This is a genomic window from Mycobacterium sp. (assembly GCF_050701515.1).
In the GTDB taxonomy this organism is placed as follows: domain Bacteria; phylum Actinomycetota; class Actinomycetes; order Mycobacteriales; family Mycobacteriaceae; genus Mycobacterium.
Genome location: NZ_JBOGDB010000028.1, coordinates 1 through 52,374, shown reverse-complemented (window position 1 = coordinate 52,374; position 52,374 = coordinate 1). Strand labels below are relative to the sequence as shown.

Genomic DNA, 52,374 nt, shown 5'->3' with positions numbered 1-52,374 from the left:
GCCCACGGGCGATCAGCACGCCGGGCACCTCTTCGGCGTGTTGGCAGCCGTATCCGGTCGCGGTCGAATCGCCGAACACCATCAGATGCAGGTCAAACGGCAATCCGCGGTACCACCGCTCGACGGGTCCACCGCCCGGGGCGTAGACGCCATCGGCGCGGGGCGGGATGTCCCAAGCCTTAGGTATGACACGTCGTGCCTGGTCAGCCTGCCCGCTCAATAGGTTGCGGGCCCCGACATAGGCGGAGCCTGTCGACGCGAGCGTGGCCGCGGCCGCCAGAGCGATCGTCGTCCGACGCGGTGAACGGATGCCCACACCACAATTTTAGGTCCCAATTTCGGGGTCATCCGCGTGGCGAGACACGTTCGGCGGTCACGGTGCGGTATCAACTGCAGTAACAAACAAAAGCAGCGAGGTATCGGATCAGTTTCTTTGATTGTTGAACCGAATGGCGGTGTCCAAGCTAAGTTACCGGGATTGCCTGAGTGACGAGGCCGACCGGGCACTACGACGGCGTAGGAAGTGGTGGCGATGACGGCACCAAGTAAGGTCCCTAGAACGCCCCGCGCTGGCATCAGCGCAGCTAGAGCGCATAAATCGCGCAAATTCCCGGTCAGCGACGGCGCGCCGGTAGAGGTCGTCGAAGACGGTCCGAGCCTCGCCGGACGACTCATGGCGCTGGCCGCATTGCTGACAATCAGGCCCACTCTGGCTATCGGCAGCTACGCTCCGCGTTTGCCCTGGCCGTTCGGTCTCGTCGACCTCGTGTGCCGCGTGTTGCGGCCCGCACCGGGCAGCGTCCGGGCGACGATCGCGCTGCCCAACTGCGACGCCCAGCTGGTTCGCGCCGCCGGAGTGCTGCCCGCCGACGGCAAGCGACGCGTCATCGTCTACATGCACGGGGGCGGGTTCCTGACGTGCGGCGCGAACACCCACGGTCGGCTGGTGACGGCGCTGTCGCAATACGCCGACAGCCCCGTGCTGGTGGTCAACTACCGGATGATCCCCAAGCACTCGGTCGGCATGGCTCTCGCCGACTGCTACGACGCCTACCAGTGGCTGCGGCTCAAGGGTTACGAGCCGGAACAGATCGTGCTGGCCGGCGACTCGGCCGGCGGGTACCTCGCGCTCGCCCTCGCCGAGCGGCTACAGCTCGAGGGTGAAGATCCCGCCGCCATGGTGGCGTTGTCGCCGCTGTTCGAGATCGACAACGAGTCCCGAGCGAACCACCCGAACATCCGGTCTGACGCGATGTTCCCGCCGAAGGCTTTCACCGCGCTCGTCGAGCTGGTGGAGGCCGCCGCCGAGCGAAACATCGTCGACGGTGAGCCCGAGCAGGTTTACGAGCCGCTCGATCACATCGAGCCCGGGCTGCCCCGGACGCTGATTCATGTGTCGGGATCCGAGGTGCTGCTGAACGACGCCCGCAAGGCCGCGCACATGCTGGCCGCCGCCGGCGTCCCGGTTGAAATTCGGGTGTGGCCGGGACAGATGCACGTGTTCCAGATCGCCGGGCCCGCGGTGCAGGAGGCCGGCCGGTCGCTGCGGCAGGTTGGCGACTACATCCGAGAGGCCACCTGGTAAGCGTTTCGGTGGCCTGAGATCATGGACGTATGCGGATCGCCCGGCACGTCAGTGAGCTCATCGGCAATACGCCTCTGGTTCAGCTGAACTCGGTGGTGCCCGAGAGCGCCGGCGTGGTCGCGGCCAAGATCGAGTACCTGAATCCGGGCGGCAGCGCCAAGGACCGCATCGCGGTGAAGATGATCGACGCCGCGGAGGCCAGCGGGGAGCTGAAGCCCGGCGGCACCATCGTCGAACCCACGTCCGGCAACACCGGTGTCGGCCTGGCGCTGGTCGCCCAGCAGCGCGGCTACAAAACCATCTTCGTCTGCCCGGACAAGGTAAGCGAGGACAAGCAGGATGTGTTGCGCGCCTACGGCGCTGAGGTGGTGGTGTGCCCGACGGCGGTGCCGCCCGATCACCCGGACAGCTACTACAGCGTGTCCAATCGCCTGGTGGAAGAGATCGACGGCGCGTGGAAGCCCGACCAGTACTCCAACCCGATGAATCCGGTCAGCCACTACGAGACGACGGGGCCGGAAGTCTGGGAGGACACCGACGGCAAGGTCACTCACTTCGTCGCCGGCGTCGGCACCGGCGGGACCATCACCGGAGCGGGCCGCTACCTGAAGGAGGTGTCCGACGGCAGGGTGCGGGTCATCGGCGCCGACCCGGAGGGTTCGGTGTATTCGGGCGGAACCGGGCGGCCCTACCTTGTCGAGGGTGTCGGCGAAGACTTCTGGCCGTCGGCCTACGACTCGACGGTGCCCGACGAGATCATTGCGGTCTCCGACGCCGACTCGTTCGACATGACCCGGCGGCTGGCCCGCGAGGAAGCCCTGCTGGTCGGCGGTTCTTGCGGGATGGCCGTGGTGGCCGCGCTCAAGGTGGCCGAGAAATCGGGAGCCGATTCGCTGGTGGTCGTGCTGCTACCCGATGGCGGACGCGGTTACATGTCAAAGGTTTTCAACGACGCGTGGATGTCGTCGTACGGATTCCTGCGCAGCAGGCTCGATGGGTCGATCGAGCAGGCGACGGTCGGACATGTGTTGCGGCGCAAGTCCGGTGCGCTGCCCGACCTGGTGCATACCCACCCGTCGGAAACCGTGCGTGACGCGATCGGCATCCTGCGCGAGTACGGGGTGTCCCAGATGCCGGTAGTCGGTGCCGAGCCGCCGGTGATGGCGGGTGAGGTGGCCGGCAGTGTGTCCGAGCGCGAACTGCTTTCCGCCGTTTTCGAGGGCCGGGCCAAACTCGCCGACGCGGTCGCACAACACATGAGCCCGCCACTGACGATGATCGGCGCCGGCGAGTTGGTCAGCCACGCCGCCAAAGCATTGCGGGACTGCGACGCGGTGATGGTGGTCGAGGAAGGCAAGCCAGTAGGCGTGCTGACCCGCCATGACCTTCTCGGATTCCTCTCCGAGGGCACCACTCGGCGCTAACCGGCCGGATAACCCGGATTACCGCCGGCGGCGGCAAATGCCGGCGTGGATCCTGCCGAAGGCGCTGCTGAGAGCCAATTCTCAGGTACATTGATTCCGCTTGTTCCCAGCTAATGAAACTGGAAGGGCGTCCATGACCGATCAACCGCCACCTCCCCCCGGTAACTACCCGCCTCCACCACCACCGCCAGGTGGGTATCCACCGCCCCCTGGACCGCAGGGTGGCGGTGTACCTCCTCCGCCTCCGCCGCAAGGTGGTCCCGGCTACCCGCAGCCGCCCGCCGGCCCGGTCGCTGCTTTGCCGAAAGAGGCCTATACGCCATGGCTTACGCGGGTACTGGCATGGATCATCGACTACATCCCGGTCTTCATCGTGTGGGGCATCGCATGGGGGGTCTTGGCGGGCACCCAAGAGACGGCCTGCATCACCGACCCGTCCGAGTACGAGCTTGGTGAATTCTGCGCCACCGGTGCTTCCACACTGGGTCAGACAACCCTGTTTGTTATCGCTCCATTGTTGACACTGGCTTATGTGATCTGGAACTTTGGATACCGTCAGGGCACAACGGGCTCAAGCATTGGCAAGTCGATCATGAAATTCAAGGTCATCAGCGAAAAGACCGGACAGCCAATAGGTTTCGGATTGTCCTTCGCGCGCGAACTCATTTACATCGTGGCTTACCTTGCGTGCGGCATCGTTTGGCTCATCGCCGTCCTGTTCCCGCTGTGGGACGAGAAGCGGCAGACGTTGAACGACAAGATCATGAGCACGGTCTGCGTGCCTCTGTAGGAACCCGCCGGCGGACCGCCGGCCCGCAGCGTCAGCGCCGCGGGCCGGTCCCGCCCCAACTATCCAGCAAACCCCTCGACCCGTGGAAGCGTGATGACCGATCAACCGCCAACCCCACCGCCCGGCAACTACCCACCACCGCAGCAGGGCGGCTACCCGCCACCACCGCCGCCAGGTGGTTACCCGCCACCACCGCCGCCAGGTGGTTACCCGCCGCCTCCGCAGCAGGGCGGCTATCCGCCACCGCCACCGCCAGGTGGTTACCCGCCGCCTCCGCAGCAGGGCGGCTATCCGCCACCCCCTCAGGGCGGGTACGCGCCTCCTCCGGCTGGCTATCCGCCCCCCGGCGTACCGGGTTACGGTGGCGCACAAGCGTTCAGCATCGGTGATGCGTTTTCGTGGGCGTGGAACAAATTCGGCAAGAATGCAGGCCCGCTGATCCTCGCCACGTTGGTGTACGGCCTGATCATCATCGTTCTCCAGACGCTCATCAATATCGTGTCGGCCGCGGTGTCTCCCGCGGACAACACCACCTACATGTCGGACGGGAGCAGCTTCTCGTTCTCGTACAGTATGTCGGGGCCCGGCAGCATCATCGTCTCGATCATCGGATGGTTTCTCTCGCTGATCGTCGGTGCCGCGATTCAGTCCGGGTACATCGGCGGCGTGCTCGACATCGCCAACGGGCAGCAGGTATCTTTCGGTTCGTTCTTCCGTCCTCGCAACATCGGCAACGTCATCATCGCCGGGCTCATCGTCGGAATCATCACCACGATCGGATTGTTCCTCTGCGTCATCCCCGGCATCATCGCGAGCATCATGTTGGTCTTCACCATCGTTGCGTTGCTCGACCGCAACCTGTCACCTGTGGACGCGGTGAAGGCGAGTTTCAACATCAGCAAAGCCAACTTCGGCAATGTGCTGCTGGCCTGGATCGTCATGGTCGCGATCGCGGTCGTCGGTGCGCTGCTTTGTGGTGTTGGCCTGCTGGTCGCCGTCCCGGTGGCCACGCTGATCCTGGTCTACACCTATCGGAGGCTCAGCGGCGGTCAGGTCGCGCCGCTTACCCCGTAATTCGGTTCACCGGAAGGCGCTGACACCGGTCAGCGCCTCACCGATGACCAGTTGATGCACCTCGGACGTGCCCTCGTAGGTGAGCACGGATTCCAGGTTGTTGGCGTGCCGGATCACCGGGTACTCCAGGGTGATTCCGTTGGCGCCCAACAGCGTCCGGCACTGCCGGGCGATCTTGATCGCCTCCCGGACGTTGTTGAGCTTGCCGACACTGACCTGCTCCGGCCGGATACGCCCGGCGTCCTTCAGCCGGCCGAGATGCAGGGCCAGCAGCTGCGCCTTGCCCAGCTCGACGGCCATGTCGGCGACCTTGGCTTGTGTCAGTTGGTATCCCGCCAGCGGTTTGTCGAAAACTTCGCGGGTGCCGACGTAGTCCAGTGTGGTCTGCAGGCAGTCTCGGGCGGCGCCCACGCTGCCGAACACGATGCCGAAGCGGGCCTCCGACAGGCAGGCAAGCGGTCCCGACAACCCTCGTGCTTCGGGCAACTGCGCATCGGCGGGCAGCCGCACGTCGTCGAGGTGCAGCTCGGAGGTGACCGACGCGCGCAGCGACAGCTTGTGCGTCATGTCGCGTGCCGTGAATCCCGGTGTCCCGCCGGGCACGAGGAATCCGACGATCCCGTCCTCGGCACGTGCCCACACGATCGAGATGTCGGCGACCGATCCGTTGGTGATCCACATTTTCGAGCCGTTCAGGATCCAGTCCGACCCGTCGCGGCGGGCCGTGGTCCGCATGCCGGCGGGGTTGGAGCCGAAGTCCGGCTCGGTCAGCCCGAAGCAGCCGATGACGTCGCCGGTGGCCATCGCCGGCAGCCATTGCTTGCGCTGGTCCTCGCTGCCGTGCCGATGGATGGCAAACATCGCCAGCGAGCCCTGCACCGACACCAGGCTGCGCAGCCCGCTGTCGACGGCCTCGAGCTCCTGGCAGACCAGCCCGTAGGCGGTGGCCGTCGAGTCACCGCAGCCGTAGCCTTTCAGGTGCATGCCGAGCAGGCCGAGCTTGCCCAGGTCGGAAGCCAACTCGCGGACGGGCACCTCCCCGGCCTCGAACCACTCGGCGATATGGGGCCGAAGTCGCTGCTCGCCGAACCGGCGCACCGTCTGGCGCAGCTCGATGTCCTCGGGCGCGAGCAACGAATCGAGGTCGAGGAGGTCGTCGATCCGGGTGGAAGCCATGGTCCCTGTCTACACCGCAGGGCGCGTCGACCGCGCACCGTTAGGCTGAGCAACGATGAGTGAGCAGCGCAGCCGGTGGCAGGGTTTGGCCACCAAGGCCATCCACGCCGGGTACCGGCCGGATCCGGGCACCGGTGCCGTAAACACCCCGATTTATGCCAGTTCGACATTCGCGCAGGACGGTGTCGGCGGGCTGCGTGGCGGATTCGAATACGCCCGCACCGGCAATCCGACCCGCGCGGCATTGGAGGCGTCGCTGGCTGCGGTGGAAGAGGCCAACTTCGGGCGTGCGTTCAGTTCCGGGATGGCCGCTACCGACTGCGCACTGCGCGCCGTGCTGCATCCCGGCAATCACGTGGTGATGCCCGACGATGTCTACGGCGGCACCTTCCGCCTCATCGACAAGGTGTTCACCAAGTGGGGGATCGACTACACGGCGGTGTCACTGGCCGACCTCGACGCCGTGCGCGCCGCCATCACGTCGCAAACCAGACTGATCTGGGTGGAGACGCCGACCAACCCGTTGCTGTCGATCGCCGACATCGCTGCGATCGCCCAACTTGCCGCCCCGTCGAACATAAAGGTCTTGGTGGACAACACCTTTGCCTCACCCGCAGTGCAGCAGCCGCTACTACTCGGCGCGGACATCGTCCTCCATTCGACGACGAAGTACATCGGCGGCCATTCCGACGTGGTGGGTGGAGCGCTGCTGACCAACGACGAGGAGCTGGACGTGGCGTTCGGTTTCCTGCAGAACGGGGCCGGTGCGGTGCCGGGTCCGTTCGACGCCTACCTGACCATGCGGGGCCTCAAGACGTTGGTGCTGCGCATGCAACGGCACAGCGACAACGCGGCGCTGGTGGCCGAGTTCCTGGAGAACCATCCGGCGATCGAAACCGTGCTGTACCCGGGCCTGCCCAGCCATCCCGGGCACCTGGTGGCCAAGCGGCAGATGACCGCCTTCGGGGGCATGGTGTCGGTGCGATTGCGCGGCGGTCGTCAGGCTGCTCACGACTTATGCTCGCGGACAGAGGTTTTCATTCTGGCTGAGTCGCTCGGCGGGGTGGAGTCGCTGATCGAGCACCCGGGTGCGATGACGCACGCGTCGACCGCAGGCTCGCAACTCGAAGTGCCCGACGACCTGGTCCGGTTGTCGGTGGGTATCGAGGACGTCGCGGACTTGCTCGCCGATTTGGAGCAGGCGCTACGTTAGCGCTGCCCGCACCGCGGACGCGGTAACCGCGAGGTTTACCTCCGGCAGTGCGGTTTCGTACTCGTCAACCCAACTGCCGCTGGCGATTTCACCGGCCCGCATGTGTACCCATCGCCAGCCGCGGTCATTCAGGCTCAGCAGCGCGCCCAGGCCGTCGACGGCGTGCAGCAGCGACACGATAGCCGCTGTGGACGGGGTCGGCGGGCGGCGGTCGAACAACGCCTGCAACAGTGCAGCGCGGGCCTGCTGCACCCGGTCACGGTTGGTCAACGGCCACGCGTAGGGATGGTTGAATCGCTTGGTTTGCAGCCGAACACGGCGGATCTGGCCGGTCCGTTCGAGATGCTGAACGATGTTTTCCTCGGTGTGCCGTCGCAGTTTGGACACCGCCGCGGCCGGGCTGAGAGGACGTCGTACCAGCAGGGTGAACGCCGGCTCGACGATCGGGTCCAGCGGCGTCGGCCCGGCCAGCGCTACCAGCCGGCCGGCAGCGACGGGTTCGCCGTCCATCGCGGGTCGGATTCGGCAGAGGTGCGCCAAATCGAGCAGCACCGCGGCGGCGAGCACGCGATCGCGTCGTGATCGGTCCAAACCGGGCTGCGCGGACGCGTTGTCCAACAGCAGCAGAAACAGGTCCTCGGCGATCTGCGCCACGGTGCGGACTGTAATCCAATCCGATGGCGGCTCGCCGGTCGCGTCAGGAGTGGTAGGGCTCGGCCTTGACCAAGGTGACCTTGACGGTGTTGCCGTTGGGCACCGTGTAGCTGCGCGTCTCGCCCACCTTGGCGTCGATCAGGGCGCCGCCCAGCGGCGAGTTCGGCGAGTACACCTCGAGCTTGCCGTCGCTGACACCCTCCTGCCGGGTGGCGATCAGGAATGTCTCCTTGTCCGACTTGTTGTCGCCGTAGAAGACGGTGACCACCGAGCCGGGCAGAGCGACGCCGGACTGCTTGGGCGCCTCGCCCACCTTGGCGTTGTTCAGCAGCTCCTGCAGCTGACGAATGCGGGCCTCCTGCTGGCCCTGCTCCTCCCGGGCGGCGTGGTAGCCGCCGTTTTCCCGCAGGTCGCCTTCCTCGCGGCGGTCGTTGATCTCCGCGGCGATGACCGGCCGGTTGGCGATCAGCTGGTCAAGCTCCACCTTCAGCCGGTCATATGCCTCCTGGGTCAGCCAGGTGACCTGGGTGTCGGTCATGTCGTCGCGCTCCTGTCGTGTTGTCTTCGCGCTGTTCGCTGAGAAGTCCGTGTCTGGTCGCCGGGAGGTCTTACATGTATTGCCGCATTCGCCAGCGCGCAATCAGCGCGCTAAAGCAGCAATACACGGTCCCAGCGGGATCCGTGTATCCGCCCATGATAGCACCGCCAGGTCAGCCGATTTTCGCGTAATCGCAGCTCGGCGTTTGTTGTGCCGACGCCCTGACCTCGGTAAGCGGCCGCTACGAGGACGTCACCAGGTAGGACGGCACGTTCGTTCCGCATCCGTAGACATCGCCGGCGACCGGGCGGCGAGTGGACTTGACGATGGTGGTCACTTGCACCCTGTCCTGCGAAGACGGTGGCACCAGCACCTCCCGGCGGCCGGTCTCGCTGCCGTCGATGGATCGGGCCCGCACGATGCAGACCACCGGACGCGACGGGTCGTCGCGGGTGACGTTGATCGTCACCGACATCGTCTCGTCGTCGATCAGCTGGTAACCGCCCAACTCGCCCTCGACATCGCCGGTGCCCAGCCGCTGCGACGCCACGATGGCGATCGCCACCCCGGCCACCAGGATCAGTACCGTCAGCCCGATCGCGATCCAGCGACGGGACCGGCGCGACAGGCGCTGCCGCCCGTAGCGGGCGGCGGGACGCTCGATCATGAGAGTTTTGGGTGCCCCGTCGGTCGGTCGGTCGGTCGGGTCGGATACATCTACTAAAGCGTGTCGAACGACTTTGGTGAGTGTTCGCCACTGCCCTTCTCGGGCATCGTCGTTCAGGCCGCTGGTGCGGTGTGAACGTCAGTTCCCGTTTCAACCGGGGCGGTTTCACCGGCACACTTGGGGTGCTGGTCAGCGCCGTCCCGTCGGCGGGCGTTGGTGGCCCGGCCCAGTTGCTTGGGGGTCCGGGGATCGAGGTGAAGATCGTCATCGTGATGGGTCTGGCCCCAACGGGCCAGGTTGGTCGCCGCGTTCGTATCCCTGTCGGCGGTATGTCCGCACCGGCAGGTGAACACTCGATCGGCCAGGGTCAGATCGCTGCGGATGGCCCCGCAAGCCGGGCACAGCCGGCTTGACGGATACCACCGGTCAGCCACCATGAGTTCGCCGCCATGCCAGGCCTGTTTGTAGGCCAGCAGCCGGGCGAATTCGGACCAGCCGGCATCAGAGATTGCGCGGGCCAAACGGTGGTTGCGCAGCATCCCAGTCACGTTGAGGTTCTCGATGACGAGCCGGTCGTGGGTCTTGACCAGCACGTTGGTGACCTGGTGCAGGAAATGCCTTCGGATGTTGGCGACATGATGGTGGTGACGGCCGAGCTTGGCGGCGGCGGCGCGGCGGGTGTGTGATCCTTTCTGCTTGCGTGACAACGATTTCGCGAGCCGTTGTTGTTTTTTGAGCCCGGCGGCCAGCGCTTTGGGGGCATAGCTGATGCGGGCGACCTCAGTCCCATCGGCGGTGGCGGCCACCAGAAACGCCGACAAGCCCCGGTCGACACCAATCCAGCCACCGTCATCGTCGGCCGGATCGCGGGCCGGGTGCTGGCGGGCGGGGTGCAGATCGGCGGCCTCAATATTGAGCGACACCCACCAGCGGCCCGCGTGATGGGAGACCGTGGCGAACAGAACCTTCGCGCGTCCCATGCCCAGCATGCGCCGCAACCGGCGAGTGTCATCGAACACGCCGATCTGCCCGATGCCGGGCAATGTGATCGAGCGGGCCCGGTTGTCATCGCCGACCCGGATCGCGGCCGGACGGCCCTTGGGGTGCTTGTTGCGCAGTCGAAACGACGGCAGTGCTCCGGCTTTCTTCTTGAACTTCGGGAAGCCCACCCGCTTGCCCCTGCGCCTACCGGAGCGCGAATCCGACCAGGCTTTGAGTCCTTTGCCCAGGTCAACGGCCGCTTCCTCGAACACCTGCTGACAGACTTCGCGCCGCCACCCCAGCCCCGTTACAGCCACGGCGGCGGCGCCTTCGGTGTCGACGGCAAAGACCCGGCCGGCGTCCTCGGTTTTCTTCCACGCGTTAAACGCGTTGATCAGATCGAACCCGGTCCACGGCACGGCTGTGTCTGAGTCGCTGCGGCGTTGGGTCAGCGCGGTCTTCACTATCCGTAGGCCTTGGTTGAACGCGAACCGTGACGCACCGGCATGCCGGGCCAGCACCTCGCGCTGCTCGACCGTGGGGTCGAGACAGAAGCGGAACGTGGTGTGCCGAGCCATCACCGCTGAGCATCCCACACCCCACCGACAACGCCCTGACCTGGCGTGACGTGTCGGACGACTCCTCCAGCGTGAAAGCCTCACCCGTGGCCGGGCTGCGTGGCTTCGACGGCGCGAAGAAGGTGGACGGCGTGAAGCGCCACATCCTCGTCGACAGCTCCGGTGTGTTGGTCGCCGCCCTGGTCACCCCGGCGGACGTGGCCGACCGAGCGGCGTTTCCCAAGCTGCTGCGCACGGCCAAGCCGATCGCGCCCACCATCGCCCATGTCTTGCTGGACAAGGGCTACACCGGCGCGACGGTTCGCGACGCCGCCGCCAAGGCCGGCGTACGCATCGACATCGTGTCCGGCCCGAAACCCGCCACCGGGTTCCCAGTCCAGCCGCGCCGCTGGATCCTCGAACGCACCAACGGCTCGATCAACCACTGCCGCCGCCTCGACCGCCACTACGAAATCACCCTCGACGCCCACCAAGGATTCCTCATCCTCAGCCAAATCGCCCCCCTACTGCGACGACTCGACCGCAGCCAGTTGTTCGACACGCTTTAGGACTGGAACTATAGGGCTACTTGAACGGTTGTAACTTCTCGACAGCGACCAGACCAGGTGATGAGGGACCAGTTGACGCAACTGCGGTTGATGGCGATGCACGCCCACCCGGACGACGAGTCCAGCAAGGGTGCCGCCACCACAGCCCGGTACGCCGCCGAAGGCGCACGGGTAATGGTGGTGACGCTGACCGGCGGCGAGCGCGGCGACATCCTCAACCCGGCGATGGACCTGCCGGAGGTGCACGGGCGGATGACCGAGATCCGCCGAGACGAGATGCGCAAGGCCGCCGAGATCCTCGGCGTCGAGCACCACTGGTTGGGTTTCGTCGACTCCGGGCTGCCCGAAGGCGACCCGGCCCCGCCGCTGCCCGAAGACTGCTTCGCGGTGGTGCCGCTGGACGGACCGACCGAGGCGCTGGTGCGGGTGATTCGTGAGTTCAGGCCGCACGTGATAACCACCTATGACGAGAACGGTGGCTATCCGCACCCCGACCACATCCGCTGCCACCAGGTGTCGGTCGCCGCCTTTGAGGCCGCCGCGGTTCCCGAGTGCTACCCCGACGCCGGTGAACCGTGGAGCATCAGCAAGCTGTACTACAACCACGGCTTCCTGCGGCAGCGCATGCAGCTGCTGCAGGATGAGTTCGCCAAGCACGGGCAAAAGGGGCCGTTCGAGAAATGGCTCAAGCACTGGGATCCCGAGCACGACATCTTTGCCGACCGGGTGACCACCCGCGTCGAATGCTCGGCGTACTTCTCCCAGCGCGACGACGCGTTGCGGGCCCATGCCACCCAGATCGACCCGACCGGCGACTTTTTCCACGCGCCCATCGAATGGCAGCAACGGCTTTGGCCGACAGAAGAATTCGAGCTGGCTCGCTCGCGGGTGCCGATCAACCTGCCGGAGACCGAACTGTTCGCCGGGATCGAGGCCGAAAATGACTGACGCACTGGTGTTGATCGTGGGCCTGCTGGCCGAGGAGCCGCCCCGCGACACCGGGCCGGAATTCGGCAAGGCCGCCCCGTTCGGGCTGGCGATCGTCGTTTTGCTGCTGATCGGCACTTTGTTGTTGGTCCGGTCGATGAACCGGCATCTCAAGCGGCTGCCGGAGTCATTCGACCGCGACAACCCCGAACCCGACCAAGCCGCCGACGACGGCACCGTCGAGTCGGACAACGGCCCGAAGGCCTCCGAATGAGACCTGCTGCCACTATGCGGGGAGTTGCGCGATTAATGGCATTAGAGGTGCGGCTAGGTGTACCGGGCTAAGACGTTGGTGACAGTCTGCTGATCGGGGGGTGGCCTCCGATTGCTGAGTGGCGGTAGCACCCCGGTCCTACGCCCGGTAGCGGCCGTGACCGGCGGGTGCTCGACGCCCTAGGCTGAACATTGCTCAGTTCACACGCCGACGCCGAGAAGGGGATCTGTGGTCAACCAGCTCGACAGTGCGACCAGCCCGTATCTGCGCCAGCACGCCGACAACCCGGTGCACTGGCGGCAATGGACGCCAGATGTACTGGCCGAGGCGGCGTCGCGGGACGTGCCGATCCTGCTGTCCATCGGCTACGCGGCCTGCCACTGGTGTCACGTGATGGCCCACGAGTCGTTCGAGGACGCCGAAGTCGCAGCGGCGGCCAATGAGCATTTCGTGTGCATCAAGGTCGACCGCGAAGAGCGGCCAGACCTCGACGCGGTGTACATGAACGCCACGGTCGCGCTGACCGGACACGGCGGTTGGCCGATGACCTGCTTCCTCACCCCCGATGGACGACCGTTCTTCTGCGGCACCTACTACCCGAAGCCCCAGTTCCTGCAGCTGCTGGCCGCCATCGTCGACACCTGGCGGAATCGGCGCGACGAAGTTGAACAGGCCTCCGACCAGATCACCGGCGAGCTGCGGTCGATGGCCTCCGGGCTGCCCGGCGGCGGGCCCGAGGTGCAGCCCGCGTTGTGCGATCAGGCGATCGCGGCCGTGCTGCGCGACGAGGACACCGCTCGCGGCGGGTTCGGCGGTGCGCCCAAGTTTCCGCCATCGGCGGTGCTGGAGGCGCTGCTGCGCAGCCATGAACGCACCGGCGATTCGGCTCCGCTGGCCGCCGTCGAGCGCACCTGCACCGCAATGGCGCGTGGTGGTATCTACGACCAGCTAGCCGGTGGCTTCGCCCGCTACAGCGTCGACGCGTCCTGGGTGGTGCCGCACTTCGAGAAGATGCTCTATGACAACACACTGCTGCTGCGGGTCTACGCGCATTGGGCGCGGCGCACCGCAAACCCGTTGGCGCGCAGGGTCGCCGACGAGACCGCGCGATTCATCATCAATGACCTGGGCGCCGACGACATGTTCACGTCGTCGCTGGACGCCGACGCCGACGGCATAGAGGGTTCGACCTACGTCTGGACACCGGCACAACTGCGCGAAGTGCTCGGTGAGGACGACGGCCGTTGGTCCGCAGAGGTTTTCGGCGTGACCGAGCATGGCACCTTCGAGCACAGCAGCTCGGTGCTGCAGTTACCCGCCGATCCAGACGACCCCGAACGGTTCGACCGGGTCCGCACCACGCTGCTGGCCGCCAGGGCGATCCGACCCCAGCCCGGCCGCGACGACAAGGTCGTCACCGCCTGGAACGGGTGGGCGATCACGGCGCTGGCCGAGGCCAGCGTGGCGCTGGAAAAACCCGAATTCCTCGACGCCGCAAGCCGATGTGCGCGCGCGCTGCTCGGCCTACACGTCGTGGAGGGCCGGCTACGGCGCGCCAGCCTGGGCGGGCGGGTCGGCGACAGCGCAGCCATCCTGGAGGATTACGCGACCCTGGCCACCGGATTGCTGACGCTGCACCAGGTCACCGGCGAGGCGCCGTGGTTGGAGGCGTCCACCGGATTGCTCGACACCGCGCTGGAACACTTCGCCGACCCCGAGCGTCCGGGACGCTGGTTCGACACCGCCGACGACGCCGAGCAGCTGATGGTGCGGCCCGCCGACCCGCTGGACGGGGCGACGCCGTCGGGGGCGTCATCAATCACGGAGGCCCTGCTGATCGCGGCGCACCTGGTGCCCGCGCCCCGGGCCGACCGTTATGCATCGGCCGCGGCCGAGTCGCTTTCCGCGGCGACACCGGTCCTGGCCAGGCTGCCGAGATCCGGCGGGCACTGGCTAACCGTCGCCGAAGCCGCGGTGAGCGGCCCCATCCAGATTGCGGTGGCCACCGATGCTTCCGACTCGCCGCTGCTCGCCGCGGCCCGCACGCTGGCGCCGGGCGGTGCCGTGGTGGTCGGCGGCGCGGTGAATTCCTCGGAGCTGCTGACCGACCGCGACCAAGTCGGCGGCGCCGACGCCGCCTACGTATGCCGCGGCCGGGTCTGCGACCTGCCCGTCACCAGCACCGACCAACTGGCTGCCGCCCTGAATGCGGCCGTGTAGCCTCGCGGCCATGCCGAGCGCCGACGAAATCACCCAGACGGTCAACCGCTACATCGAACTGATCGCCAAAGGGTCAGCCGACGATATCGCCGAGCTCTACGCCGACGACGCCACCGTGGAGGATCCGGTTGGCGGTGAGGTCCACATCGGCCGCAAGGCGATCCACGGCTTCTACGCCACAATCGAAAACCTCAAGCGGGAAAGCGAATTGGTGACGCTTCGGGTCGCGGGCAACGAGGCCGCCTACCACTTCCGACTCGATGTCGACCTCGGCGACAACAGCATGCAGATCGAGCCGATCGGCGTCATGGCCTTCAACGACGAAGGCAAGGTGGCCTCGATGAAGGCCTACTGGTCGCCCGCCGACGCCAAGAACCGCTAGAACACCGCGAACCACATGGCGATGTAGTGACAGATCGCCGCCGCCGCCGTGCAGGCGTGGAAGAACTCGTGGTGACCGAACGTCGTCGGCCACGGGTCGGGCCACTTCACCGCGTACAACACGCCACCGATGCTGTAGAGCGCGCCGCCGACGGCGAGCAGCACCATGGCGGCGACACCCGCACCGTGCAGGATCGTCCCGGCGAACCACACCGCCACCCAGCCCAGCAACAGATACAGCGGCACGCCCACCCAGCGCGGCGCGGACGGCCACAGCATCTTCAGCGCGACACCGGCGATCGCGCCGCCCCACACGATCCACAGCACCAGCGTTCCGGTGTCCGGCGGCATTGCGCATACCGCGAACGGCGTGTAGCTGCCCGCAATGAACACGAAGATCATCGAGTGGTCGAGCCGCGTCATCCACTTGCGCTTGGTCTCGGACTGCCAGTACACCCGGTGGTAGACGCCGCTGACGGTGAACATGGCCACGATCGTCGCGGTGTAGAGCAGCGTGGACAGCCCGGCGCGGGTGGAGTCCACCGCCCAGGAAACCGACACCAGCGCCGCTCCCGCGATCAGGGCGACCACCGCCGAGTAGATATGGATCCAGCCGCGCGCCCGGGGCTTGCCCAGGGCCTGCGCGACGCGGTCGACGACCGCTTCCGGTAGGTCCTCGGCGCCCTGGCCCGGACGGTGGGTGCGATCCGGTTCTTCGGTGTCGATGTCGGCGGTCATGTCACCCCCATTGACTGCTCGGTGATTCCCGAGCGTCACAGTAGTCTGGATCTTCGTGGAGATCATTCCCGCGCGCCTCAAAGAACCGATGTACCGCCTCTATGAGATGCGGTTGCGGCAGGGACTGGCGGCAGCCAAATCCGAACTGCCCCGCCACATCGCGGTGCTCTGCGACGGAAACCGGCGGTGGGCACGTGACGCCGGTCACGATGATGTGAGTGTCGGCTACCGGGTGGGCGCGGCGAAGATCGCCGAGATGTTGCGCTGGTGCCAGGACGCCGGCATCGAGATGGCCACCGTGTATCTGCTCTCGACAGAGAACCTGCAGCGAGATCCGGACGAGCTGTCCTCGCTGATCGAGATCATCACCGACGTCGTCGAGGAGATCTGCACGCCGGCGAACCGGTGGAGCGTGCGAACCGTCGGTGACCTCGAACTGCTCGGCGAGGAGCCCGCCCGCCGGCTGCGCGGCGCCGTGGAATCGACCAACGGGAACGGCGGTTTTCACGTCAACGTCGCTGTCGGCTACGGCGGGCGCCAGGAGATCGTCGACGCGGTACGGGCGCTGCTCGGTAAGGAGCTGGCCAACGGCGTCAGCGGCGAGCAGCTCATCGAAGCCGTCACCGCCGATGCGATCTCGGAGAACCTCTACACCTCCGGGCAGCCCGACCCCGATCTGGTCATCCGGACATCGGGGGAGCAGCGGCTGTCCGGCTTCCTGTTGTGGCAGAGCGCCTATTCGGAGATGTGGTTCACCGAGGCGTACTGGCCCGCGTTTCGGCGGGTGGACTTCCTGCGCGCGCTGCGCGATTACGCCGCGCGCCACCGCCGCTACGGCACGTAAAGGGCGTGCCACACTTGACCCATGGCTGCGCTGTCGGCAGTGGTGTTCACCCTCAGTTGGTGGTTGGGCCTCTACCTGCTGGCCCGTGACCCGCGCAAGCCGGTACTGGTGCTGGCCGCAATCGGCCTGACGAGCTTCGCGACGGTGGTGGCGCTGGACGCCGTGCGGATCGAAAGCGCGGCCAGTGGGTCCGATTTTTTGAGCCGGATCGAGATCTATCTGGTGGCGGTGCCCGGCATCGCCTGGTTCGCGGTGCTGGTCGAACTCTCCCGGCCGCGCGACACCTGGCGCAGCCGGGCCGGCGAAATTGCGCTGATTACCGCCGTGGGTGTGGTGGCGTTCGTCGGCGCGGCGATGGCGGGCAGCGTCGACGGCCCGCTGCGGCCCGGCCACTGGCTGATGTTCGCGGTCATCTCGCTGTCCTCGCTGGGCGCGATGGTAAAGGCGGTGCTGCGGCCCGCGCAGCCCGGTCCGGTGGTGGGCTTCGTGGTGATCGCCACGCTGTTCTTCGCACTCGGCAACGCGATCCTGATCATCCCGCTGGGGTTGGTGCCGAGCTGGCTGGCGCTGGCGTCGACGGGATTCGACCTCGCGCTTCTCGGCATCGCGGTGGCGATCGGGGACGCGTTCGACGAAGGCCAGGCGCTGCGGGCCGACATGCTGCGCTCGTTCGCGGCGACCGCCGTGGTGGCGGTGCTGTTCGGCGGGCAGGCGCTGATCGGCATGGCGGTGACGGGCCAGCGGGCCGCGCTGACGGTGCTGCTGTTCACCAGCCTGGCGATCGCGATCTCGATCAACGTGCTGGCCGACCCGCTGGCCGGGCTGCTCGACCGGATGGCGTTCTCCCGCTCGCCGGACCTGCGGGCCGATCGCGCGGCGCTTCGCCGCACCGAGTCCGCGCTGCCGCTGCGGTCGGCCAACCCGCTCGAGGGGATCGACGACGACACCTTCGCGCGGCTCACCCGCCGCGCCCTGGGCCACTACGGCGACCTCTCCAAGCTCGTCGCCAGCCCGCTGACCGCATTACCGGCCATCGACGAACGGCTGGCCGCGCGCGGCGCACCCGACCAGCCCTTGGAGCGGGCCAACGAGCTCAAGGCCCTGCTGGCCGATCGCATCAACCGGCTCAAGCCGCGCGACGGCGGCGACTTCGGCACCACGGAGCAATGGCGCCACTACAACGCGCTGTACTTCCCCTACGTCGTCGGTGTCCGCGCCTACGCGCAGAACGCGACCGCCGCCGGCCTGGACCCCGTTGCCCGGCAGGCCTGGCAGTGGTTCGTCACCGAGGTGCCGCAGCGGTCGCTGCACAACTGGCAGAACGCCGCGGCCCGGCTGATCGCCGCCGATCTGCGCGGCAATCTGGTCGCAGCGCAAGATTAGAAGGACCGCTGACCTGCGCCTGGCAGTAGCTGGCAGCCCCTGGCGTCGATCTGGCAGTGCCTTCTGCGCAGCATGAGTGACATGACCACAATCACTGCCCGCCCCATATCCGAATCGACCGATTCACTGCTGCGTTTCGCAATGCGCCTCGACGCCACGCTGTCCGCGTTGCTCGGCCTCATCGTGGTGGTGGCGGCCGAACCGCTATCCCGACTAACTGGTCTCTCGCCGACCACCGAGTGGGTCATCGGGGCGAGCTTCGTCGGTATCAGCGCTGCGGTGTACGCCTTGGCGTCGTTGCCGAATGTCCGCTTCACCGGAACCGCTTTGATGGTCGGAAACATCGCATTCTCGGCACTGGTCGTGGCAACGATGCTGGCCGGCTGGCTGCCGCTGACCGAGTTCGGCGTGATGGCCACCGTCGCGACTGCGTTGTACACCCTTGCCATCGGTTCCCTGCAGTACCTCGGAGTGCGCCGTCTGGCGTGACTCCCTCCCCGCCGGTGCGGGGCGCCGCCGTTTTCGAGGTTTAGGTTGGCCGCCCCGCACCCGGCTCACCGATTTCGTCAACAAACCGGAAGGAAAACCATGACCGCCATCTCGACCCGACTGAACGAGTCGACCGACTCCCTGCTGCGCTTCGCGATGCGGGCCGACGCCGTACTGACCGGGCTGGCCGGTATCGCCGCCCTCCCGCTCGCCGGCTGGCTGGCCGAGTTGTCGGGGACAACGCGCGCGTTCGAGTACTCGATGAGCGCCTTCTTCATCGCTTATGGCATCGTCGTGTTCGGTCTGGCGGCGCTGCCGTCGGTCCGAGTCCCGGGCATCGCCGTCATCATCGCCAACGTTCTGTACACCGTTGCGGCCGTGGTTTTTGTGCTGGCTGACTGGATGCCGCTGACCACAACCGGTGTCGTCCTGGCTCTCGCAACCGGTGTCTACACGCTGGTGTTCGCCGAGCTGCAGTACCAGGGCCTGCGCCGGATGAAGGCCTGACTCTTCTCACGAGAGGACGCGAAAGCCCCCGACACGCCGAGTGTTTGGGGGCTTTTGTGACTGCTCGCGCTGATCAGAGCTTGCGCAGCCGCAGCCGGTTGATGGAGTGGTCGGCGTCCTTGCGCAGCACCAGCGTGGCCCGCGGTCGGGTGGGCAGGATGTTGTCGATCAGGTTAGGCCGGTTGATGGAGTTCCAGATGTCGCTGGCAGCGAAGACCGCCTGTTCATCGGTCAGCGTGGCGTAGTGGTGGAAGTGCGATTCCGGGTTGGCGAACGCCGTCGACCGCATCGTCAGGAACCGGGAGATGTACCAGCCCTCGATGTCCTCGATCCGGGCGTCGACGTAGACCGAGAAGTCGAACAGGTCCGAGACCATCAGCGCCGGACCGGTCTGCAGCACGTTGAGGCCCTCGAGGATCAGGATGTCCGGATGGCGGATACTCTGCTTCTCGCCGGGCACGATGTCGTAGAGCAGGTGCGAATACACCGGTGCGCAAACATGATCGGCGCCAGACTTCACCGCGGTGACGAACCGCATCAGCGCCCGGCGGTCATAGCTTTCCGGAAAGCCCTTGCGGTGCATCAGGTTTCGACGATAGAGCTCGGCGTTCGGGTATAGGAACCCATCCGTGGTGACAAGGTCGACCCGCGGATGGTGTTCCCAGCGGGCCAGCAGTGCCTGCAGCACACGAGCAGTGGTGGACTTGCCCACCGCCACGCTGCCGGCGACACCGATGATGAACGGCACCGGCCGGTCCGGGTTCTGTTGCGGCTCACCCAGGAACTCCGAGGTGGCTGCGAACAGCCGCTGCCGGGCCGCGACCTGGAGGTGGATCAACCGGGCCAGCGGCAGATAGACCTCTTCGACCTCGAGCAGGTCCAGTTTCTCGCCGAGACCGCGCAGCTTGACCAGCTCTTCCTGGGTCAGCTTCAGCGGTGTCGACATGCGCAACGCGCGCCACTGACTTCGGTCGAACTCCACGTAGGGGCTCGGCTCGCTCAGCCGCGGCATGGGGCCAGTCTTGCAGTTAGCGTGATCGCCATGGAGTCCGGCACCCTGATCCGCGAGGACCTGCTGCTCGGCCTGCGCTTCGATCGGATCGAGGAAGGTTATGCGAACCGGCGCCCGATCCAGCCGACCTCCCGTCGGCCCCGCGGGCGGCCTGACCGCCCCATCGGTTCGCCACAGCAGCCACACCGATCACTGGCGGCGGTGTTACCCGGGCAACCTCAGACCCCTGCGGCGCAGTGGCATCTGAGGCGCCTGTGGCAGCGGGTGTCGGGAGCCCGATTAGGCTGGACCCATGACTGCAGACTCGTCCGTGACCGGCTCCGCCGCGCCGGGCGCCGAGTACGCCGACACCGCGAGCGTCGCCTACCGGGACATCCTGCAGATCATCGAGTCCGTCGAACCGCGCATCGCGGCTGCCACCCGCAAAGAGCTTGCCGACCAACGAGATTCGCTCAAGCTGATCGCCAGCGAGAACTACGCCTCGCCCGCGGTGCTGCTGACCATGGGCACCTGGCTGTCCGACAAGTACGCCGAGGGCACCATCGGTCACCGGTTCTACGCCGGCTGCCAGAACGTCGACACCGTCGAGGCGGTGGCCGCCGAGCACGCCGAAAAGCTGTTCGGTACGTCACACGCCTACATGCAGCCGCACTCGGGCATCGACGCCAACCTCGTTGCGTACTGGGCCATCCTGGCCACCCGGGTCGAGGCGCCGGGCCTGGCCGAGACGGGCGCCAAGCACGTCAACGACCTGTCCGAGGCGGACTGGGAGCAGCTGCGCGCCGAACTTGGCAACCAGCGACTTCTCGGCATGTCGCTCGACGCCGGCGGCCACCTCACCCACGGCTTCCGGCCCAACATCTCCGGCAAGATGTTCCACCAGCGCAGCTACGGCACGGACCCGGCCACCGGTCTGCTGGACTACGACGCGCTGGCCGCCGCCGCGCGCGAGTTCAAGCCGCTGGTTCTGGTCGGCGGATACTCCGCCTACCCGCGGCGGGTCAACTTCGCCAGGATGCGCGATATCGCCGACGAGGTGGGCGCGACGCTGATGGTCGACATGGCCCATTTCGCCGGGCTGGTGGCGGGCAAGGTGTTCACCGGCGACGAGGACCCGGTGCCGCACGCCCACATCACCACGACCACGACGCACAAGTCGCTGCGCGGGCCGCGCGGCGGGCTGGTGCTGGCCACCCCCGAGTACGCCGACGCCGTCGACAAGGGCTGCCCGATGGTGCTGGGCGGGCCGCTGTCGCACGTGATGGCCGCCAAGGCCGTCGCGCTGGCGGAGGCCCGGCAGCAGTCGTTCCAGGTCTACGCCCAGCGGGTCGCCGACAACGCCAAGGCCCTGGCCGACGGCTTCCTGCGCCGCGGGGCCCGGCTGGTGACCGGCGGCACCGACAACCACATCGTGCTGCTGGACGTGACGTCGTTCGGGTTGACCGGCCGCCAGGCCGAGTCGGCGCTGCTGGACTCCGGTGTCGTCACCAACCGCAACTCCATTCCGGCCGACCCCAACGGCGCCTGGTACACCAGCGGCATCCGGTTCGGCACCCCGGCGCTGACCACCCGCGGCTTCGGTGCCGCCGAATTCGACCGGGTGGCCGAGCTGGTGGTCGAGGTGTTGACCAACACGGCGCCGGAGGGCACCTCGAAGGCCAAGTACCGGCTCGCCGACGGCACCGCAGAGCGCGTGCACGCCGGCGCCGCCGAGCTGCTGGCCGCCAACCCGCTCTACCCCGGCCTGACCTTGTAGTCGCGCGGAGGAGGTAGGGCCCAATTCGCGTGGCCCGAGTGCCAGACTCACGGCCGTGACCGCGACACCCGATATCCGCGCAGCCTCCTCCGTCATGTCGGCCTCGCTGGCCGAGGTCGACCCCGATATCGCAGAGCTGCTCGACAAGGAACTCGGCCGCCAGCGCGACACGCTCGAGATGATCGCGTCGGAGAACTTCGCACCGCGCTCCGTGTTGCAGCTGCAGGGCAGCGTGCTGACCAACAAGTACGCCGAAGGGCTGCCCGGCCGGCGTTACTACGGCGGCTGCGAGCACGTCGACGTCATCGAGAACCTCGCGCGCGATCGCGCCAAGGCGCTCTTCGGTGCCGAATTCGCCAATGTGCAACCGCATTCCGGGGCGCAGGCAAATGCCGCGGTGCTCGCCGCGCTGATGAGCCCGGGCGAGCGGTTGCTCGGTCTGGATCTGGCCAACGGCGGCCACCTGACACACGGCATGCGGCTCAACTTCTCCGGCAAGCTCTACGACACCGCGTTCTACGGGGTGTCCGACAACGGGCGCATCGACATGGAGACGGTGCGAGCAACGGCACGAGAATTCCGGCCCACGGTGATCATCGCCGGCTGGTCGGCCTATCCGCGGGTGCTCGACTTCGCGGCGTTCCGCTCCATCGCCGACGAGGTGGGCGCACACCTGTGGGTGGACATGGCCCACTTCGCCGGCCTGGTCGCCGCCGGGCTGCACGCGTCGCCGGTGCCGCACGCCGACCTGGTCTCCACGACGGTGCACAAAACCCTCGGTGGCGCCCGCTCCGGCCTGATCCTGGGCAGGCGGCAATACGCGAAGCCGATCAACTCGTCGGTCTTCCCGGGCACCCAGGGCGGCCCGGCCATGCAGGTCGTCGCGGCCAAGGCCGTCACCTTCAAGATCGCCGGGACGCCGGAGTTCGCCGACCGCCAGCGGCGGACGCTGTCGGGGGCCCGCATCATCGCCGAGCGGCTGCTGGCCGCCGACGTCGCCAAGGCCGGTGTCAGCGTGGTCAGCGGGGGCACCGACGTGCACTTGGTCCTGGTGGATTTGCGGGACTCGCCGCTGGATGGCCAGGCCGCCGAGGACCTGCTGCACGAGGTCGGCATCACGGTGAACCGCAACGCGGTGCCCAACGACCCGCGGCCGCCGATGGTGACATCGGGCCTGCGCATCGGCACTCCGGCGCTGGCCACCCGCGGCTTCGGTGACCCGGAGTTCACCGAGGTCGCCGACGTCATCGCCACCGCGCTGACGCAGGGTGCGTCGGCAGATGTCGCGGCGCTGCAGGCCCGCGTCACCCGGCTGGCCAGGGAGTTTCCGCTGTACGAGGGCCTGGAGGACTGGGAGCTGCACGGCCGCCGGTGACCCGCCACACCCGATTTCAGGAAGGTGTGAACGTGGGTTACAGTTACTTTCATGGCGCAGAAACCTGTTCCTAACGCACTGATCCTCGAGCTCGAGCCGGTCGTGGCGGAGAACATGGCCCGGCATGTGGAGACCGAGGACCTCTGGAATGCGCACGATTACGTGCCGTTCGACCAGGGCGAGAACTTCGCGTTCCTCGGCGGGCGGGACTGGGATCCATCGCAGGTGACGCTGCCCAAGCACGTCACCGATGCGCTCGAGATCCTGCTCATCACCAAGGACAACATGTCCGGCTACCACCGCGAGCTCGTCGAGCACTTCATCCTCGAGGAGAAGTTCGGCCGATGGCTAGGGCGGTGGACCGCCGAAGAGCATCTCCATGCCATCGCGCTGCGCGAGTACCTGGTCGTCACCCGCGAGATCGACCCGACCGCCAACGAGGACGTCCGCGTCGAGCACGTGATGAAGGGTTACCGGGCCGACAAGTTCAGCCAGATCGAGACGCTGGCGTTCATGGCGTTCTACGAACACGCGCATGCGGTGTTCTGCCGCAAGCTGGCCGCGCAGACCGAAGAGCCGGTGCTGCGGGGCCTGATGGAGAGAATTGCCAAGGACGAGGAGCGCCACGAGGAGTTCTTCGCCAACCTTGTCGCGCACTGTGTGGAGTACGCCCGCGACGAGACGATCGACGCGATTGCGCGGCGCGCGGCCGAACTCGGTGTGGTCGGCGGGGACATCGACGCCTACCAGGACAAGCTTCAGGCCGTCGCCGACGCGGGCGTCTTCGACGCGGCGGCGCTGCGCCGAGTGATCTCCGACCGGATCACGGCGTGGGGCCTGACCGACGAACCGGACCTGCGTCAGTTCGTGATCGGTTGAGTTGCTAGGCGGTTAAGCCTCGGCGCGCCTGCACGGCACGCTTGCCTCCTCGGGAGTAGCGTCATTTTCGATGGCTAGCGACATGCTCTGCTGTCCGGGCGGTACCGATCGATTCGATTCGAGAGGGCCGGCCCCGGCCCTGGTGCCGCAGTGTCCGCCGAGAGGTTCGTGCGGGGCCGCGCGGGCTCGAGGAGCGCTACGTGACCGATTCCTCCATCCGGACCTACGTCCTCGACACGTCCGTGCTGCTGTCCGATCCCTGGGCCTGTACACGGTTCGCCGAGCACGAAGTGGTCGTCCCGCTGGTTGTGATCAGCGAGCTGGAGGCCAAACGCCATCATCACGAGTTGGGCTGGTTCGCTCGACAGGCACTGCGGCTGTTCGACGATCTTCGGCTTGAGCATGGTCGGCTGGATCAGCCGATTCCCGTTGGAACACAGGGCGGCACGCTGCACGTAGAACTCAACCACAGCGACCCTTCAGTTCTGCCGGCGGGCTTCCGGACGGAAAGCAACGATTCGCGAATACTGACCTGCGCGGCCAATCTCGCAGCCGAAGGCAAGCGAGTCACGTTGGTGAGCAAGGACATTCCGCTGCGCGTCAAAGCCGGTGCGGTGGGACTGACGGCGGACGAGTACCACGCTCAGGACGTCATCACGTCGGGCTGGACCGGGATGGACGAGATCGACGTGTCGGCCGGGGTGATTGACTCGCTGTTCGCCGACGGTGAGATCGACCTGGAAACCGCGCGGGATCTACCGTGCCACACCGGGATCCGGCTGCTCGGCGGCACCTCGCATGCGCTGGGCCGGGTAAACCCGGACAAGCGAGTGCAACTGGTTCGCGGCGATCGCGAGGTGTTCGGGCTACGGGGTCGCTCGGCCGAACAACGGGTGGCACTCGACCTGCTGCTCGACGAGGCCGTCGGCATCGTCTCCCTCGGTGGCAAGGCCGGCACCGGGAAGTCCGCGCTGGCACTGTGCGCGGGGCTGGAAGCGGTGCTGGAACGACGCACCCACCGCAAGGTCGTGGTCTTCCGGCCGCTCTACGCCGTCGGCGGCCAGGATCTCGGCTATCTGCCCGGCAGCGAGAGCGAGAAAATGGGGCCATGGGCGCAGGCCGTTTTCGACACCCTCGAAGGGCTGGCCAGCCCCGCGGTGCTCGAAGAGGTGCTGTCGCGCGGCATGCTCGAGGTGCTCCCGCTGACCCACATCCGCGGCCGTTCGCTGCACGACTCGTTCGTCATCGTCGACGAGTCACAGTCGCTGGAACGCAACGTGTTGCTGACGGTGCTGTCCCGGCTGGGTGCCGGATCGCGGGTGGTGCTCACCCATGACGTGGCCCAGCGCGACAACCTGCGCGTCGGTCGGCATGACGGTGTTGGGGCGGTGATCGAAAAGCTCAAGGGCCACCCGCTGTTCGCCCACATCACACTGTTGCGCAGCGAGCGGTCACCGATCGCCGCGCTGGTCACCGAAATGCTCGAGGAGATCAGCCCCGCCGCCCTGCCGTAGTTTGCCAGAACCGATCGAAGACACTATCCGGCGTGGAACGATCTTCCTGTCTCTAGTAGGAGGACCAATGGTCACGCTGAACAATGAACGACTTTATATGTCTCCTGCCCACAAGCGAATGCAGATGAGCGTCGTCCGGGTGGAACCGGGCCTGGCGATCCTGTCGATGCCGCTCAGCGAAGATCTGCGCGGGTATTTCGAAGGCAGCATCCACGGCGGGATGCTGGCCACGTTCGCGGATGCTGCTTCTGCCTCCTGCCTCGCGGGCAACTACGACGTCAGTACTCATTTCACCGTCACGACGGATATTCACGTCCGTTACTACCGGCAGCCCAAGGGTGGCCCGCTGGTCGCGGAAGCCAAGTTGGTGCACGCCGGCCGTAGGCTGCTGAGTACGGACTGTTCGGTCGTTGACGCTCAAGATCGTGTTCTGGTCCGGACGACGGCCACTTTCATGCTTGTTCCCAACACCAACCCCTTATAGCGCGCGAAGGCTCCGTCTGCGCGCTGGCCGGTAAGCTGCGGCCGTGCCGAAGCGACGCGACAGCCAGGCCTGGCGCTACGGGCTGATGGTCTTCGGCGTGGTCGCGGCGGGTCGGAGTCGCCAGCCACACCTGGGAACACCCAACATGACGACGATCCCGCCTGAGTTGATCACCGGGCAGCTGTCGAAGTCCAACGACGCCATCGCGTCCGCGACGGGCCAGAGCCCGAAGCTGTACCGCCCGGCCGGCGGGCTATCCAACGACACCGTCCGGGCAGCGGCGAAAGATCTTGGTATGGCCGAAATACTATGGGACGTGGTTCCTTTCGACTGGATAAACGATTCGAACGCCGCCGAGACGACGCACATGCTCAAGACGCGGATCAAACCGGGGTCGGTGGTGTTGTTCCACGACACCTACTCCAGCACGGTCGATGCGGTGTATCAGTTCCTCCCGGCGCTCAAGGCCAACGGCTACCACCTGGTGACGGTCAGCCAACTACTCGGACCGCGCGAACCCAACTAGCCTTCGCCCTGCTTGACCTTCGCCATCGCCAGCACATCGAGGCGCTTGTCGAGTTCCTCCTCGGACAGCTTGTCGCCGATGAGGCCACGATCGATGACGGTCTGCCGAATCGTCTTGCGCTCCTTGAGCGCTTCCTTGGCTACCGCGGCGGCCTCCTCGTAGCCGATCGCCGAGTTCAGCGGCGTCACGATCGACGGCGACGACTCGGCCAACTCACGCAGGCGCTCCTCGTTGGCCACCAGACCGTCGACGCACCGCTCGGCCAGCAGTCGGGAGCCGTTCGTCAGAATCTTGAACGACTCGAGAATGTTGCGCGCCATCATCGGGATGTACACGTTGAGCTCGAATGCGCCGTTCCCGCCACCCCACACGATCGCGGCGTCGTTGCCAATCACCTGGGCGGCCACCTGCGTGACGGCTTCGGGGATCACCGGGTTGACCTTGCCCGGCATGATCGAGCTGCCCGGTTGCAGATCCGGTAGTTGGATCTCGGCCAGACCGGTCAACGGGCCGGAGCCCATCCAGCGGACGTCATTGGCGATCTTGGTCAATGACACCGCGATCGTGCGCAGTGCGCCGGACGCCTCGACCAACCCGTCACGGGCGGCTTGGGCCTCGAAAGAGTTGACTGCCGTGCGCAATTCGGCCAACCCGGTCTGCTGGACCAGCACCTCGACCACCTTCTCGCCGAACCCGTCGGGTGCGTTGAGCCCGGTGCCCACTGCGGTGCCGCCGATGGCCAGCTCGCCGAGGCGCGGCAGCGTGGCCTTCACCCGCTCGATGCCGGCCTCGACCTGGCGGGCGTAGCCGCTGAACTCCTGGCCCAGCGTCACCGGCACCGCATCCATCAAGTGGGTGCGACCGGACTTGACGACCGTGCGCCACTGCCGGGCCTTAGACGAGAGTGACTCGTGCAGCACCTCGAGTGCCGGAATCAGTTGGCGCACAGCGGCTTCCGTGGCCGCGATGTGGGTCGCGGTCGGAAACGTGTCATTGGACGACTGCGACATGTTCACGTCGTCATTGGGATGCACCGTGACGCCGTTTCGCGCGGCGATGCTGGCGATCACCTCGTTTGTGTTCATGTTCGAGCTGGTGCCCGAGCCGGTCTGGAACACGTCGATCGGAAACTGATCGTCGTGGCGGCCGTCGGCGATCTCGCCGGCCGCGGCCATGATCGCGTCGGCCTTCTCCGCTGCGAGCAGCCCCAGGTCCTTGTTCACCTGCGCGCACGCGCCCTTGAGCAGGCCGAGCGCCCGGATCTGGGCGCGCTCGAGCCCGCGTCCCGAAATCGGAAAGTTCTCCACCGCCCGCTGCGTCTGCGCGCGCCACAGCGCCGCGATCGGCACCCGGACCTCGCCCATGGTGTCGTGTTCGATGCGGTACTCGTCTCCGACGGCAGTCGGAGAAGGGGAGCCGGCGCTCATGTGGGTGTTCCCTCCCATGTCAGTTGGGTTTACGGCAGGGGGTAGATGGCGTTGCTGTCGCCGGTGAAGTCAATCGCGGAGTATTCGTTGAGCTTCGAGAGCCGGTGGTAGGCCTCGATCATTCGGACGGTCCCCGACTTCGAGCGCATCACAATCGACTGGGTGGTGCAGCCACCGCTGTAGAAGTGCACGCCCTTGAGTAGGTCGCCGTCGGTTACGCCGGTGGCGCAGAAAAAGACGTTGTCGCCGGACACCAGATCCTCGGTCACCAAGACCTGGTCGACGTCGTAACCGGCGTCGAGCGCCTTCTGGCGTTCCTCGTCGTCCTTGGGCGCCAGCTGGCCGTGGATCGCGCCGCCCATGCAGCGGATCGCGGCCGCGGCGATGATGCCCTCCGGGGTACCGCCGATGCCGGCCAGCATGTCGGTGCTGGTGTTTGGCCGGCAAGCCGAGATCGCGCCCGCCACGTCACCGTCGGAGATCAGCCGGCACCGGGCACCGGCGGCACGCACATCGTCGATCAGCTGCTTGTGGCGCGGCCGGTCCAGGATGCACACGGTCATATCCGATACCGACATGTTCTTGCCCTTGGCGACCCTGCGGATGTTCTCGCCGATCGGCGCGGTGATGTCGATCGCGTCGACGGCCTCCGGTCCGACCGCGATCTTGTTCATGTAGAACACCGCCGACGGGTCGAACATGGAACCGCGTTCCGAGACCGCCAAAACCGAGATCGCGTTCGCCAGGCCCTTGCTCATCAGCGTGGTGCCGTCGATCGGATCGACCGCGAAGTCGCAGTCCGGCCCGTCGCCGTTGCCGACCTCCTCGCCGTTGTAGAGCATCGGGGCGTTGTCCTTCTCGCCCTCGCCGATCACCACCACGCCGCGCATGGACACCGTGTTGACCAGTTCCCGCATGGCGTCGACCGCCGCGCCGTCGCCGCCCTCCTTGGCGCCGCGACCGACCCAGCGGCCCGCCGCCATCGCGCCGGCCTCGGTGACCCGCACCAGCTCCAGGGCCAGGTTGCGGTCCGGGGCTTCGCGTCTCGGTCGCGTCATGGCTGTGATTGTCCCATTACCGGATCGGTGTTTGAGAGCTGGGATACTGGCACTTGTGACGTCCCAGCCCCAGCCCGCCCCCAGACCCGCCAAGCCGCGGTTGTTGCAGGATGGCCGCGACATGTTCTGGTCGATCGCGCCGCTGGTCGCGGCGTGCATCATCCTGGCGGGCATCCTCGGAATGTGCTCGTTCGCACCTAGCGGCCCAGGTCCAGGCCCGGCGCCCTCCTACGACGCCCCCGGCGCATTGCAGGCCGACGCCGACGCACTGCGCATCCCGATCCGGGTGCCGGTGCTGCCCGAGGGTTGGCAGTCCAATTCCGGCAGTCGCGGCGGCATCGACGGCGGCCGCACCGAGCCGTCCGGGCCGGCGCACGCGGTGACGTCGACGGTCGGCTACCTCGCGCCGAGCGGGATGTATCTGGCCCTCGTGCAGAGCAACGCCGATGAGGACAAGCTGGTCGGCTCCGTCAACACCGACCTGGTCCCGACCGGGACGCAGGACGTGAACGGCGTGCGGTGGGTGGTTTACGAGGGCGGTGACGGAGTCGAACCGGTGTGGACGACCCGGCTGAACGGCCCTACCGGTCCGGCGCAACTTGCGATAACCGGTGCCGCCGGTACCGACGAGTACCGTACGCTGGCGGCGGCCACGCAGAGCCAGCCGCCGCTGCGCGCGAAATAGGACGGAGACGCCATGACCGCACCGGAAGCCGATCTGACCGGATGGACCGCCGCGCCGTTCACCGCTGCCGGCCTCACTCACGACGTCTACCGCAAGGGCCAGGGCCCCGGAGTGGTGTTGATCCCGGAAATGCCCGGCCTGCATCCCGGTGTGCTGGCGTTGGGTAATCACTTGGTGGACAACGGATTCACCGTCGCCGCCCCATCGCTTTTCGGCACTCCGGGAGCGCCGGCGGTGCGGCCGGGCGCGGTTCCCACAATGCTGCGTGGCTGCGTCGCAAGGGAATTCGCCGCGTTCGCGACGAACGCCGACCGGCCGGTGGCGCACTACTTGCGTGCGCTGGCCAGAGACCTGAACGAGAAGACGCCGGGCAAGGGCGTCGGGGTGATCGGTCAGTGCTTCACCGGCGGCTTCGCACTGGCGGCCGCGGTGGATGACAGCGTGCTCGCGCCCGTGCTCAGTCAGCCGTCGCTGCCCCTGGCGGTGACGCCGAAACAGCGCCGCGATCCCGGACTGTCCGAAGGGGAACTGCAAGTCATCGGGCAGCGCGCGGCCAACGATGGCCTGTGTGCGTTGGGCCTGCGGTTCAGTGACGATCCGTTGGTCCCGGCGCAGCGGTTCAAGACCCTCAAGGACCGGCTCGGGGACGCGTTCGAGGTCATCGAGATCAGTTCGAAGAAGGGCAACGAGCACGGGTTCGGCAAGATGGCGCACTCGGTGCTCACGCTCGAGGTGCGCGAGCAGGAAGCCCACCCCACCTACCAGGCGCGCAAGCGCGTCGTCGAATTTCTCACCGCGCGTCTGAGCGCGAATTAGACGGAGGCGAGGTTTCCTCTTGGTCCGCTGCGGGGGCGTCCGGCTCCGGCTCGGGGGCCTCGGGTTCGGCCCGTCTGGCCCTGCGAGTGAGCCACCGTAGTCGGCGCTTCTTCCGGGGTGAACTTTCGTCGTCGTCATGCCGTTCAAGCGGCACGCCCTTGTACACCGCCAGATAGACGCTGATCGTGGTAACGATGACGATCATCAGCACCGGGCCGATGATGATGCCGAACGCACCGAACATTCCGATTCCGGCGAACACCGAGAGCAGCATGAGCGCCGGGTCGAGGCGGGCCTCCCGTGGTACCAGTATCGGCCGCAGGAAGTTGTCGATATTCGTCACCACGATGATGTGGAACAAGATGACGAACACCCCGCCGAAAATGTTGCCGAACAGGATCATTCCGATGCCGAATGGAATCGTGATGATGCCGCTGCCGAGCGGAATGACGGAGAGTGCGCTCAAGAGTATTGCGAAGATGAAGAACCCGTCGTGGAAACCGGCGATGTAGATCGAGACCGCTCCCGCGACGCCCTGACAGACGGCGATGATGAACTGCCCTCTGACCGTGCCGCCCACCATCGCGCCCATCTTGGCGAGGTAGAGGTCGGTGACTTCTTCGCCGAGCGGGTTGAGCCGGCGAATCAGGGTCTGCACCGCGTCTTTGTTGGTCAGCAGCGAGATGAACACGTAGAGGAAGAGGATCGCCGCGGTTATCCCGCCGACAACGCCGCCCGCGGCGCCTTGCAGTAACTGCAGCAGCCACTGGCCGACATTCTGGGCGACGGTCGTCATCGCATTCCGGATCATCTCCGGAGTGACCGTCACGTCCGCGAACGGAACCCGTGCCAGCGCTTCGTTGACGAAGCGCAACGTCCTGTCGCCGAGCGCGGACAGGTCGGTCCGCTCGACCCAGCCGGCGACGCTCCTGACCATCTCGGTGATCTGGACGACGGCCAGCAACACGATCAGGCCGACGGGCACGATGACGCTTGCTATCGCGGCCAACAGGGTGAGGGTTGCCGAGGCGCCCTTGCTGAGTCGCTTGTTGAGCCGGTTGTACAGCGGGCCGAACAGGTAGGCGAACACGGCGGCGACCACGATCAGAATGAAGTAGCTCCGCAGGAAGTACGCGCCGAACAGGACGGCGATGACCGTCACGACGGCCAGCGCACGCTTCTGTGTCAGCGTGAACTCGGTCTTCATGGCGAATGCACCTGTTGGCTGGCTCGCTGGCTCTCGATGAAGCGAATCGACATGCGCTGCATCAGTCCAGGAGCCAGCCGTGCCATCAGCCACTGGGCGTGCGCGCGTCGCGGCTTAACCAGCACCGCCTTGTTGCGTTCGATGGCCCGCAGCGTGTCGCGTGCCAGTCGGTCCGGGTCGTACGCCGTCTTCACGCCCTGGCCCCGCAGAAAGTAGTCGCGGCCCACGAAACCGCCGACCGCGCCCTTGTCGAGAATCGGGGTCTCGACTGCCGACGGGCAGACCACCAGCACGCCCACCCCGCGAGCCGCGGCCTCGGACCGCAGCGCCAGCGACAGCCCGACGACGGCGTGCTTGGTCATCACGTAGCTGGTGATCTGTCCGGCCGCGGTCAGCCCGGCCATCGATGCGGTGTTGACGATGTGACCGTGGCCCTGCCGGACCATCAGCGGGTATGCCGCGGCGATGCCGTGAACGACACCGCGGATGTTGACGTCGATGATCGCGTTCCATTGGTCCAGCGTCAGCAGTTCGGTATCGCCGCCCCACACGATGCCGGCGTTGTTGAACATCAGGTCCAGCCTGCCGGTCCGGTCCACCACCTCGTCCACCACTGCCTGGACCGCGGCGGCGTCGGTGACATCGAGGCGGGCGGATCGGGCATTGGCGCCAAGACCGGCGGCCGTCCGCCCGGCTGCGTCGCCGTCGACATCGGTGCACACGACATCGGCCCCGGCACCGGCCAGCGCGCGACACAAGGCCGCGCCTATCCCCGAACCGGCGCCGGTGACAATGGCCTGCTTGCCAGCGAAACTCCTACTCCTCGGCTCTTCGCCCGAGAGGCTCATCGCTGCGCCTCGGCCAGTTTCATCACATGTCCCAGCACGTCGGGATAGCGTTTGACGAGGACTACGTGGAGAACACCGCGCTCGGCCGCGCCGGTGTCGACGAAGCCAGGTGACACGGCGTTGACGCCCTTCGGCCCCAGCTCCAGCGCCGCGACCTGGGTGAGCATCGACAGGCCGGCCTTGGCCGAGCAGTAGGCGCTCATCCCCACGGCCGGCTGCCGCCCGTTCAGCGAGCTGATCGAAACCAGGGATCCACCTTCGCGCAGGTTCTGCCCCGCGTGCTTGGCGACGATGAACGAGCCGGTGAGGCAGACGTCGAAGAGCCGTTGTACCGAGTCCTCATCGGTGACGTCGATGCCCGAGGCTCCGCCGATGACGACCGCGACCCGCTGCTCAGTCATACGCCTCCTGCCTGAAACGTGTTCAGCGCATCTTCGCCTATTCGCGAATTCTGCACCAGGGTCGTTCCGCCGCCGATTGCACAACCATGGCGCAGAACTCGGCGGTTCATCGTTTGACGCAGCGGAAGCCGATGTGGCTCATGCCGGTGTCGATCATCTGCGGCCGGCGGGCGGCGGGGCGGTAGCGCAGGCAATAGTTGTCCGCGCATAGGAACGAGCCACCCTTGATGACCTTGCGCGGCACCCGGAACTGCGGCTGCTGCGGGTCGTAGCTGCCGGCCTCGCAGCACGGGTCGCCTTCTCGCGAGTCGGCGTACCAGTCGGTGGTCCACTCCCACACGTTGCCCGCCATGTCGAACAGGCCGTAGCCGTTGGCCGGGAAGCCGCCGACCGGGGTGGTGCGGCCGTATCCCGGGTCCGGACGCCACGGGAAGTCGCCATGCCAGTAGTTGGCCAGCCGCTGCCCGGGCCGCTCGGGCTCGTCGCCCCAGGTGTAGGCCGCGGCATCGAGCCCGCCGCGCGCAGCGGCTTCCCATTCCGCCTCGGTCGGCAGCGCGAGACCCGCCCACTGCGCGTAGGACTCGGCGTCTTCATAGGCGACGTGCACCACCGGATGGTCGGCGCGGTTGGCGATCGACGAATGCGGCCCCACCGGCCGTCGCCACGACGCGCGCGGCGTCCAGGTCCACCACAGATTGAGGTGCCGCAGGTCCACCGGTCCCTGTGTGCGGGTGAACACCATCGAACCCGGCTGGAGATTCTCCGCGGGCGCGTCGGGATAATCGGCTGGGTTGAGCGGCCGCTCGGCAACCGTGACATAGCCTGTGGCATCGACGAATTCGGCGAACTCGGCATTGGTCACCTGACCTGCGCGCATCCAGAAGCCGTCAACGTTCACCTCGCCGGCGGGAGCTTCTTCGGGGTAGTGGCGATCGGAGCCCAGAACGGTGGCCTGCGCGGAGATCCAGACGAGCCCCTCATTCACTGAAGACGGTGTTCCAGTCGTTCTTCATGCTGACGACCGACCAGCCGTACTGCTTGGCGTGGTCCAAAGCCCGTTCCGCGCCTGCGGTGTAAGCGAACTCGCGCGTGTCATCGTCGTGCAGAACCAGCAGCCGCAGCGACGCTTCGCCTGGCAGGCCCGAGTACATCAGCATCTCGTCATCTCCGTTGGAGTTGCCCGCCGCCAGGATCGGCCGCCGGCCGATGCGGCTCCAAATTCGGACCGGCTTTTCAGGCCCGTCGTCGAAGACATCCAGCGCGGGCTCTATCAGTAGATCGCCAATGCCGTCCTTGCCCTCGAAGCGCAGGTCCTGCGAGCTGCCGACCACTCGTTCGGGCGGAATCCCGTAGATCGTGCTGGTGACCGGACGCATGAAATCACGTCCGCCGCCGGAGACGATGTAGCAGGTGAAACCATTGGCCTCTAGGTAGCGCAGCAATTCGACCATCGGGGGGTAGATACACGCGTGATATGGACGGTCGAGCGTGGGATGCTTGGCCTCGGCGAAGAAGGCGTTCACCAGTGCCGCGTGGTCTTCGACGTTCATCGACTCGTGTAACGACATCACCGCTCCGGCAAGCACTTTAAGATCGGAGTCGTCGCCCTGATAGTGCTTGGTGATCGCACCGCCGAACCAGTTCAGGTCACCCATCGACGCCGCCTTGTACGGCTGCTGCTCGGTCAACGCCGAATCGGCCGCCGCCTTCTCGGCAAGCCGGCGGACGATGAAGTCGAGCTGAATGTACATCGGCTTCTCGCACCACAGCGTGCCATCGTTGTCGAACACCGCGATACGTGCTTCGGGCGCAACGTAATCCGGGCCGCCGTCGGTGGTGACTCGACCCACGAAGTGGACAATCGCCGACTTCGTGGGCCCGTCAACCCATGACGCGAGTTCGGCCATGCTCAGCCGCCCCTAGCCGCCAGGAATTTGTCGAGCTCTTCGACCGCATGATTGATGGTGAACGTCGCAGGTTCCTGACGTGGCGGGAACTCCTTGAAGGTTTCGAGGAACTGGTTCACGACCGCCGAGCCGTAGAACATGAGGAAGATGCGGTCAATCATCCAATCCCAGTAGGTGTTCGACGTGATGTCTGCGCGCTCGTACGGGTCGGTCCGGAGGTTGAACAGCTTCGGCGCACGCAACGGAGTGAAAGGCTCGAACCACACCTGCAGCGTGCCGGGACAGCGTTGCTCCATGAAAACGACCTTCCAGTTCTCCGCCCGGATACCCAGCACGTCGCAGTCGTCGGAGAAGTAGATCATCCCGCGCCGAGGGCTCTTCTCGACTTCGCCGGTCAGGTAAGGCAACAGGTTGTACCCGTCGATGTGGACCTTGTACTTCATGTCACCGGCCTTGTGGCCCTTCTTGAGCTTTTCGACAATGTCCGGTTCGCCCGCGGCGGTCAGGAACGTCGGCAGCCAATCGTGGTGCTGGACGATCTCGTTGGACACGCTGCGCGGCTTGATCTTTCCGGGCCAGCGGATCATCTCGGGAATCCGGAAAGCGCCTTCCCAGTTGGTGGCCTTCTCGCTACGGAACGGGGTGGTGGCGCCGTCCGGCCAACTGTTGGCGTGCGGGCCGTTGTCGGTGCTGTAGATGACGATGGTGTCCTCGGCGATGCCGAGTTCGTCCACCAGATCGAGCAACTGTCCGACATGGCGATCGTGGTCGATCATCGTGTCGTGGTACGGCGACTGCCAGCGGCCGGCCTGCCCCCGGCTTTCCGGCTTGGTGTGAGTCCGGAAGTGCATGTGGGTCATGTTCATCCAGACGAAGAACGGAGTGCCTGCCTCGTGCTGACGCTTGATGAAGTCGATGCAGGCGCCGGTGGTCTCATCGTCGATGGTCTCCATCCGCTTCTTGGTGAGCGGTCCGGTGTCCTCAATGCGTTGATTGCCAACCGGGCCGTACCGGTCGTCGACCTCGCCGCTGTCCTTATCGGTGGCCCACGAATGGATGACCCCGCGCGGCAGTAGCGCTTTGCGCATCAGCGGCGCCTCTTGCTCGGTCGGATAGTCCTCGTGTTCGGGCTCCTCCTCGGCGTTGAGGTGGTACAGGTTGCCGAAGAATTCGTCGAACCCGTGCGCGGTCGGCAGGTAGTTGTTCAGATCGCCGAGGTGGTTCTTGCCGAACTGGCCGGTCGCGTACCCGAGCGGCTTGAGCAACTCGGCGATGGTCGGATCCTCTTTCTGCAGGCCGACGTCCATGCCCGGCATCCCGACCTTGCTCATGCCGGTGCGGTACACGCTCTGGCCGGTGATGAACGACGACCGACCCGCCGTGCAGCTCTGCTCACCATACGAATCGGTGAAAAGCATTCCCTCATCGGCGATCCGGTCGATGTTGGGTGTGAAGTAGCCCATCATCCCCCGGCCGTAACAACTCAGGTTCGAAATTCCGATGTCATCTCCCCAGATGACGAGGATGTTCGGCTGTGAATTCGGCATTTGATCAATCCTTCGCTAGGAATTCGTGCAGCTTCTCAACGACCTGATCGACGCTGAAGCTCGCCGGCGCGTGCCGCGGCGGGAAATCTTTGAACGTCTCGAGGAATTTCGTCGCCATCGCGGTGGCGTAGAACAGGAAGAAGTCGTTGCGCATCAGCCATTCGTAGTAGGTGTTCGAGGTGATGTCGGCGTATTCGTACGGATCGGTGCGGAGATTGAACAGCTTCGGCAAGCGCAGCGGCGTGAACGGTTCGGCCCACAACTGCAGGGTGCCCGGGCAGCGCTGCTCCTGGAAGACGATCTTCCAATTCTCGAATCGCATGGCTACCAGGTCGCCGTCGTCAGAGAAGTAGAAGAAGCCGCGTCGCGGGCTTTCCTCGACCTCGCCGGTCAGATACGGCAGCAGGTTGAAGCCGTCGATGTGGACCTTGTACTTGGTTTTTCCGTCGGCCCCGGCCTTGTGTCCCTTTTTGAGCTTCTCGCTGATGTCGGGGTCGCCGGCGGCGGCCAGCAGGGTGGGCAACCAGTCGTGGTGCTGAATGATCTCGTTGGACACCGTGCCGGCCTTGATTTTGCCGGGCCAGCGGATCAGTTCGGGAATGCGGAAGGCGCCCTCCCAGTTGGTGTTCTTCTCGCTGCGGAACGGCGTGGTGCCGCCGTCGGGCCAGCTGTTGCGGTGCGGGCCGTTGTCGGTGGAGTAGATGACGATGGTGTCCTCGGCGATGCCGAGTTCGTCGAGCACGTCGAGCACTGTGCCCACGTTGCGATCGTGGTCGATCATCGTGTCGTGGTAGGGCGACTGCCATAGCCCGGCCTGACCCCGGCTCTCTGGCTTGGTGTGCGTGTAGAGGTGCATGTGGGTGAAGTTGCACCAGACAAAGAACGGGTTGCCCTCGGCATGCTGACGCTTGATGTAGTCGACGGTGGCATCGGCGATGTCGTCGTCGATGGTTTCCATGCGGCTGGCGGTCAGTGGCCCGGTGTCCTCGATGGTCTGCTTTCCGACCGGCCCGTACTTGGGGTCGTCGGGTTCGGTGGACGCCTCATCGGTGGCCTTGCACTTGAGCACTCCACGGGGCTTGGCGAACTTGTACAGTCGCGGGTAGCGGTCTTCGTGCGGGTAGTTGAAGTTCTCCGGCTCCTCCTCGGCGTTCAGGTGATACAGGTTGCCGAAGAACTCGTCGAACCCGTGCACGGTTGGCAGGTACTTGTTCAAGTCGCCGAAGTGGTTCTTGCCGAACTGGCCGGTGGCGTAGCCCAGCGGCTTGAGCAATTCGGCAATGGTCGGATCCTCGGCGGCCCAACCGATGTCCACGCCCGGCACGCCGACTTTGCTCATGCCGGTCCGGTACACGCTTTGCCCGCTGATGAATGCCGCGCGCCCTGCGGTACAGCTTTGCTCACCGTAGGAATCGGTGAACCGCATGCCCTCGGCGGCGATCCGGTCGATATTCGGGGTGCGATACCCCATCAGGCCGTCGCTATAACAGCTGAGATTGCTGATCCCGATGTCGTCGCCCCAGATCACCAAGATGTTCGGTTTGCCGTCAGGCATGTGACGCCCCTTTGCTTGAGCCCCGACCGAATCAACTGTGCGCCTTGACCTTATTGCGACGACAACTCCTACAATGCGGCTTCAGCAGGCTGCCACCAAATATTTACGGAACCGTTGACGTTTGTGTCGACTGCTATCGTTACGCCAGTCGTGGGTTCGTCGCGTGTCCAGCTCGCTGGTTGCCGTCTGCGATCGCTCTGCTAGCCGACGGGAGCACCACCAATGGTGCAGATCACTTCCCAATTCTCGAGCACCGCCCGGTTGGCATTATGCAGCCGATCGCCCCTTCCGGGCGCCGTTGACGGTGCGTGGTGGCCCAAGAGTGCCGATCTACGAGCCGAGCTGCCGGACCTGGTTGCCGTTATTGGCCTGTCGATCGGCCGAGTCCATCGGGTGGTCTACGACCCGAGCCTGTGGCCGAACGCACCGTCGCGGGTAATTCGGGGCACCGCGGTGACCGCCGTTGATCCCTACGCGTTGGTTGCCCGCGACACGATCTACTTGATGGGTACGCATTCACGCGATGCGGTGCTCTACGTCGTGCCCCCGGCGATCCCACACGCGGCCGTTCATCGCGTTCTACGCGCGGTGTCCAGTGCGACACAATCAATGAGCGTCGCCGTGCTGCGGCAGCTGGTGGACCGTTTCGCAGAAGCCGAACGGTCGCCTACTTCGTAATGCCGGCTGAGACGAAGCCGTCCATTCCCTGGTGCTCAGCCCGGACGGGGCGCACTCTATTAGAGGGAAGGTGACGGCCATGTACGACAAGATTCTGGACAATGTTTGGCATGTCGACATCGGGTTCGACGAGGACGAAACGCACACCCATGCGACGGTCCGCGTCCAGCTCGGTGACGGCGAGACCATGACGACGATTGGCGATGCGTTCCGCAATCCCAAGGACGTCAGCCAGCCGATGATCGGCGAAGAGATCGCGGCGGCCCGCGCGCTGATCGCGTTGGGCACGGACCTGCTGCACCGCGCGGGGGCGCGGATCGAGGCGGTCACCCGCCACCCGGTCCATCTGACCAGCTGACGTGGCCCTGGCCGTCTGCCTGCTGTTCGACCGGCGATCGGAGCGGGCGGTCCGCGCACTGTGGGAACGGCTCGAGCAGGCCGGCGTGCCGAGCCTGCATTCACACACCCATGGCAAGCATGTGCCGCACGTGTCCTATGCGGTGCTGCGGAGCTGGGACCAGACGGCGGTGACCGCCGCGCTGGGCGATCTCGACGGTGGCGCCCCGGTGGAGCTGCAGTTTGACGGGATTGGGTTGTTCCGCCGCGGCCGGACCTGGCTGGTCTCCGGGGTGAGCGCGGAATTCGTGGCACGCCAGCAACGGGTCGTCGATGCCGTCACCGCGACCGGCGCCGAGCTGCACAAGCACTACGTGCCCGGCAGCTGGCTGCCGCACTGCTCGCTGGCGCCGCGAGCGACCTTGGCGCAGCTGCCCGTGGCGGCGGGCGCCGTGCTCGACGTGCTGCCACTACGCGCGACGCTGGATCGTGCCGCGCTGGTCAACAGCGCGACCGGGAAAATCAGCCCGCTGGATGGGCTGCCGTGACGGCCTTGACCGGCGGCGCGCCGTGCGCCTGTGCCTTCATCTCGTTGAAGAGCTCGACGTAATAAGGCAGGCAGTCGCGCATCGCCTCTTCGGTCGTGAACAGCGGCCGATAGCCGAGATCGCGCTCCGCCTTGGCGATCGAGAAGTAATTGTCCAGATACAGCCGTTCGACGGCGAGGGGCTCGATCGGCGGCTTGGGCAGACCGAAGCGGAAGTGCAGCCGCTGCCACACGGTCATCACCCAGCGCACGAAGGCGCCCGAAACGCGGAACCGCGGCCAGCGCTGCCCGCACGCCTCGACCACCGGTCGGGAGAACTCGAACATATTGATCGGCTCGCCGTCGTTGATGAAGTACGCCTGACCCGGTGCGGTCCCGCCGGCCACCAGATGCTGGCCGGCCAGGATGAAGCCGTGAATCAGGTTGTGCACGTATGAGTTGTCCAGCTTGGCGTGCTTGCTGCCGACCAGAACCTTGACGTGGCCGGCGAGCACGCTGTCGAACAGCTTGCGGAACATCGTCTGGTCGCCGCGACCCCAGATGCCGCTGGGCCGGATGGAGCAGGTCAGCATGCCGCCAACACCGTTCTGCGACAACACGAATCGCTCGGCGTGCACCTTCGTCTCGGTGTAGAGGTCGTTGAATCGCTCGGTGTAGGGCAGGGTTTCGTCTCCGCCGGAAATCCGCTTGCCGCCCATCACCACACTGTTGGACGCGGTGTAGACGAACCGCTTCACCCCTGCTGCCTGCCCGGCTTGCACCAGGTTCTCGGTGCCGCCGACGTTGACCGCGAAGCTGCGCCGGCGGTACTCGTCGGTGACCGACGCGCCGCCCATTAGCTCGATGATCGCCGCGGTGTGGAAGACGGTGTCGATGCCGTCGACGGCGGCCGCCACGGTGTCCTTGTCGCAGATGTCGCCTTCGACGACCTCCAGGCCCGGATGGTCCGGCAGCGGGGAGGGCGCGCGGTCGAAGGAGCGCACCTGGTGGCCCCGCTCGAGCAGTTCGGACACCAGGTTGGCCCCGACGAAGCCGGAGCCGCCGGTGACCAGGACACGGCCAAGTTCAGTGGTCAGCGATGCATCAGCCATGCGGCGAGCATAACTGAAACGTGTTTCAGTTTCGACCCCCTAATTCAGAATTGCTTCCACTGTCAAGTTTCCTCGTCGCCTCCTGCGGCCAGTGCGTCCTCGATGCGCTTCCGGGCCCCAGCTAAGTGTTGCTCACAGCGTTTTGCTAGCTCTTCGCCTCTTTCCCATAGTTTCAGCGATGCATCGAGATCCAGCCCGCCCTGCTCGAGCTGACGCACGACCTCGATCAGTTCATCGCGCGCTTCTTCGTACCCCAACTCACTAATAGGCTTCATTGACCACCCTCGCTGACCGCCGTGACGGCTCCGTCGGACACCCGCACCCGCAACCGAGTCCCCGGTGGCGCGTCGTCCACCGTTCGCAGCACCGCACCGTCCGGCATGGCCTGCACGACCGCGTACCCGCGGGCCAGGGTGGCGGCCGGTCCCAGCGTGGTGAGCCGGGCGGCCAGGTGGCCGACCCGGTCGGTTTCCGCGGTCACCAGCCGGGTGATGTCGCGGCGGGCGGAGGACAGGCTCCGGTGAATCTCCTCGGATCGGGCGGTCAGCGCGGCCAGCGGCTGGGCCAGCACCGGCCGGCTGCGCAGCTGGCTCACGATGTGCTCCTCGCGATGTACCCAATTGCGCAGCGCCCGTGCACTGCGGTGGCGCAGGTCGAGAAGCAGCGCTTGTTCGGCGGCCGTGTCGGGGACGATGCGTTTGGCGGCGTCGGTTGGGGTGGCCGCCCGCAAGTCTGCGACCAGATCGCAGAGCGGGTTGTCCGGCTCGTGCCCGACGGCGCTGACCACCGGCGTGGTGCAGGCCGAAATGGCCCGGCACAGCGTCTCGTCGGAGAACGGCAGCAGGTCCTCGACGCTGCCGCCGCCGCGAGCGACGACGATGACGTCGACGGCAGGGTCACCGTCGAGTTCGCGGAGCGCCTCGACGATCTGGGGGACAGCGTTGGGCCCCTGGACCACGGTGTTGCGGACGGCGAAGCGGACGGCCGGCCAGCGTCCCGTCGCGACCGTCATGACGTCACGCTCTGCGGCGCTGGCCCGTCCGGTGATGAGCCCGATGGTGCTGGGCAGGAACGGAATTGGTCGCTTCAGTCGGACGTCGAACAGGCCTTCGGCGTCCAGCAGCCGGCGCAGCCGCTCGATGCGGGCGAGCAGTTCGCCGACCCCGACCGCGCGAATCTCGCTGACCCGCAACCAGAATGAGCCACGCCCGGTGTGGAAATAGGGCTTGCCACACACCACCACCTGGGTACCTTCGGACAGCCGCACCGGCGCATTGCGCACCAGTTCTCGGTGGCAGGTGAGCGACAGCGACATGTCGGCGGCCGGGTCGCGCAGCACCATGAAGACGGTCTTGGAATCCTGCCGAACCTTCAGCTCGGTCAACTGGCCCTCGACCCACACCACGCCAAGGCGATCGATCCACTTCGCCACCCTGGTGGCAACGGCACGGACCGGCCACGGATTTTCCGGGGACTGGCCTTGCGCGGGTTCGGTCACTTGGCGGACGCGCGGGTGATCCTGTTGGCCAGCAGCGTCTGGAATGGCGCACGTGATTTGGTGGCGCCCTCGTAGGCCAGCAGCTCTTCCAGGTCGCCGACGCGCAGCGACGGCAGCCGGGCGCGCAGCTGGGCCAGGGTCAACGTCTCGTAGTCCAGCCGCGCGACGACGTCGGGTGGGTCGGCCGTCTCGGTGGAATCGTCGGGGTCCGCCGCCGCGTCGGGCTCCCCGGTGGTGAACAACGCGAAGCGGCCTTCGGTGCGGCGTTCGCCGTCGGGGCTCGCCGGCTCGGGCGTCTCGTCCTCGACGTCCTCGTCGAAGGTCGCCCACTCCGGCTGTTCCTCCTTGGGCGGGAACAGCTGCTCGAGCGTCTCGTCGCCCTTGATGACCAGATCGGCCACGTCCTGCTGCATCTTCATCACGAAGTGCGCGACCTGGCTGGCGACGGTCATCGGGTACGTGAGGATGGTCTGCGGAAGCTTTCTGGTTTCCTCGATGGCGGTGACCGCCGCACCTACCAGCAGACGGACCCCATAGGGTGCAGTAGCCATGGGCACCAGCCTACGGCTGGTGTGACGAACTGGATCAAGTTGGCTCCTGCTTGGCGGCGGTCGCACCGTCGAGAGTTGGGCGGTTGGGAGTTGGAACGGAACGCTTGGTGCGTTTCGCGAATGGACCCCCTAGCGGTCTACGCGATAGGAGACGATCTATCCGCGCTGAGACGATCCTGATCACGCGCTCGCTGGGCCAGCCGCGGGTCAAACCATCATCCACGTTGGCGACGACGAGCAGGACAGTAGTGGTACCTCCGGGAAGTACTGCTCGCTGATGGCATCGGAATAGGCGATACGAACCTTGTCGGTTCGATCTCGGCTGACAGTGTGAGCGACCAGACGGTCTCCGAGCCAGATATCCAGCTCGTTACTCATTCGACCTTTCCCCTGGGACGGACGGCAAGTTCGAGGTCGAGTGCGATTAAGGCGTCGAAGAGCTGCTCGATCGCGCGTGTCTGGTGGCCGCTCTCAAGCAACGCGACCGCGTAGCGGTTCATTCGCGCGCGTTCTGCGAGCTCTGACTGTGTCCACCCCGCGCGCGCCCGTGCCGACCTGATCGCATGGCCAAGCGCCTCGGGCGATCGGACCGGCGTCTCAGCACCAGCGGATGTTGCCATATGCTCACATTAGACATGTCGGCGCCTGATGCAAATGTTTACTCACATCGGTTCAATCGATGCTCGATGTGAGCGTATGTCAACACAGACGTGCCTGACCCAGACGGAGTCGTATCGACTCCTCGACGGACGATCGACCCCGCAGCCACGTACCCTAGGAACCATGCCGTCGACGATCAACATGGGGATTCCGGGTGCCTCCAGCTCGGTCGCCGGCGGTGTGACCGGCAAGCGGGTGCTGCTGGCCGAGCCGCGGGGGTACTGCGCCGGCGTCGACCGTGCGGTGGAAACTGTCGAGCGTGCGCTGGAGAAGCACGGCGCGCCGGTGTATGTCCGGCACGAGATCGTGCACAACCGGCACGTGGTGGACACGCTGGCCAAGGCTGGCGCGGTGTTCGTCGACGAGACCGACGAGGTCCCCGAGGGCGCCATCGTGGTGTTCTCCGCGCATGGTGTGGCACCGACGGTGCACACCTCGGCGGCGGAGCGAAAGTTGCAGGTCATCGACGCGACCTGCCCGCTGGTCACGAAGGTGCACAACGAGGCGAAGCGGTTCGCCCGCGACGATTACGACATTCTGCTGATCGGCCACGAGGGCCACGAAGAGGTCGTCGGCACCGCCGGCGAGGCGCCCGATCACGTACAGCTGGTGGACGGCCCGAATGCCGTTGACGACGTCACCGTCCGCGACGAGAACAAGGTGATCTGGCTGTCGCAGACCACGCTGTCGGTCGACGAGACGATGGAGACGGTGCAGCGGCTGCGCGAACGCTTCCCCAAGCTGCAGGATCCGCCGAGTGACGACATCTGTTACGCCACCCAGAACCGCCAGGTCGCGGTCAAGGCGATGGCACGCGAATGCCAGCTGGTGATCGTGGTGGGTTCCCGCAACTCTTCGAACTCCGTGCGGCTGGTCGAGGTGGCGCTGAATGCCGGCTCCGAGGCCGCTCACCTAGTCGACTACGCCGGCGACATCGAACCGGCCTGGCTGGAGGGTGTGACCACCGTCGGTGTCACGTCCGGCGCCTCGGTCCCCGAGGTGCTGGTGCGTGGCGTGCTGGAGCGGCTGGCCGAATACGGCTATGACGTGGTGCAGCCGGTGACGACGGCCAACGAGACGTTGGTGTTCGCGTTACCCCGGGAGATCCGCCCGGCGCGCGCGTAGCGGCCTACGCGTCGTACTCCCAGGCTTCGGCCTGCCGTGAGGCACGCGGCCGGGTGCGGTATTCCGGGCGACGATCGCTGTCGTCGCCGCCGCGATAGCGCACCCGAGACACCGGGTGGTGGGTTCCGTTGTTGGATCCGCTCTCGCCGTGCGGTTCGAACGGCTCAAAGCCGTCGAATCGGCTGCGCCGTTCGGGTCGCTGGTAGGGCGACCGGCGATCACTCGGCGGCGGTTGCTGACGAGATTCCCGGGTAGATGGCGTACGGGGTCGCCGGTGCGGCTCGGCCGGCGGTGGCGGCTCGGCCTGACGGACACGGGGCCGACGGGGACGTTCGGCCACCGGATCGATGATCTCGGTCTCCGGCGGGCGGGTGTGCCGCGAGCGTGATGGCTCTGTGCGCCTGATCGGCCGGCCGCCGCGGGTTCGCGCGGTGCCTGCGGCCGGCGGTTTGGCCGCCTTGGTGGGACGGTCGATGGAGTGTTGTCTGCGACGCGGCGCGGGTGCCTCATCGACGGCGTCGTCCTCGGACTCCCGCGTCAGCATGGACGCGATCTTGGATGTGACCGACGAGCGCCGGCCGTCATCGGCCTGCTCGCTGCCCTGCGCCACGCCACGACGGGTCGTCATGCCGTGATACCAGCGGCCCATCCCGATCAGCAGCACGGCGGCCGAGGTGAAGAACATCAGCGGAAAGCGCTCGATCAGCGGGTAGCCGCAATTGATCAGCAGATCCCTGAGTCCGGTGATGGCGGCGCCGTGGAACAGGTAGTACGCGCCCGGCACGCAGACGAAGAGGATCAGCGGCGGCTGGATGACGGCGGCGAAGACTCCGGATTGCCGCACCGCCAGCACGGCGGCGATGCAGCCGAGAACATATGCGCCCGAGAAGACGGCGGTCAGTTCCTTGGCGCCGGAGCCGGCGTCGAAGGCGAAGCCAATGGCGCTGGCGGTGACCGCGATCAGCACGGCACCCCACGACGGCACACCCGGAATGTGGGGGACTACGGAGCGGTGATCGGCCGCCACTGCCGGCCTCGCGCGCTGTCCTGACACATGTAGACCGTACCGGCTCTGGCTTGAAGTGGCTGCCAGCGCGCGCTGGCGTGCCCGTCACAGTCTCCTAGACTCTGGACCCTGTGAGCTTGAACCTGGGAATCGTCGGTTTGCCGAATGTCGGCAAGTCGACGCTGTTCAACGCGCTGACGCGTCACAACGTGCCGGCGGCCAATTACCCATTCGCGACGATCGAGCCGAATGAGGGTGTGGTTCCGTTGCCGGACTCGCGGTTGGCCGAGCTCGCGAAAATGTTTGACTCCGAAAAAATCGTGCACGCGCCGGTGACGTTCATCGACATCGCCGGGATAGTCAAGGGCGCGTCGGAAGGGGCCGGCCTGGGCAACAAGTTCCTGGCCAACATCCGCGAAAGCGATGCGATCTGCCAGGTGGTGCGGGTGTTCACCGACGACGACGTGGCCCATGTCGACGGTCGGATCGATCCCAAGTCCGACATCGAAGTGATCGAGACCGAGCTCATCCTGGCCGACCTGCAGACGCTGGAGCGGGCGATGCCGCGACTGGAGAAGGAGGCGCGCACCCATAAGGATCGCCGGCCTGCTTACCAGGCCGCCGTCGCGGCGCAGGAGATTCTCGATGGCGGCAAGACGCTGTTCGCGGCCGGTGAGGCTGTCGACCCCGCAGTGCTGCGCGAGCTGAGTCTGCTGACGACCAAGCCGTTTTTGTACGTCTTCAACGCCGACGAGGCGGTGCTCACCGACGCCGAGTGGGTGACGGCGCTGCGCGAGATGGTGGCACCGGCTGACGCGGTGTTCCTCGACGCGAAGATCGAGTCGGAGCTGGCCGAGCTCGACGACGAGTCGGCCGCCGAGCTGCTGGAGTCAATCGGCCAGACCGAGCGCGGACTCGACGCGCTGGCCCGCGCCGGTTTCCACACATTGCGCCTGCAGACGTTTCTGACCGCGGGGCCCAAAGAGTCGCGGGCCTGGACGATTCACCAGGGCGACACCGCGCCCACGGCGGCCGGGGTCATCCACACCGACTTCGAGAAGGGCTTCATCAAGGCCGAGATCGTGTCCTACGACGAGCTGATCGCCGCGGGGTCGATGGCCGCCGCCAAAGCCGCGGGCAAGGTCCGCATCGAGGGCAAGGACTATGTGATGGCCGACGGCGATGTGGTCGAGTTCCGGTTCCAAGCAACGTCTGGGCAGAGGTAGTCGCGACCGATGGTGGGAAGTACATTGACGCTGTGAGTGAGGATTGGCGCATTGATCGGGTCGATGAGATTCGGTCGTTGATCAAGCAAGCCGAACCCGACGTTGTTGAGGAGATTAAGTGGCGTAAGCCATCGAACCCTGACGGCGTGCCGGCGTTCTCGTTGGACGGCCTGATCTGCACGCTGGAAACCTACAAGGGCAAGGTCAAGGTGAATTTCGCCAAGGGCTCGTCCGTGAGCGACCCGGATAACCTGTTCAACGCGAGCCTCGAGGCCCCCGTCGGGCGTGCCATTGATCTGCGCGAAGACGATGAGTTGGACGCGGGCGCGTTCAAGGCGGTGATTCAAGAGGCGGTCAGGGTCAACCGCAGTTAGTGCGTTGAACAGACCCAGGGCGGCGTCGGCTGCCGGTCGTCACCGGGACCACATGTGACGTACGGCATCGGGGCGAGTTCCGGTTCAACGTGTAAGGCGGGTCCCACTTATGAGGCAGAATCGCGGAGGTGACGCCGCCGCAACGCCCCGGGCAGCCTGGATGGCGCGGTAGGGGGAAGCCGCCCGAGCCTCCGACGCGACGGCTCCCACGTCCTGGACGCCCGGAACCACCGACCGAACACATCCGCGGGCGGTATCGGCCCCCGGATGCAACGCGGACCGAGCACATCCGCGCCCCGCAGTCGCCCGCCGATGCAGCGCCGACCGAGCGGATCCGGCGGCATCAGCCGCCACCTCCACAGCCACCGCCACCGCCTCCAGCGTTTCCCGGCGGCCGGCAGCCCGCTGTCGAGAAGCCGCGCGGCTCGCGCTTCCTTAACCGGCAGTCGATTGTCCTGATCGCGATCATCATCGTCGCGGTGCTGGCCGGCGGTTTGGCCGGCGCCGAGCTCTATGCGCGGTCCCGGGCGGACAGCATTCTGGTGGAGGTTGCCGAATGCGTCGTGCAAGACGGTGCCACTATCTCGTTCGGTGTGAACCCGCCGTTCTTGTGGCAGCACATCACCGGTCACTACACGAACATCTCGGTCGCCACCGCGGGTGACAACGTTCAGGCCGCCAAGGGGATGACGGCCGAGGTGGCCCTCGCGGACGTGCGGTTGCAGGATTCCGCCGACTCCAAGGGCACCATCGGATCGCTGAACGTAACACTCAGCTGGAAGGCCGACGGCATCAAGGACACCGTGGTCGAAAACCTTCCCGCTGTAGGGGTCACGGGTGTTAGCACGAAACCTGGCTTGAGCGCCATCGTCCTGGAAGCCGGCGACAACAGCGTCACGGCGAAGCCCGTTGTCACCGACGGAGACCTCAATCTGGAGGTTCTCGACGTCACCGGCCCGCTGCCCAAGGACACGGTGCAGACAGCGCTCAACGACCTCACTAAGAAACTGAACGACAACTATCCGCTCGGTATCCATGCCGATAGCGTCGAAGTGACGGAGACCGGAGTCGTCGGCAAGTTTTCCAGCCAGAACGCGTCGATCCCTAAAGAGGACGCCAGTCCCTGTTTCGCGCGCCTTTAACAAAGGTCGGCGAAACAGGGATCCCGCTAGCGTGGCTTGAGGCGGAAGAGGGGGATCTGGCGCCCGATCGGTTCGGTCTTGGCCCGGTAGTCGCCGTAACCGGCGTAGACGTGCTCGGCGAGCCCGTATAGGCGTGTGTACTCGTCGGGATCGGTGACCTCAGTCGCCACAAAACTCTCGCCGCCGAATTCGCATTCCGGGTGCCCCTTGAGGTTGTGATACCACTGCGGGTGTTTCGGTCCGCCGTAGTTGGAGGCCATCAGGATCGGGTCGCGCCCATCGTGAAAGTAGGTGAGCTGCACCTCGCGTGGCTGACCAGACTTGGCACCCGTGCTGATCAATGGGGCTGTGGCAGCCGCGCCAAGGATCCATGGATAGCGCCCGCCGGTTGCGCGGTACAACCACCCGTCGATGCGCGGGGAGACATGTCGCGCAATGAACTGTCCCGCGCGAGAGCGGCCGAAGCGCTCCAGCGTCCTATACACGCGCCCACGCTTCTTGTGCGGATCCACGTAATGCAGCGGCATGGGCGGACCATACCGCGGCGTATGCGCTAGGCACCCATTGTGCGCTGAGCGACGCCGTGGCGGCGTGTCCCGTCGCTGATTGCACGGTCGCGAGCCCCGAGCCGCCCCGCGTACCGTTCAAATCGGCAGCAGGAGGCCGTGATGATCTTCATCGTCGTGAAGTTCGAGACGAATGCCGATTGGACGGAACGCTGGCCCAGCCTGGTCGAGCGGTTCACCAACGCCACCAGGGCCGAGCCCGGCAATCTGTGGTTCGACTGGTCCCGAAGTCTGGAGAACCCGGCGGTATACGTACTGGTCGAGGCGTTCCGAGACGCCGACGCCGGCGCCGCGCACGTCAACAGCGAGCACTTCAAACAGGCACAGAAAGACTTGCCCAAGGCGCTGGCGTCCACGCCCAAGGTCATCAGCGAGACGGTCGAGGCGACCGGCTGGTCGGATCTGGCCGAGATGAAGGTCGATTAATCGAGTACTACGGCGATCTCGTCGCCCAATTCGTATCCAGCGGTCAACGGCAGCGATTCGCCGCTCCAAAACCGGCCGGGGTCGAACCAGCTCGAATGCTTGTCGGTGGTTAGCAGTCCCATCTCCTCGTAGGTGACGGCGACCGTCTCGGCGCAGTACGCGGTCTCCAGGCCCACCTTGCGCTGATCGGCCCTCCTCCGTTGCGCTGACTCGCGAACCTTCTTGTCCACGAGCGGGATTCCCTTCGTCCAGTCACTCGCGGTGGGAACGCGGCCCCGGAACCAACGACCCGTCAGGCGCGCCGTGCTGGGGAACGGTGTGCCGTCCATCCGTGCAATGACGCGCAGCAGCTGGTCTTCCTGCTCGCGGCTGGCGTACGGAGTCAGCTGACGCAACCAGCAGCGCTGGCTGTAGTTGATGATCCAGCGCTCGACGGCGGCTCGCGCGTCGTTGAGCTGAACACCGCGTTGGTTGCTCCCGGTCCACATGTCGGGCAGCTTGTCGCCGAGTTCGGCGTGCCACATCAACGGCGGCAGGTCGTCGATGGCAACGGTCATGCCGACGTGGTTGACCGGGGCATTCGTCATGGCCTGGATCGTGCGGTCTGGCCGGGAGACGCCGCGGAACAGCCAGATATCCCCAGTTCGCGTCTCGTTCAGGGCCTGCTCGAGGGTGACCGTGTTCGCGTCCACCAGCGCAGCTTAGGCACACTTTGTCCATGCGCAGTATTTGGAAATGGATTGGGCTGGCCAGCGTCGCCGGTGTCGTCGCGGGTGGCGTGCTGGTCGCACGCGATCAACGTCGACGTAATTCATACACGCCCGACGACATCCGGGCCCGCCTGCACCAGCGGCTGGCCGAGTCCGGCGAGGCGAAAACGGGAAAATAGCGGTGGGTTAGCGGAACGGGTAAGTGGCCTTCTCACCGACCCAGGCGATCCCCCCAAGAATGCCAATCGCGATGCCGCCGACGGTGTCCCAGAACCCGGATTCGGGCGCGGGTGCTGGCTGTGGTTGCTCCCCGTCCTCGGGCAGGTGCACCTTCATCGTCGTTTCATCGGGGAACCTGATGTCGATCGTCGTTCCTTCGAAGGAGGAGGAGGAGCTTGTTTCCCGGATGCTGATCCGTGTCCCGTCCTCGAGCAGGCGCTCCGTACCCGGATATGAGCTCGGCGGTGCGGGCACGCCGTTCTGGGTCAGGTACTCGTAGAGCGTCCTGATCTCGGCCGAAGTCGGAAGTTCCCGCACATGCGGTTGCTTGCCTGGCGGAAGTGGATCGACGACATCGTGAACGTCTTCGGCATTGCGCACACCCAATGCTTCGTTGGGCGGAGTCTCCCTGAGGCCGCCAAGTTCTGGTCCGAACGAAAGGCTCTGAATCTCGCTGGACGATGGCCCGATGCGCTGCGCCACATCACGATCGGTCGCGGCGAGATGCGTGGCCCGCGTCCAGATGTCTCGCGCCAGGGATTGGGCCTGCGCGCGCCGGGCGGGGGACTTTCCGTCGTCCAAAAAAGTGACGGTGAGGTCGTCGAGCACTTCGAAACCCGCTGCGCGGGTCGCACTCACCGCGGACAGCACCCGCTGCTGTGCGGCGCCGAGTTGTACGGCCCCGGAGCGCCCGGCCCGAACGACTGGCGGGCAACCTGGACGAACCCGTCTTCCCACCGTGTCGCCGCGTCCGTCCACCGTTGAGCGGCGGCGGTGAGGTGGTTTATGTCCCGCGCCTGAACCTCGGACAGCCGCGGCAGGCCGCCGGACACCGCGTGCACCGCTACCCCGCCGCCGCAGTCAGGGTGGTGATCGCATCCCTCGACGCACGTTCGGTCGTCGCGAATGCGGTCCCGCCGGCGGCCATTGCGGATGCGGTCGAGCGCAGTCGGGCGGCCGTCGTGCGGACGGCGGCGTTTGTGGCGGCGTGCACTACGTTGACGGCCGCCGTGGTGGCCTGTGCGCTCAATACCGGGACGTTCGGCGGGCGGGCCGCCGTGAATGTGGCCGCAACGCCATCAATTTGGCCCGCCGCGGCGCGCAGGGCCGCAGGGTCCACGCCAATCACCGCCATTGACCAAACCTAACGCCGCTCAGGTGGGTCGGCATGCGGCAATTTGGTGCCGGCGGCAGGGGTGGCCGCTCTGTCAAATAGGCGACGAAGACCACGTCATGGTCGGTGTAGCGTCGTTGGTATGTCGTGGGCTAGGGACGAGGTGCTATTTCGGGCGCAGTTTGGCCTTTTCGGCTTGGGGGCGGTACACGACCGGGTATTCCGGGAGCAGCCTGACGGGTCGCCGGAGGCGGTGCAGCAGGTGACATTTGACCTCGTGCGCTCGCTGGTGGACGACGGCCTTGCTGTCATCGGTGACCGGACACGGCAGGGTTTCGTGGCGTGGACCATTCCCGTCGCCGACGGGCTTGAGCGCATCCGCGCGGGGTTCGCCGCGCATGTCGCAGACCAGAACGTCGATGCTTTCGATTCACCCTGGCTCCGGCTGACGGAGGCGGGTCGGCGAGCGGCACAGGCGATACCGGTCGACAACGGTGAGGAATCATCGGATAGTGCTGTTAGGCAATGGAATTGGCCGTTTGCAGATGCGGCCCGGGAAGTGCTGCTTTACGGCACCATCGATTGGATAGAGCTCGGACAGATCCACTGGCGTGTGAAGGAAGTCAGCCCGGGCGAACCGGCCGCGGTGTTGCAGCAGCGGACTCTTGAGCTGATCGCCGACCTGATTGGAGGCGGGCTTGCCGGGATAGGCTCGATCGGCAGCGGGGGGCGCGGGTTCATGCCATGGGAGGGCTCGCTGGAGGAGAAACTGAGCCGTATCCGGTCGGTCTACGTCGACGGGTACGACAACACCGACGTGTGGTACTGGTACTGCGTACTGGAATTGACCAGGAAGGGTGAGCTGTTCGCGCGGGCGATCGAAGCCCAGGCGCAGCCGCGGTAACTAAACGACCGTGTACAACCGGTGCTTGCCGGTGAAGCCCTTGAGCTCGACGTCGCGGCCGTCGTCGAAGGCGATACCGTTGTCGCCGCTGACGGAGTCGCGCACGGGCTCGCTGACCAGTGTCTGACCGCCGTCGGCCTGCGCCGCAACCCGCGCCGCCATCGCGACATTTCTGCCGAAGAGGTCATCGCCGCGCCGCACCGACTTGCCCAC

General features: G+C 66.2%; 58 protein-coding genes and 2 pseudogenes. 32 read left to right on the top strand and 28 right to left on the bottom strand.

Going from position 1 to position 52,374, the window contains the following annotated elements; translation table 11 throughout:
* Positions 1 to 316, bottom strand: a pseudogene (locus ACRDU5_RS02515) (SGNH/GDSL hydrolase family protein); the annotation flags it as partial.
* 216 nt (positions 317 to 532) lie between these two features.
* Here ACRDU5_RS02515 and ACRDU5_RS02510 point away from each other — a divergent pair.
* The 4 genes from ACRDU5_RS02510 (at position 533) to ACRDU5_RS02495 (ending at position 4,873) form a co-directional block, all read left to right on the top strand.
* A complete protein-coding gene (locus ACRDU5_RS02510) occupies positions 533 to 1,585 on the top strand; it encodes an alpha/beta hydrolase (RefSeq protein WP_526612637.1) in 1,053 nt (350 codons plus the stop codon).
* A 29-nt stretch (positions 1,586 to 1,614) separates the two neighbouring features.
* The gene (locus ACRDU5_RS02505; protein ID WP_526612636.1) at positions 1,615 to 3,009 is read left to right on the top strand and encodes a cystathionine beta-synthase; all 1,395 of its coding nucleotides are present in this window, start codon (positions 1,615 to 1,617) and stop codon (positions 3,007 to 3,009) included.
* A gap of 133 nt (positions 3,010 to 3,142) precedes the next feature.
* Complete coding sequence (locus ACRDU5_RS02500; RefSeq protein WP_526612635.1) at positions 3,143 to 3,799, top strand: Rv1078 family RDD domain-containing protein; 657 nt, start codon at positions 3,143 to 3,145, stop codon at positions 3,797 to 3,799.
* A 93-nt stretch (positions 3,800 to 3,892) separates the two neighbouring features.
* Positions 3,893 to 4,873, top strand: a complete 981-nt coding sequence (locus ACRDU5_RS02495) for a hypothetical protein (RefSeq protein WP_526612634.1) — start codon at positions 3,893 to 3,895, stop codon at positions 4,871 to 4,873.
* A gap of 6 nt (positions 4,874 to 4,879) precedes the next feature.
* Here the strand turns inward: ACRDU5_RS02495 and ACRDU5_RS02490 are convergent, their stop codons facing one another.
* Positions 4,880 to 6,049: an acyl-CoA dehydrogenase family protein gene (locus ACRDU5_RS02490; RefSeq protein WP_526612633.1), complete on the bottom strand. Its 1,170-nt coding sequence runs from the start codon at positions 6,047 to 6,049 to the stop codon at positions 4,880 to 4,882.
* A gap of 55 nt (positions 6,050 to 6,104) precedes the next feature.
* On the opposite strand from ACRDU5_RS02490, the gene ACRDU5_RS02485 reads away from it, so the two are divergent.
* Complete coding sequence (locus ACRDU5_RS02485) at positions 6,105 to 7,262, top strand: cystathionine gamma-synthase (protein ID WP_526612632.1); 1,158 nt, start codon at positions 6,105 to 6,107, stop codon at positions 7,260 to 7,262.
* Here ACRDU5_RS02485 and ACRDU5_RS02480 read toward each other — a convergent pair.
* The 4 genes from ACRDU5_RS02480 to ACRDU5_RS02465 all read right to left on the bottom strand — a co-directional run bounded on the left by ACRDU5_RS02480 (position 7,254) and on the right by ACRDU5_RS02465 (position 10,680).
* Positions 7,254 to 7,916 (bottom strand): GPP34 family phosphoprotein, encoded by a 663-nt coding sequence (locus tag ACRDU5_RS02480; protein WP_526612631.1) that lies wholly within the window; start codon positions 7,914 to 7,916, stop codon positions 7,254 to 7,256. The two genes, ACRDU5_RS02485 and ACRDU5_RS02480, sit on opposite strands and share 9 nt — an antisense overlap.
* A 43-nt stretch (positions 7,917 to 7,959) precedes the next feature.
* Positions 7,960 to 8,454 carry a transcription elongation factor GreA gene (greA, locus tag ACRDU5_RS02475; RefSeq protein WP_526612630.1) on the bottom strand — a complete coding sequence of 165 codons (495 nt, stop codon included), beginning with the start codon at positions 8,452 to 8,454 and terminating at the stop codon, positions 7,960 to 7,962.
* Positions 8,455 to 8,695: 241 nt separating this feature from the next.
* Positions 8,696 to 9,121 (bottom strand): DUF4307 domain-containing protein, encoded by a 426-nt coding sequence (locus tag ACRDU5_RS02470; protein WP_526612629.1) that lies wholly within the window; start codon positions 9,119 to 9,121, stop codon positions 8,696 to 8,698.
* 113 nt (positions 9,122 to 9,234) lie between these two features.
* Positions 9,235 to 10,680 carry an RNA-guided endonuclease TnpB family protein gene (locus ACRDU5_RS02465; RefSeq protein WP_526612628.1) on the bottom strand — a complete coding sequence of 482 codons (1,446 nt, stop codon included), beginning with the start codon at positions 10,678 to 10,680 and terminating at the stop codon, positions 9,235 to 9,237.
* Positions 10,681 to 10,751: 71 nt separating this feature from the next.
* Here ACRDU5_RS02465 and ACRDU5_RS02460 point away from each other — a divergent pair, with 71 nt between their 5' ends.
* From ACRDU5_RS02460 to ACRDU5_RS02440, 5 genes are all read left to right on the top strand, one after another.
* Complete coding sequence (locus tag ACRDU5_RS02460; protein ID WP_526612627.1) at positions 10,752 to 11,228, top strand: transposase; 477 nt, start codon at positions 10,752 to 10,754, stop codon at positions 11,226 to 11,228.
* A gap of 72 nt (positions 11,229 to 11,300) precedes the next feature.
* On the top strand, positions 11,301 to 12,176 hold the full coding sequence (gene mca / locus ACRDU5_RS02455; protein WP_526612639.1) for a mycothiol conjugate amidase Mca: 876 nt from the start codon (positions 11,301 to 11,303) through the stop codon (positions 12,174 to 12,176).
* Entirely contained in the window at positions 12,169 to 12,429 is a 261-nt protein-coding gene (locus ACRDU5_RS02450) for a hypothetical protein (protein ID WP_526612626.1), read from the top strand. Before mca ends, ACRDU5_RS02450 begins: the two co-directional genes overlap by 8 nt.
* Before the next feature lie 228 nt (positions 12,430 to 12,657).
* Positions 12,658 to 14,649: a thioredoxin domain-containing protein gene (locus ACRDU5_RS02445; protein WP_526612625.1), complete on the top strand. Its 1,992-nt coding sequence runs from the start codon at positions 12,658 to 12,660 to the stop codon at positions 14,647 to 14,649.
* Positions 14,650 to 14,659: 10 nt separating this feature from the next.
* On the top strand, positions 14,660 to 15,031 hold the full coding sequence (locus ACRDU5_RS02440; protein WP_526612624.1) for a nuclear transport factor 2 family protein: 372 nt from the start codon (positions 14,660 to 14,662) through the stop codon (positions 15,029 to 15,031).
* Here the strand turns inward: ACRDU5_RS02440 and trhA are convergent.
* Complete coding sequence (gene trhA, locus ACRDU5_RS02435) at positions 15,028 to 15,768, bottom strand: PAQR family membrane homeostasis protein TrhA (RefSeq protein WP_526612623.1); 741 nt, start codon at positions 15,766 to 15,768, stop codon at positions 15,028 to 15,030. The two genes, ACRDU5_RS02440 and trhA, sit on opposite strands and share 4 nt — an antisense overlap.
* 55 nt (positions 15,769 to 15,823) lie before the next feature.
* On the opposite strand from trhA, the gene ACRDU5_RS02430 reads away from it, so the two are divergent.
* From ACRDU5_RS02430 to ACRDU5_RS02415, 4 genes are all read left to right on the top strand, one after another.
* Complete coding sequence (locus ACRDU5_RS02430) at positions 15,824 to 16,612, top strand: (2Z,6E)-farnesyl diphosphate synthase (RefSeq protein WP_526612622.1); 789 nt, start codon at positions 15,824 to 15,826, stop codon at positions 16,610 to 16,612.
* Between the two features lie 21 nt (positions 16,613 to 16,633).
* Positions 16,634 to 17,995 carry a hypothetical protein gene (locus tag ACRDU5_RS02425; protein WP_526612621.1) on the top strand — a complete coding sequence of 454 codons (1,362 nt, stop codon included), beginning with the start codon at positions 16,634 to 16,636 and terminating at the stop codon, positions 17,993 to 17,995.
* A gap of 81 nt (positions 17,996 to 18,076) precedes the next feature.
* Positions 18,077 to 18,484, top strand: a complete 408-nt coding sequence (locus ACRDU5_RS02420) for a hypothetical protein (RefSeq protein WP_526612620.1) — start codon at positions 18,077 to 18,079, stop codon at positions 18,482 to 18,484.
* Positions 18,485 to 18,583: 99 nt separating this feature from the next.
* Complete coding sequence (locus tag ACRDU5_RS02415; protein ID WP_526612619.1) at positions 18,584 to 18,991, top strand: hypothetical protein; 408 nt, start codon at positions 18,584 to 18,586, stop codon at positions 18,989 to 18,991.
* A 73-nt stretch (positions 18,992 to 19,064) separates the two neighbouring features.
* On the opposite strand, the gene coaA is transcribed toward ACRDU5_RS02415, so the two are convergent.
* Positions 19,065 to 20,003 (bottom strand): type I pantothenate kinase, encoded by a 939-nt coding sequence (coaA, locus tag ACRDU5_RS02410; protein WP_526612618.1) that lies wholly within the window; start codon positions 20,001 to 20,003, stop codon positions 19,065 to 19,067.
* Positions 20,004 to 20,295: 292 nt separating this feature from the next.
* On the opposite strand from coaA, the gene ACRDU5_RS02405 reads away from it, so the two are divergent.
* From ACRDU5_RS02405 to ACRDU5_RS02380, 6 genes and pseudogenes are all read left to right on the top strand, one after another.
* Positions 20,296 to 21,759: a glycine hydroxymethyltransferase gene (locus ACRDU5_RS02405; protein ID WP_526612617.1), complete on the top strand. Its 1,464-nt coding sequence runs from the start codon at positions 20,296 to 20,298 to the stop codon at positions 21,757 to 21,759.
* 94 nt (positions 21,760 to 21,853) lie between these two features.
* On the top strand, positions 21,854 to 23,134 hold the full coding sequence (glyA, locus tag ACRDU5_RS02400) for a serine hydroxymethyltransferase (RefSeq protein ID WP_526612638.1): 1,281 nt from the start codon (positions 21,854 to 21,856) through the stop codon (positions 23,132 to 23,134).
* 51 nt (positions 23,135 to 23,185) lie between these two features.
* On the top strand, positions 23,186 to 24,013 hold the full coding sequence (locus tag ACRDU5_RS02395; protein WP_526612616.1) for an acyl-ACP desaturase: 828 nt from the start codon (positions 23,186 to 23,188) through the stop codon (positions 24,011 to 24,013).
* A 200-nt stretch (positions 24,014 to 24,213) separates the two neighbouring features.
* Positions 24,214 to 25,527 carry an RNA 5'-3' helicase PhoH2 gene (gene phoH2 / locus ACRDU5_RS02390; RefSeq protein WP_526612615.1) on the top strand — a complete coding sequence of 438 codons (1,314 nt, stop codon included), beginning with the start codon at positions 24,214 to 24,216 and terminating at the stop codon, positions 25,525 to 25,527.
* 67 nt (positions 25,528 to 25,594) lie between these two features.
* Positions 25,595 to 26,011, top strand: a complete 417-nt coding sequence (locus ACRDU5_RS02385; RefSeq protein ID WP_526612614.1) for a PaaI family thioesterase — start codon at positions 25,595 to 25,597, stop codon at positions 26,009 to 26,011.
* A 116-nt stretch (positions 26,012 to 26,127) separates the two neighbouring features.
* Positions 26,128 to 26,531: pseudogene (locus tag ACRDU5_RS02380) on the top strand (polysaccharide deacetylase family protein); the annotation flags it as partial.
* Between the two features lie 2 nt (positions 26,532 to 26,533).
* On the opposite strand, the gene ACRDU5_RS02375 reads toward ACRDU5_RS02380, so the two are convergent.
* Both ACRDU5_RS02375 and glpX read right to left on the bottom strand, forming a co-directional pair.
* A complete protein-coding gene (locus tag ACRDU5_RS02375) occupies positions 26,534 to 27,964 on the bottom strand; it encodes a class II fumarate hydratase (RefSeq protein ID WP_526612613.1) in 1,431 nt (476 codons plus the stop codon).
* Positions 27,965 to 27,993: 29 nt separating this feature from the next.
* Positions 27,994 to 29,022: a class II fructose-bisphosphatase gene (gene glpX / locus ACRDU5_RS02370; RefSeq protein ID WP_526612612.1), complete on the bottom strand. Its 1,029-nt coding sequence runs from the start codon at positions 29,020 to 29,022 to the stop codon at positions 27,994 to 27,996.
* A 55-nt stretch (positions 29,023 to 29,077) separates the two neighbouring features.
* Between glpX and ACRDU5_RS02365 the strand changes: the two genes are divergently transcribed.
* Together ACRDU5_RS02365 and ACRDU5_RS02360 are read left to right on the top strand one after the other, a co-directional pair.
* Positions 29,078 to 29,707, top strand: coding sequence for a DUF4245 family protein (locus ACRDU5_RS02365; protein ID WP_526612611.1), 630 nt, complete (start codon positions 29,078 to 29,080; stop codon positions 29,705 to 29,707).
* Positions 29,708 to 29,719: 12 nt separating this feature from the next.
* Positions 29,720 to 30,523: a dienelactone hydrolase family protein gene (locus ACRDU5_RS02360; protein ID WP_526612610.1), complete on the top strand. Its 804-nt coding sequence runs from the start codon at positions 29,720 to 29,722 to the stop codon at positions 30,521 to 30,523.
* Here ACRDU5_RS02360 and ACRDU5_RS02355 read toward each other — a convergent pair.
* The 7 genes from ACRDU5_RS02355 to ACRDU5_RS02325 all read right to left on the bottom strand — a co-directional run bounded on the left by ACRDU5_RS02355 (position 30,498) and on the right by ACRDU5_RS02325 (position 37,988).
* On the bottom strand, positions 30,498 to 31,730 hold the full coding sequence (locus tag ACRDU5_RS02355; protein WP_526612609.1) for an AI-2E family transporter: 1,233 nt from the start codon (positions 31,728 to 31,730) through the stop codon (positions 30,498 to 30,500). The two genes, ACRDU5_RS02360 and ACRDU5_RS02355, sit on opposite strands and share 26 nt — an antisense overlap.
* Positions 31,727 to 32,578 (bottom strand): SDR family NAD(P)-dependent oxidoreductase, encoded by an 852-nt coding sequence (locus ACRDU5_RS02350; RefSeq protein ID WP_526612608.1) that lies wholly within the window; start codon positions 32,576 to 32,578, stop codon positions 31,727 to 31,729. The genes ACRDU5_RS02355 and ACRDU5_RS02350 overlap by 4 nt, the downstream gene beginning before the upstream one ends.
* On the bottom strand, positions 32,575 to 32,979 hold the full coding sequence (locus ACRDU5_RS02345; protein WP_526612607.1) for an SDR family NAD(P)-dependent oxidoreductase: 405 nt from the start codon (positions 32,977 to 32,979) through the stop codon (positions 32,575 to 32,577). Before ACRDU5_RS02345 ends, ACRDU5_RS02350 begins: the two co-directional genes overlap by 4 nt.
* A 106-nt stretch (positions 32,980 to 33,085) precedes the next feature.
* Positions 33,086 to 33,964, bottom strand: coding sequence for a formylglycine-generating enzyme family protein (locus ACRDU5_RS02340; protein ID WP_526612606.1), 879 nt, complete (start codon positions 33,962 to 33,964; stop codon positions 33,086 to 33,088).
* Complete coding sequence (locus ACRDU5_RS02335; RefSeq protein WP_526612605.1) at positions 33,957 to 34,886, bottom strand: HAD family hydrolase; 930 nt, start codon at positions 34,884 to 34,886, stop codon at positions 33,957 to 33,959. Before ACRDU5_RS02335 ends, ACRDU5_RS02340 begins: the two co-directional genes overlap by 8 nt.
* A 2-nt stretch (positions 34,887 to 34,888) precedes the next feature.
* A complete protein-coding gene (locus tag ACRDU5_RS02330) occupies positions 34,889 to 36,433 on the bottom strand; it encodes an arylsulfatase (protein ID WP_526612604.1) in 1,545 nt (514 codons plus the stop codon).
* 4 nt (positions 36,434 to 36,437) lie between these two features.
* Positions 36,438 to 37,988, bottom strand: a complete 1,551-nt coding sequence (locus ACRDU5_RS02325) for an arylsulfatase (RefSeq protein ID WP_526612603.1) — start codon at positions 37,986 to 37,988, stop codon at positions 36,438 to 36,440.
* Between the two features lie 222 nt (positions 37,989 to 38,210).
* Between ACRDU5_RS02325 and ACRDU5_RS02320 the strand changes: the two genes are divergently transcribed.
* The 3 genes from ACRDU5_RS02320 (at position 38,211) to ACRDU5_RS02310 (ending at position 39,550) form a co-directional block, all read left to right on the top strand.
* A complete protein-coding gene (locus ACRDU5_RS02320) occupies positions 38,211 to 38,666 on the top strand; it encodes a DUF5994 family protein (RefSeq protein ID WP_526612602.1) in 456 nt (151 codons plus the stop codon).
* A 79-nt stretch (positions 38,667 to 38,745) separates the two neighbouring features.
* Positions 38,746 to 39,024: a dsRBD fold-containing protein gene (locus ACRDU5_RS02315; protein ID WP_526612601.1), complete on the top strand. Its 279-nt coding sequence runs from the start codon at positions 38,746 to 38,748 to the stop codon at positions 39,022 to 39,024.
* A 1-nt stretch (position 39,025) separates the two neighbouring features.
* On the top strand, positions 39,026 to 39,550 hold the full coding sequence (locus ACRDU5_RS02310; RefSeq protein WP_526612600.1) for a 2'-5' RNA ligase family protein: 525 nt from the start codon (positions 39,026 to 39,028) through the stop codon (positions 39,548 to 39,550).
* On the opposite strand, the gene ACRDU5_RS02305 is transcribed toward ACRDU5_RS02310, so the two are convergent.
* From ACRDU5_RS02305 to ACRDU5_RS02285, 5 genes are all read right to left on the bottom strand, one after another.
* Complete coding sequence (locus ACRDU5_RS02305) at positions 39,525 to 40,640, bottom strand: 3-beta-hydroxysteroid dehydrogenase (protein WP_526612599.1); 1,116 nt, start codon at positions 40,638 to 40,640, stop codon at positions 39,525 to 39,527. The genes ACRDU5_RS02310 and ACRDU5_RS02305 overlap by 26 nt on opposite strands.
* A 62-nt stretch (positions 40,641 to 40,702) precedes the next feature.
* A complete protein-coding gene (locus ACRDU5_RS02300) occupies positions 40,703 to 40,915 on the bottom strand; it encodes an exodeoxyribonuclease VII small subunit (RefSeq protein WP_526612598.1) in 213 nt (70 codons plus the stop codon).
* Positions 40,912 to 42,138, bottom strand: a complete 1,227-nt coding sequence (gene xseA / locus ACRDU5_RS02295; protein WP_526612597.1) for an exodeoxyribonuclease VII large subunit — start codon at positions 42,136 to 42,138, stop codon at positions 40,912 to 40,914. Before xseA ends, ACRDU5_RS02300 begins: the two co-directional genes overlap by 4 nt.
* A complete protein-coding gene (locus tag ACRDU5_RS02290) occupies positions 42,135 to 42,689 on the bottom strand; it encodes a lipid droplet-associated protein (protein ID WP_526612596.1) in 555 nt (184 codons plus the stop codon). The genes xseA and ACRDU5_RS02290 overlap by 4 nt, the downstream gene beginning before the upstream one ends.
* A 374-nt stretch (positions 42,690 to 43,063) precedes the next feature.
* Positions 43,064 to 43,309, bottom strand: coding sequence for a helix-turn-helix transcriptional regulator (locus ACRDU5_RS02285; RefSeq protein WP_526612595.1), 246 nt, complete (start codon positions 43,307 to 43,309; stop codon positions 43,064 to 43,066).
* A gap of 163 nt (positions 43,310 to 43,472) precedes the next feature.
* Between ACRDU5_RS02285 and ACRDU5_RS02280 the strand changes: the two genes are divergently transcribed.
* Positions 43,473 to 44,474 carry a 4-hydroxy-3-methylbut-2-enyl diphosphate reductase gene (locus tag ACRDU5_RS02280; protein ID WP_526612594.1) on the top strand — a complete coding sequence of 334 codons (1,002 nt, stop codon included), beginning with the start codon at positions 43,473 to 43,475 and terminating at the stop codon, positions 44,472 to 44,474.
* Between the two features lie 4 nt (positions 44,475 to 44,478).
* On the opposite strand, the gene ACRDU5_RS02275 is transcribed toward ACRDU5_RS02280, so the two are convergent.
* Positions 44,479 to 45,528: a DUF6542 domain-containing protein gene (locus ACRDU5_RS02275; protein WP_526612593.1), complete on the bottom strand. Its 1,050-nt coding sequence runs from the start codon at positions 45,526 to 45,528 to the stop codon at positions 44,479 to 44,481.
* Between the two features lie 83 nt (positions 45,529 to 45,611).
* Between ACRDU5_RS02275 and ychF the strand changes: the two genes are divergently transcribed.
* The 3 genes from ychF to ACRDU5_RS02260 all read left to right on the top strand — a co-directional run bounded on the left by ychF (position 45,612) and on the right by ACRDU5_RS02260 (position 48,222).
* A complete protein-coding gene (gene ychF, locus ACRDU5_RS02270) occupies positions 45,612 to 46,706 on the top strand; it encodes a redox-regulated ATPase YchF (protein ID WP_526612592.1) in 1,095 nt (364 codons plus the stop codon).
* 32 nt (positions 46,707 to 46,738) lie between these two features.
* The gene (locus ACRDU5_RS02265) at positions 46,739 to 47,080 is read left to right on the top strand and encodes a DUF1801 domain-containing protein (RefSeq protein ID WP_526612591.1); all 342 of its coding nucleotides are present in this window, start codon (positions 46,739 to 46,741) and stop codon (positions 47,078 to 47,080) included.
* Positions 47,081 to 47,559: 479 nt separating this feature from the next.
* Positions 47,560 to 48,222: an LmeA family phospholipid-binding protein gene (locus tag ACRDU5_RS02260; protein WP_526612590.1), complete on the top strand. Its 663-nt coding sequence runs from the start codon at positions 47,560 to 47,562 to the stop codon at positions 48,220 to 48,222.
* Positions 48,223 to 48,248: 26 nt separating this feature from the next.
* Here ACRDU5_RS02260 and ACRDU5_RS02255 read toward each other — a convergent pair whose 3' ends face one another.
* Positions 48,249 to 48,749, bottom strand: a complete 501-nt coding sequence (locus tag ACRDU5_RS02255; RefSeq protein WP_526612589.1) for a nitroreductase/quinone reductase family protein — start codon at positions 48,747 to 48,749, stop codon at positions 48,249 to 48,251.
* 141 nt (positions 48,750 to 48,890) lie between these two features.
* Between ACRDU5_RS02255 and ACRDU5_RS02250 the strand changes: the two genes are divergently transcribed.
* The gene (locus ACRDU5_RS02250) at positions 48,891 to 49,214 is read left to right on the top strand and encodes a putative quinol monooxygenase (RefSeq protein WP_526612588.1); all 324 of its coding nucleotides are present in this window, start codon (positions 48,891 to 48,893) and stop codon (positions 49,212 to 49,214) included.
* Here ACRDU5_RS02250 and ACRDU5_RS02245 read toward each other — a convergent pair.
* On the bottom strand, positions 49,211 to 49,906 hold the full coding sequence (locus ACRDU5_RS02245) for a guanylate cyclase (protein WP_526612587.1): 696 nt from the start codon (positions 49,904 to 49,906) through the stop codon (positions 49,211 to 49,213). The two genes, ACRDU5_RS02250 and ACRDU5_RS02245, sit on opposite strands and share 4 nt — an antisense overlap.
* Before the next feature lie 26 nt (positions 49,907 to 49,932).
* On the opposite strand from ACRDU5_RS02245, the gene ACRDU5_RS02240 reads away from it, so the two are divergent.
* Positions 49,933 to 50,103 carry a hypothetical protein gene (locus tag ACRDU5_RS02240; RefSeq protein WP_526612586.1) on the top strand — a complete coding sequence of 57 codons (171 nt, stop codon included), beginning with the start codon at positions 49,933 to 49,935 and terminating at the stop codon, positions 50,101 to 50,103.
* A gap of 7 nt (positions 50,104 to 50,110) precedes the next feature.
* Here ACRDU5_RS02240 and ACRDU5_RS02235 read toward each other — a convergent pair whose 3' ends face one another.
* The gene (locus ACRDU5_RS02235) at positions 50,111 to 50,752 is read right to left on the bottom strand and encodes a hypothetical protein (protein ID WP_526612585.1); all 642 of its coding nucleotides are present in this window, start codon (positions 50,750 to 50,752) and stop codon (positions 50,111 to 50,113) included.
* A 235-nt stretch (positions 50,753 to 50,987) separates the two neighbouring features.
* Positions 50,988 to 51,278, bottom strand: coding sequence for a hypothetical protein (locus tag ACRDU5_RS02230; RefSeq protein WP_526612584.1), 291 nt, complete (start codon positions 51,276 to 51,278; stop codon positions 50,988 to 50,990).
* 121 nt (positions 51,279 to 51,399) lie between these two features.
* Here ACRDU5_RS02230 and ACRDU5_RS02225 point away from each other — a divergent pair, with 121 nt between their 5' ends.
* Positions 51,400 to 52,161 carry a hypothetical protein gene (locus tag ACRDU5_RS02225; protein WP_526612583.1) on the top strand — a complete coding sequence of 254 codons (762 nt, stop codon included), beginning with the start codon at positions 51,400 to 51,402 and terminating at the stop codon, positions 52,159 to 52,161.
* Here ACRDU5_RS02225 and ACRDU5_RS02220 read toward each other — a convergent pair.
* A partial coding sequence (locus ACRDU5_RS02220; RefSeq protein ID WP_526612582.1) for an adenylate/guanylate cyclase domain-containing protein occupies positions 52,162 to 52,374 on the bottom strand: 213 nt, incomplete at its 5' end.

Excerpts from the sequence above, each read along its gene's own strand:
- ACRDU5_RS02405 (WP_526612617.1), top strand. The coding sequence starts at position 20,296 with ATGACTGCAGACTCGTCCGTGACCGGCTCCGCCGCGCCGGGCGCCGAG.
- ACRDU5_RS02330 (WP_526612604.1), bottom strand. The coding sequence starts at position 36,433 with ATGCCGAATTCACAGCCGAACATCCTCGTCATCTGGGGAGATGACATC.
- ACRDU5_RS02250 (WP_526612588.1), top strand. The coding sequence starts at position 48,891 with ATGATCTTCATCGTCGTGAAGTTCGAGACGAATGCCGATTGGACGGAA.
- ACRDU5_RS02230 (WP_526612584.1), bottom strand. The coding sequence starts at position 51,278 with ATGGCGGTGATTGGCGTGGACCCTGCGGCCCTGCGCGCCGCGGCGGGC.
- ACRDU5_RS02355 (WP_526612609.1), bottom strand. The coding sequence starts at position 31,730 with ATGAAGACCGAGTTCACGCTGACACAGAAGCGTGCGCTGGCCGTCGTG.
- ACRDU5_RS02490 (WP_526612633.1), bottom strand. The coding sequence starts at position 6,049 with ATGGCTTCCACCCGGATCGACGACCTCCTCGACCTCGATTCGTTGCTC.
- ACRDU5_RS02255 (WP_526612589.1), bottom strand. The coding sequence starts at position 48,749 with ATGCCGCTGCATTACGTGGATCCGCACAAGAAGCGTGGGCGCGTGTAT.
- ACRDU5_RS02470 (WP_526612629.1), bottom strand. The coding sequence starts at position 9,121 with ATGATCGAGCGTCCCGCCGCCCGCTACGGGCGGCAGCGCCTGTCGCGC.
- ACRDU5_RS02485 (WP_526612632.1), top strand. The coding sequence starts at position 6,105 with ATGAGTGAGCAGCGCAGCCGGTGGCAGGGTTTGGCCACCAAGGCCATC.
- ACRDU5_RS02315 (WP_526612601.1), top strand. The coding sequence starts at position 38,746 with ATGTACGACAAGATTCTGGACAATGTTTGGCATGTCGACATCGGGTTC.
- ACRDU5_RS02225 (WP_526612583.1), top strand. The coding sequence starts at position 51,400 with ATGTCGTGGGCTAGGGACGAGGTGCTATTTCGGGCGCAGTTTGGCCTT.
- greA (WP_526612630.1), bottom strand. The coding sequence starts at position 8,454 with ATGACCGACACCCAGGTCACCTGGCTGACCCAGGAGGCATATGACCGG.
- ACRDU5_RS02285 (WP_526612595.1), bottom strand. The coding sequence starts at position 43,309 with ATGGCAACATCCGCTGGTGCTGAGACGCCGGTCCGATCGCCCGAGGCG.
- ACRDU5_RS02325 (WP_526612603.1), bottom strand. The coding sequence starts at position 37,988 with ATGCCTGACGGCAAACCGAACATCTTGGTGATCTGGGGCGACGACATC.
- glpX (WP_526612612.1), bottom strand. The coding sequence starts at position 29,022 with ATGACGCGACCGAGACGCGAAGCCCCGGACCGCAACCTGGCCCTGGAG.
- ACRDU5_RS02300 (WP_526612598.1), bottom strand. The coding sequence starts at position 40,915 with ATGAAGCCTATTAGTGAGTTGGGGTACGAAGAAGCGCGCGATGAACTG.
- ACRDU5_RS02505 (WP_526612636.1), top strand. The coding sequence starts at position 1,615 with ATGCGGATCGCCCGGCACGTCAGTGAGCTCATCGGCAATACGCCTCTG.
- ACRDU5_RS02320 (WP_526612602.1), top strand. The coding sequence starts at position 38,211 with ATGGTGCAGATCACTTCCCAATTCTCGAGCACCGCCCGGTTGGCATTA.
- ACRDU5_RS02500 (WP_526612635.1), top strand. The coding sequence starts at position 3,143 with ATGACCGATCAACCGCCACCTCCCCCCGGTAACTACCCGCCTCCACCA.
- ACRDU5_RS02290 (WP_526612596.1), bottom strand. The coding sequence starts at position 42,689 with ATGGCTACTGCACCCTATGGGGTCCGTCTGCTGGTAGGTGCGGCGGTC.
- ACRDU5_RS02280 (WP_526612594.1), top strand. The coding sequence starts at position 43,473 with ATGCCGTCGACGATCAACATGGGGATTCCGGGTGCCTCCAGCTCGGTC.
- ACRDU5_RS02375 (WP_526612613.1), bottom strand. The coding sequence starts at position 27,964 with ATGAGCGCCGGCTCCCCTTCTCCGACTGCCGTCGGAGACGAGTACCGC.
- ACRDU5_RS02395 (WP_526612616.1), top strand. The coding sequence starts at position 23,186 with ATGGCGCAGAAACCTGTTCCTAACGCACTGATCCTCGAGCTCGAGCCG.
- ACRDU5_RS02350 (WP_526612608.1), bottom strand. The coding sequence starts at position 32,578 with ATGAGCCTCTCGGGCGAAGAGCCGAGGAGTAGGAGTTTCGCTGGCAAG.
- ACRDU5_RS02385 (WP_526612614.1), top strand. The coding sequence starts at position 25,595 with ATGGTCACGCTGAACAATGAACGACTTTATATGTCTCCTGCCCACAAG.
- ACRDU5_RS02450 (WP_526612626.1), top strand. The coding sequence starts at position 12,169 with ATGACTGACGCACTGGTGTTGATCGTGGGCCTGCTGGCCGAGGAGCCG.
- trhA (WP_526612623.1), bottom strand. The coding sequence starts at position 15,768 with ATGACCGCCGACATCGACACCGAAGAACCGGATCGCACCCACCGTCCG.
- glyA (WP_526612638.1), top strand. The coding sequence starts at position 21,854 with ATGTCGGCCTCGCTGGCCGAGGTCGACCCCGATATCGCAGAGCTGCTC.
- ACRDU5_RS02345 (WP_526612607.1), bottom strand. The coding sequence starts at position 32,979 with ATGACTGAGCAGCGGGTCGCGGTCGTCATCGGCGGAGCCTCGGGCATC.
- ACRDU5_RS02420 (WP_526612620.1), top strand. The coding sequence starts at position 18,077 with ATGACCACAATCACTGCCCGCCCCATATCCGAATCGACCGATTCACTG.
- ACRDU5_RS02440 (WP_526612624.1), top strand. The coding sequence starts at position 14,660 with ATGCCGAGCGCCGACGAAATCACCCAGACGGTCAACCGCTACATCGAA.
- ACRDU5_RS02335 (WP_526612605.1), bottom strand. The coding sequence starts at position 34,886 with ATGGCCGAACTCGCGTCATGGGTTGACGGGCCCACGAAGTCGGCGATT.
- coaA (WP_526612618.1), bottom strand. The coding sequence starts at position 20,003 with ATGCCGCGGCTGAGCGAGCCGAGCCCCTACGTGGAGTTCGACCGAAGT.
- ACRDU5_RS02465 (WP_526612628.1), bottom strand. The coding sequence starts at position 10,680 with ATGGCTCGGCACACCACGTTCCGCTTCTGTCTCGACCCCACGGTCGAG.
- ACRDU5_RS02425 (WP_526612621.1), top strand. The coding sequence starts at position 16,634 with ATGGCTGCGCTGTCGGCAGTGGTGTTCACCCTCAGTTGGTGGTTGGGC.
- ACRDU5_RS02305 (WP_526612599.1), bottom strand. The coding sequence starts at position 40,640 with ATGGCTGATGCATCGCTGACCACTGAACTTGGCCGTGTCCTGGTCACC.
- ACRDU5_RS02495 (WP_526612634.1), top strand. The coding sequence starts at position 3,893 with ATGACCGATCAACCGCCAACCCCACCGCCCGGCAACTACCCACCACCG.
- ACRDU5_RS02415 (WP_526612619.1), top strand. The coding sequence starts at position 18,584 with ATGACCGCCATCTCGACCCGACTGAACGAGTCGACCGACTCCCTGCTG.
- ACRDU5_RS02510 (WP_526612637.1), top strand. The coding sequence starts at position 533 with ATGACGGCACCAAGTAAGGTCCCTAGAACGCCCCGCGCTGGCATCAGC.
- ACRDU5_RS02360 (WP_526612610.1), top strand. The coding sequence starts at position 29,720 with ATGACCGCACCGGAAGCCGATCTGACCGGATGGACCGCCGCGCCGTTC.
- ACRDU5_RS02240 (WP_526612586.1), top strand. The coding sequence starts at position 49,933 with ATGCGCAGTATTTGGAAATGGATTGGGCTGGCCAGCGTCGCCGGTGTC.